Source organism: Deltaproteobacteria bacterium GWC2_55_46 (assembly GCA_001595385.3).
Taxonomy (GTDB): domain Bacteria; phylum Desulfobacterota; class GWC2-55-46; order GWC2-55-46; family GWC2-55-46; genus UBA5799.
Genome location: LVEI03000002.1, coordinates 57,271 through 111,297, shown reverse-complemented (window position 1 = coordinate 111,297; position 54,027 = coordinate 57,271). Strand labels below are relative to the sequence as shown.

Annotated in this window: 71 protein-coding genes, 2 tRNA genes, 1 pseudogene and 1 CRISPR repeat array (1 of these 75 only partly in view); of the genes and pseudogenes, 11 read left to right on the top strand and 63 right to left on the bottom strand. The window is 52.3% G+C overall.

All coding sequences use genetic code 11. From position 1 onward, the window contains the following. The 9 genes from A2V21_312980 to A2V21_312940 form a co-directional block, all read right to left on the bottom strand. Positions 1–128 carry the beginning of a hypothetical protein gene (locus A2V21_312980; GenBank protein ID OIJ72750.1) on the bottom strand. The gene continues 994 nt to the left of window position 1, outside the view, so only the first 128 of its 1,122 coding nucleotides appear in the window; the start codon lies at positions 126–128; the stop codon falls past the left edge of the window. Then, positions 125–1,327 (bottom strand): hypothetical protein, encoded by a 1,203-nt coding sequence (locus A2V21_312975; protein OIJ72749.1) that lies wholly within the window; start codon positions 1,325–1,327, stop codon positions 125–127. The genes A2V21_312980 and A2V21_312975 overlap by 4 nt, the downstream gene beginning before the upstream one ends. Beyond that, entirely contained in the window at positions 1,327–1,581 is a 255-nt protein-coding gene (locus tag A2V21_312970; GenBank protein OIJ72748.1) for a hypothetical protein, read from the bottom strand. Before A2V21_312970 ends, A2V21_312975 begins: the two co-directional genes overlap by 1 nt. Beyond that, entirely contained in the window at positions 1,574–2,398 is an 825-nt protein-coding gene (locus A2V21_312965) for a hypothetical protein (protein ID OIJ72747.1), read from the bottom strand. Before A2V21_312965 ends, A2V21_312970 begins: the two co-directional genes overlap by 8 nt. 31 nt (positions 2,399–2,429) lie before the next feature. Next, positions 2,430–3,611: a hypothetical protein gene (locus A2V21_312960; GenBank protein ID OIJ72746.1), complete on the bottom strand. Its 1,182-nt coding sequence runs from the start codon at positions 3,609–3,611 to the stop codon at positions 2,430–2,432. Between the two features lie 2 nt (positions 3,612–3,613). Continuing rightward, on the bottom strand, positions 3,614–4,909 hold the full coding sequence (locus A2V21_312955) for a hypothetical protein (GenBank protein OIJ72775.1): 1,296 nt from the start codon (positions 4,907–4,909) through the stop codon (positions 3,614–3,616). Between the two features lie 147 nt (positions 4,910–5,056). Then, positions 5,057–5,704, bottom strand: a complete 648-nt coding sequence (locus tag A2V21_312950) for a hypothetical protein (protein OIJ72745.1) — start codon at positions 5,702–5,704, stop codon at positions 5,057–5,059. Between the two features lies 1 nt (position 5,705). Further along, positions 5,706–6,431 carry a hypothetical protein gene (locus tag A2V21_312945; GenBank protein OIJ72744.1) on the bottom strand — a complete coding sequence of 242 codons (726 nt, stop codon included), beginning with the start codon at positions 6,429–6,431 and terminating at the stop codon, positions 5,706–5,708. Further along, complete coding sequence (locus A2V21_312940) at positions 6,431–7,318, bottom strand: hypothetical protein (GenBank protein OIJ72743.1); 888 nt, start codon at positions 7,316–7,318, stop codon at positions 6,431–6,433. The genes A2V21_312945 and A2V21_312940 overlap by 1 nt, the downstream gene beginning before the upstream one ends. 125 nt (positions 7,319–7,443) lie before the next feature. Here A2V21_312940 and A2V21_312935 point away from each other — a divergent pair, with 125 nt between their 5' ends. Beyond that, the gene (locus A2V21_312935) at positions 7,444–9,888 is read left to right on the top strand and encodes a hypothetical protein (GenBank protein ID OIJ72742.1); all 2,445 of its coding nucleotides are present in this window, start codon (positions 7,444–7,446) and stop codon (positions 9,886–9,888) included. Beyond that, entirely contained in the window at positions 9,888–11,333 is a 1,446-nt protein-coding gene (locus A2V21_312930; protein ID OIJ72741.1) for a hypothetical protein, read from the top strand. The genes A2V21_312935 and A2V21_312930 overlap by 1 nt, the downstream gene beginning before the upstream one ends. Before the next feature lie 11 nt (positions 11,334–11,344). Here A2V21_312930 and A2V21_312925 read toward each other — a convergent pair whose 3' ends face one another. The 11 genes and pseudogenes from A2V21_312925 to A2V21_312875 all read right to left on the bottom strand — a co-directional run bounded on the left by A2V21_312925 (position 11,345) and on the right by A2V21_312875 (position 21,291). Beyond that, on the bottom strand, positions 11,345–11,704 hold the full coding sequence (locus A2V21_312925) for a holo-[acyl-carrier-protein] synthase (GenBank protein OIJ72774.1): 360 nt from the start codon (positions 11,702–11,704) through the stop codon (positions 11,345–11,347). Between the two features lie 78 nt (positions 11,705–11,782). Continuing rightward, the gene (locus A2V21_312920; GenBank protein ID OIJ72740.1) at positions 11,783–12,412 is read right to left on the bottom strand and encodes a hypothetical protein; all 630 of its coding nucleotides are present in this window, start codon (positions 12,410–12,412) and stop codon (positions 11,783–11,785) included. A gap of 407 nt (positions 12,413–12,819) precedes the next feature. Then, a pseudogene (locus tag A2V21_312915) lies at positions 12,820–13,681 on the bottom strand (hypothetical protein). After that, positions 13,678–13,980 carry a transposase gene (locus A2V21_312910; protein OIJ72739.1) on the bottom strand — a complete coding sequence of 101 codons (303 nt, stop codon included), beginning with the start codon at positions 13,978–13,980 and terminating at the stop codon, positions 13,678–13,680. The pseudogene A2V21_312915 and the gene A2V21_312910 overlap by 4 nt, the downstream one beginning before the upstream one ends. Positions 13,981–14,143: 163 nt before the next feature. Beyond that, positions 14,144–15,109: a CRISPR direct-repeat array (repeat unit 32 nt; unit sequence GTTTCAATCCACGCTCCCGCGCGGGGAGCGAC). A gap of 184 nt (positions 15,110–15,293) precedes the next feature. Next, positions 15,294–15,584 carry a CRISPR-associated endonuclease Cas2 gene (locus A2V21_312905; protein ID OIJ72738.1) on the bottom strand — a complete coding sequence of 97 codons (291 nt, stop codon included), beginning with the start codon at positions 15,582–15,584 and terminating at the stop codon, positions 15,294–15,296. A 9-nt stretch (positions 15,585–15,593) separates the two neighbouring features. Beyond that, positions 15,594–16,625, bottom strand: coding sequence for a subtype I-C CRISPR-associated endonuclease Cas1 (locus tag A2V21_312900; protein OIJ72737.1), 1,032 nt, complete (start codon positions 16,623–16,625; stop codon positions 15,594–15,596). Beyond that, positions 16,622–17,314 (bottom strand): CRISPR-associated protein Cas4, encoded by a 693-nt coding sequence (locus A2V21_312895; protein OIJ72736.1) that lies wholly within the window; start codon positions 17,312–17,314, stop codon positions 16,622–16,624. The genes A2V21_312900 and A2V21_312895 overlap by 4 nt, the downstream gene beginning before the upstream one ends. Positions 17,315–17,321: 7 nt before the next feature. After that, positions 17,322–18,410, bottom strand: coding sequence for a type I-C CRISPR-associated protein Cas7/Csd2 (locus A2V21_312890; protein OIJ72735.1), 1,089 nt, complete (start codon positions 18,408–18,410; stop codon positions 17,322–17,324). A gap of 19 nt (positions 18,411–18,429) precedes the next feature. Beyond that, entirely contained in the window at positions 18,430–20,163 is a 1,734-nt protein-coding gene (locus A2V21_312885; GenBank protein ID OIJ72734.1) for a type I-C CRISPR-associated protein Cas8c/Csd1, read from the bottom strand. After that, positions 20,160–20,840, bottom strand: coding sequence for a type I-C CRISPR-associated protein Cas5 (locus A2V21_312880; GenBank protein ID OIJ72733.1), 681 nt, complete (start codon positions 20,838–20,840; stop codon positions 20,160–20,162). Before A2V21_312880 ends, A2V21_312885 begins: the two co-directional genes overlap by 4 nt. 31 nt (positions 20,841–20,871) lie before the next feature. Beyond that, positions 20,872–21,291: a hypothetical protein gene (locus A2V21_312875; protein OIJ72732.1), complete on the bottom strand. Its 420-nt coding sequence runs from the start codon at positions 21,289–21,291 to the stop codon at positions 20,872–20,874. A 58-nt stretch (positions 21,292–21,349) separates the two neighbouring features. Here A2V21_312875 and A2V21_312870 point away from each other — a divergent pair, with 58 nt between their 5' ends. From A2V21_312870 to A2V21_312860, 3 genes are all read left to right on the top strand, one after another. Then, complete coding sequence (locus tag A2V21_312870; protein OIJ72731.1) at positions 21,350–23,197, top strand: hypothetical protein; 1,848 nt, start codon at positions 21,350–21,352, stop codon at positions 23,195–23,197. A gap of 153 nt (positions 23,198–23,350) precedes the next feature. Next, positions 23,351–23,560: a hypothetical protein gene (locus tag A2V21_312865; GenBank protein ID OIJ72730.1), complete on the top strand. Its 210-nt coding sequence runs from the start codon at positions 23,351–23,353 to the stop codon at positions 23,558–23,560. A gap of 10 nt (positions 23,561–23,570) precedes the next feature. Beyond that, positions 23,571–23,960 (top strand): hypothetical protein, encoded by a 390-nt coding sequence (locus tag A2V21_312860; GenBank protein OIJ72729.1) that lies wholly within the window; start codon positions 23,571–23,573, stop codon positions 23,958–23,960. 6 nt (positions 23,961–23,966) lie between these two features. On the opposite strand, the gene A2V21_312855 is transcribed toward A2V21_312860, so the two are convergent. From A2V21_312855 to A2V21_312695, 33 genes are all read right to left on the bottom strand, one after another. After that, positions 23,967–24,233, bottom strand: coding sequence for a hypothetical protein (locus tag A2V21_312855; GenBank protein OIJ72728.1), 267 nt, complete (start codon positions 24,231–24,233; stop codon positions 23,967–23,969). 24 nt (positions 24,234–24,257) lie between these two features. Then, on the bottom strand, positions 24,258–24,749 hold the full coding sequence (locus A2V21_312850; protein OIJ72727.1) for a hypothetical protein: 492 nt from the start codon (positions 24,747–24,749) through the stop codon (positions 24,258–24,260). Positions 24,750–24,753: 4 nt separating this feature from the next. Then, the gene (locus tag A2V21_312845) at positions 24,754–25,749 is read right to left on the bottom strand and encodes a hypothetical protein (GenBank protein ID OIJ72726.1); all 996 of its coding nucleotides are present in this window, start codon (positions 25,747–25,749) and stop codon (positions 24,754–24,756) included. Beyond that, complete coding sequence (locus A2V21_312840) at positions 25,746–25,937, bottom strand: hypothetical protein (protein OIJ72725.1); 192 nt, start codon at positions 25,935–25,937, stop codon at positions 25,746–25,748. The genes A2V21_312845 and A2V21_312840 overlap by 4 nt, the downstream gene beginning before the upstream one ends. Positions 25,938–25,949: 12 nt before the next feature. Further along, positions 25,950–26,222 (bottom strand): hypothetical protein, encoded by a 273-nt coding sequence (locus A2V21_312835; GenBank protein OIJ72724.1) that lies wholly within the window; start codon positions 26,220–26,222, stop codon positions 25,950–25,952. 148 nt (positions 26,223–26,370) lie between these two features. Then, entirely contained in the window at positions 26,371–26,766 is a 396-nt protein-coding gene (locus A2V21_312830) for a hypothetical protein (GenBank protein ID OIJ72723.1), read from the bottom strand. Positions 26,767–26,769: 3 nt separating this feature from the next. Continuing rightward, positions 26,770–27,090, bottom strand: a complete 321-nt coding sequence (locus A2V21_312825) for a hypothetical protein (GenBank protein ID OIJ72722.1) — start codon at positions 27,088–27,090, stop codon at positions 26,770–26,772. A 279-nt stretch (positions 27,091–27,369) separates the two neighbouring features. Further along, positions 27,370–27,702 carry a hypothetical protein gene (locus tag A2V21_312820; protein OIJ72721.1) on the bottom strand — a complete coding sequence of 111 codons (333 nt, stop codon included), beginning with the start codon at positions 27,700–27,702 and terminating at the stop codon, positions 27,370–27,372. A 2-nt stretch (positions 27,703–27,704) separates the two neighbouring features. Next, positions 27,705–28,001: a hypothetical protein gene (locus tag A2V21_312815; protein ID OIJ72720.1), complete on the bottom strand. Its 297-nt coding sequence runs from the start codon at positions 27,999–28,001 to the stop codon at positions 27,705–27,707. Beyond that, positions 27,988–28,242, bottom strand: a complete 255-nt coding sequence (locus A2V21_312810; protein ID OIJ72719.1) for a hypothetical protein — start codon at positions 28,240–28,242, stop codon at positions 27,988–27,990. Before A2V21_312810 ends, A2V21_312815 begins: the two co-directional genes overlap by 14 nt. Before the next feature lie 274 nt (positions 28,243–28,516). Then, positions 28,517–28,831, bottom strand: a complete 315-nt coding sequence (locus A2V21_312805; GenBank protein ID OIJ72718.1) for a hypothetical protein — start codon at positions 28,829–28,831, stop codon at positions 28,517–28,519. Between the two features lie 131 nt (positions 28,832–28,962). Then, positions 28,963–29,166, bottom strand: a complete 204-nt coding sequence (locus tag A2V21_312800) for a hypothetical protein (protein ID OIJ72717.1) — start codon at positions 29,164–29,166, stop codon at positions 28,963–28,965. Beyond that, positions 29,163–29,375 (bottom strand): hypothetical protein, encoded by a 213-nt coding sequence (locus tag A2V21_312795; protein ID OIJ72716.1) that lies wholly within the window; start codon positions 29,373–29,375, stop codon positions 29,163–29,165. Before A2V21_312795 ends, A2V21_312800 begins: the two co-directional genes overlap by 4 nt. Then, a complete protein-coding gene (locus A2V21_312790; GenBank protein ID OIJ72715.1) occupies positions 29,372–29,677 on the bottom strand; it encodes a hypothetical protein in 306 nt (101 codons plus the stop codon). The genes A2V21_312795 and A2V21_312790 overlap by 4 nt, the downstream gene beginning before the upstream one ends. Before the next feature lie 11 nt (positions 29,678–29,688). Next, on the bottom strand, positions 29,689–29,997 hold the full coding sequence (locus tag A2V21_312785; protein OIJ72714.1) for a hypothetical protein: 309 nt from the start codon (positions 29,995–29,997) through the stop codon (positions 29,689–29,691). Continuing rightward, on the bottom strand, positions 29,994–30,458 hold the full coding sequence (locus tag A2V21_312780) for a hypothetical protein (GenBank protein ID OIJ72713.1): 465 nt from the start codon (positions 30,456–30,458) through the stop codon (positions 29,994–29,996). The genes A2V21_312785 and A2V21_312780 overlap by 4 nt, the downstream gene beginning before the upstream one ends. Before the next feature lie 2 nt (positions 30,459–30,460). After that, complete coding sequence (locus A2V21_312775; GenBank protein ID OIJ72712.1) at positions 30,461–30,976, bottom strand: hypothetical protein; 516 nt, start codon at positions 30,974–30,976, stop codon at positions 30,461–30,463. A gap of 3 nt (positions 30,977–30,979) precedes the next feature. Next, positions 30,980–31,561, bottom strand: coding sequence for a hypothetical protein (locus A2V21_312770; GenBank protein ID OIJ72711.1), 582 nt, complete (start codon positions 31,559–31,561; stop codon positions 30,980–30,982). Then, positions 31,554–31,967: a hypothetical protein gene (locus A2V21_312765; protein OIJ72710.1), complete on the bottom strand. Its 414-nt coding sequence runs from the start codon at positions 31,965–31,967 to the stop codon at positions 31,554–31,556. Before A2V21_312765 ends, A2V21_312770 begins: the two co-directional genes overlap by 8 nt. Positions 31,968–31,989: 22 nt before the next feature. Beyond that, a complete protein-coding gene (locus tag A2V21_312760; GenBank protein OIJ72709.1) occupies positions 31,990–32,865 on the bottom strand; it encodes a hypothetical protein in 876 nt (291 codons plus the stop codon). A gap of 46 nt (positions 32,866–32,911) precedes the next feature. After that, positions 32,912–34,222, bottom strand: a complete 1,311-nt coding sequence (locus tag A2V21_312755) for a hypothetical protein (protein OIJ72708.1) — start codon at positions 34,220–34,222, stop codon at positions 32,912–32,914. Between the two features lie 94 nt (positions 34,223–34,316). Further along, a complete protein-coding gene (locus tag A2V21_312750) occupies positions 34,317–34,607 on the bottom strand; it encodes a hypothetical protein (GenBank protein OIJ72707.1) in 291 nt (96 codons plus the stop codon). A 19-nt stretch (positions 34,608–34,626) separates the two neighbouring features. Beyond that, entirely contained in the window at positions 34,627–35,058 is a 432-nt protein-coding gene (locus tag A2V21_312745; GenBank protein OIJ72706.1) for a hypothetical protein, read from the bottom strand. Further along, positions 35,052–35,366, bottom strand: coding sequence for a hypothetical protein (locus A2V21_312740; GenBank protein OIJ72705.1), 315 nt, complete (start codon positions 35,364–35,366; stop codon positions 35,052–35,054). Before A2V21_312740 ends, A2V21_312745 begins: the two co-directional genes overlap by 7 nt. Continuing rightward, positions 35,363–35,575: a hypothetical protein gene (locus A2V21_312735; protein ID OIJ72704.1), complete on the bottom strand. Its 213-nt coding sequence runs from the start codon at positions 35,573–35,575 to the stop codon at positions 35,363–35,365. The genes A2V21_312740 and A2V21_312735 overlap by 4 nt, the downstream gene beginning before the upstream one ends. Then, on the bottom strand, positions 35,572–36,210 hold the full coding sequence (locus A2V21_312730; GenBank protein ID OIJ72703.1) for a hypothetical protein: 639 nt from the start codon (positions 36,208–36,210) through the stop codon (positions 35,572–35,574). Before A2V21_312730 ends, A2V21_312735 begins: the two co-directional genes overlap by 4 nt. Next, positions 36,207–36,506 (bottom strand): hypothetical protein, encoded by a 300-nt coding sequence (locus A2V21_312725; protein ID OIJ72702.1) that lies wholly within the window; start codon positions 36,504–36,506, stop codon positions 36,207–36,209. The genes A2V21_312730 and A2V21_312725 overlap by 4 nt, the downstream gene beginning before the upstream one ends. A 60-nt stretch (positions 36,507–36,566) precedes the next feature. Beyond that, a complete protein-coding gene (locus A2V21_312720; GenBank protein ID OIJ72701.1) occupies positions 36,567–37,001 on the bottom strand; it encodes a hypothetical protein in 435 nt (144 codons plus the stop codon). A gap of 107 nt (positions 37,002–37,108) precedes the next feature. Then, positions 37,109–37,444 (bottom strand): hypothetical protein, encoded by a 336-nt coding sequence (locus A2V21_312715; GenBank protein ID OIJ72700.1) that lies wholly within the window; start codon positions 37,442–37,444, stop codon positions 37,109–37,111. Between the two features lie 465 nt (positions 37,445–37,909). Then, positions 37,910–38,092: a hypothetical protein gene (locus tag A2V21_312710; GenBank protein ID OIJ72699.1), complete on the bottom strand. Its 183-nt coding sequence runs from the start codon at positions 38,090–38,092 to the stop codon at positions 37,910–37,912. Positions 38,093–38,193: 101 nt separating this feature from the next. After that, entirely contained in the window at positions 38,194–38,463 is a 270-nt protein-coding gene (locus A2V21_312705; protein OIJ72698.1) for a hypothetical protein, read from the bottom strand. A gap of 88 nt (positions 38,464–38,551) precedes the next feature. Then, on the bottom strand, positions 38,552–38,776 hold the full coding sequence (locus tag A2V21_312700; GenBank protein OIJ72697.1) for a hypothetical protein: 225 nt from the start codon (positions 38,774–38,776) through the stop codon (positions 38,552–38,554). A gap of 1,256 nt (positions 38,777–40,032) precedes the next feature. After that, positions 40,033–40,611: a hypothetical protein gene (locus A2V21_312695; protein ID OIJ72696.1), complete on the bottom strand. Its 579-nt coding sequence runs from the start codon at positions 40,609–40,611 to the stop codon at positions 40,033–40,035. 1,399 nt (positions 40,612–42,010) lie between these two features. Here A2V21_312695 and A2V21_312690 point away from each other — a divergent pair. The 6 genes from A2V21_312690 to A2V21_312665 all read left to right on the top strand — a co-directional run bounded on the left by A2V21_312690 (position 42,011) and on the right by A2V21_312665 (position 45,892). Continuing rightward, complete coding sequence (locus tag A2V21_312690) at positions 42,011–42,217, top strand: hypothetical protein (protein OIJ72773.1); 207 nt, start codon at positions 42,011–42,013, stop codon at positions 42,215–42,217. Continuing rightward, a complete protein-coding gene (locus tag A2V21_312685; GenBank protein OIJ72695.1) occupies positions 42,217–42,774 on the top strand; it encodes a hypothetical protein in 558 nt (185 codons plus the stop codon). The genes A2V21_312690 and A2V21_312685 overlap by 1 nt, the downstream gene beginning before the upstream one ends. Next, positions 42,764–44,452, top strand: a complete 1,689-nt coding sequence (locus A2V21_312680) for a hypothetical protein (protein OIJ72694.1) — start codon at positions 42,764–42,766, stop codon at positions 44,450–44,452. Before A2V21_312685 ends, A2V21_312680 begins: the two co-directional genes overlap by 11 nt. After that, entirely contained in the window at positions 44,449–44,718 is a 270-nt protein-coding gene (locus A2V21_312675) for a hypothetical protein (protein OIJ72693.1), read from the top strand. Before A2V21_312680 ends, A2V21_312675 begins: the two co-directional genes overlap by 4 nt. 147 nt (positions 44,719–44,865) lie before the next feature. Further along, positions 44,866–45,378, top strand: coding sequence for a hypothetical protein (locus tag A2V21_312670; GenBank protein ID OIJ72692.1), 513 nt, complete (start codon positions 44,866–44,868; stop codon positions 45,376–45,378). A gap of 196 nt (positions 45,379–45,574) precedes the next feature. Next, positions 45,575–45,892, top strand: coding sequence for a hypothetical protein (locus A2V21_312665; GenBank protein ID OIJ72691.1), 318 nt, complete (start codon positions 45,575–45,577; stop codon positions 45,890–45,892). A 72-nt stretch (positions 45,893–45,964) separates the two neighbouring features. Here the strand turns inward: A2V21_312665 and A2V21_312660 are convergent. The 10 genes from A2V21_312660 to A2V21_312615 all read right to left on the bottom strand — a co-directional run bounded on the left by A2V21_312660 (position 45,965) and on the right by A2V21_312615 (position 53,727). Further along, positions 45,965–46,041, bottom strand: a tRNA-Pro gene (locus A2V21_312660). A gap of 105 nt (positions 46,042–46,146) precedes the next feature. Next, positions 46,147–46,500 (bottom strand): hypothetical protein, encoded by a 354-nt coding sequence (locus A2V21_312655; GenBank protein OIJ72690.1) that lies wholly within the window; start codon positions 46,498–46,500, stop codon positions 46,147–46,149. A 47-nt stretch (positions 46,501–46,547) separates the two neighbouring features. Beyond that, positions 46,548–46,853 carry an integration host factor subunit alpha gene (locus tag A2V21_312650; protein OIJ72689.1) on the bottom strand — a complete coding sequence of 102 codons (306 nt, stop codon included), beginning with the start codon at positions 46,851–46,853 and terminating at the stop codon, positions 46,548–46,550. Positions 46,854–46,893: 40 nt separating this feature from the next. Next, on the bottom strand, positions 46,894–49,278 hold the full coding sequence (locus A2V21_312645) for a phenylalanine--tRNA ligase subunit beta (protein ID OIJ72688.1): 2,385 nt from the start codon (positions 49,276–49,278) through the stop codon (positions 46,894–46,896). Positions 49,279–49,341: 63 nt separating this feature from the next. Then, positions 49,342–50,358: a phenylalanine--tRNA ligase subunit alpha gene (locus A2V21_312640; GenBank protein ID OIJ72687.1), complete on the bottom strand. Its 1,017-nt coding sequence runs from the start codon at positions 50,356–50,358 to the stop codon at positions 49,342–49,344. Next, positions 50,355–50,714 (bottom strand): 50S ribosomal protein L20, encoded by a 360-nt coding sequence (locus A2V21_312635; protein OIJ72686.1) that lies wholly within the window; start codon positions 50,712–50,714, stop codon positions 50,355–50,357. Before A2V21_312635 ends, A2V21_312640 begins: the two co-directional genes overlap by 4 nt. An 80-nt stretch (positions 50,715–50,794) precedes the next feature. Beyond that, positions 50,795–50,992: a 50S ribosomal protein L35 gene (locus A2V21_312630; GenBank protein ID OIJ72685.1), complete on the bottom strand. Its 198-nt coding sequence runs from the start codon at positions 50,990–50,992 to the stop codon at positions 50,795–50,797. Positions 50,993–50,998: 6 nt separating this feature from the next. Next, on the bottom strand, positions 50,999–51,559 hold the full coding sequence (locus tag A2V21_312625) for a translation initiation factor IF-3 (GenBank protein ID OIJ72684.1): 561 nt from the start codon (positions 51,557–51,559) through the stop codon (positions 50,999–51,001). A gap of 58 nt (positions 51,560–51,617) precedes the next feature. After that, positions 51,618–53,546, bottom strand: a complete 1,929-nt coding sequence (locus A2V21_312620) for a threonine--tRNA ligase (GenBank protein OIJ72683.1) — start codon at positions 53,544–53,546, stop codon at positions 51,618–51,620. Between the two features lie 106 nt (positions 53,547–53,652). Then, positions 53,653–53,727: transfer RNA gene (locus A2V21_312615), tRNA-Val, on the bottom strand. Positions 53,728–54,027: the final 300 nt, after the last annotated feature.

Genomic DNA, 54,027 nt, shown 5'->3' with positions numbered 1-54,027 from the left:
TCATAAGCGCCATTGAGCCTCTCGATGGGAGCTATACAAGACCTGCCCTGGACGAGGGCGTCCCAAAGAGCCTCCTTGCCTATCCCGGCCGGGGATACTATGCCTATTCCCGTGATTACGACCTTCATTGTTTATACTTCTGGAGAACGAGGGCCGCGTTCGCGCCTCCGAACCCGAATGATGTCGAAAGCACCCTGTTTATCGAGACGCCCTTTACTGGTTTTCTTACGATATTCACGGCGCACTCGGGGTCCGGCTCGGTCATATTTATATTCGGCGGCAGGAACCCTTCCCGTATCGCCATGAGCGATACTATCGCCTCTGTTGCCCCTGATGCCCCGAGCATATGTCCTACCATTGATTTAATCGAGCTTACAGGCACCTTTTTATCGAAGACATCCATTATGGCCCGAGCTTCCATCTGGTCGTTAAAAGGGGTGGCGGTGCCATGCGCGTTGATGTAATCGACATCAGAACTCATTATTGCGGCGTCCTCAAGAGCGGCTTTTATCGCGGCTATCGCGCCTTTTGCGTCAGGATCAGGCCTTGTCGAATGAAACACGTCCGAAGAAGCGCCGAACCCTATTACCTCTCCCAGGATATCGGCTCCCCGGGTTTGCGCTTTTTCCAGATCTTCAAGTATGAGGACCGCCGCGCCTTCGCCAAGCACGAGCCCGTCGCGGTTCTTATCGAACGGCCTGCACACGCCGGGAGTTATTGCCTGAAGGGAGTTAAAACCAGCAAGGGTGAACTCGCACATCGGCTCGTACCCTCCAGCTATAGCCACATCGGCAAGACCGCCGCGTATCGATTCAAACGCATAGCCAATAGAATTAGAGCTTGAAGCGCATGCGTCACTAAAGGTCGCCGCCTCACCTTCTATCCCGTATTCTTCTTTAAGGTGGGCTGCCTGAAAATGGGCAAGATAGTCAGTTAGCATCGAAGGCCGCGAAAGCATCCTGCCTTTTTTGACATAATCCGTATGATACCTGGCGCCGGATATCATGCCGCCGAGCGTGGTGCCGAGCGAGACCAAAGCCTCGATTCCATCGAAAGAAAGCCCTGACGCCTCTCTGGCTTCCTCGAAAGCAGTCAGCAGAAGAAGCGTTGCCCTGTCGAGCCGCCTTTTCTTGAGCTTTTGAAGTTTTATGCCAAAAGAAAACTCCTGGACTTCTCCTCCTTTTTTGCCCCTGTAACGGGTTGAGTCGAACAAGGAAATTTCCCGGATACTGTCCTTGCCTTCCATGAAGGCAGACAGGTTTTTCCCATAGCCTGCTCCATGAGCTGTGATAATTCCTGCCCCTGTTATCGCGACACGCCTTCGCATCAGACCTCGAATTTGGCCCTGCTATCTTTAAAAGGTTCTTCCTTGATGGCTCCATTTGCTATGCCTCTCCTGCCGGCAAATAGAAAAAGATGCAGCCTGTAGAAATAAGCGAGCAGGAAGAATACAAGCCCCAGGAACGCGGCCGCACCGTATACACCGGTAAAATACAGGAAAAATAGGAGCGAGAAAAGGACGGCTCCCAGGAAAAGACAGGTGGATACTAAAGACCGTATGTAATATACATCTCTAAGCATTCAGACCAAGCACATCCTTTACCGGCGCGAACCTGAAATGCCTTAAAAGCCCCTCTATCTTAGGTCTTGTCGCCTGTATATTGAAATAATGCATGAACCGCCTTGATATGGGCAGTTCTATCTCCGGCTGGTCCTTGTCGAACTCCCACGGATGGATGTAAGAGATGGCGGGTATCCCCATGCCGTTCAGCTTTTTTATCGATGAGCATATGAAGAAGTAAGGCGCCACCCTCATCGGAAGCCCACCGGTATAAGGCAGGTTTTCCCAGAACAGCTTGAAGGTCGTAAGTGGAAATTCGTAAAGCTCTCCGTAAGGGGTATCAATTTTATGGGGAGTCTTTTTATACGATCTGTCGCCCATCCTCGTAAGCGGCACAGTGCTGGAATCGTATCTCAGCCCTGCCTTTCTTATTATAGGAAAGGCCCACTGAGCGTTATCCCTTATCGACCATTCAGGCGCCCTGAAGCCAAGCACATTTTCATGAGTAATGGATTTGACGGCGCTTATCGACATTAAAAGGTCGTCCTCGAACTCGGCGGGGGTCATCTCAAATACTCGTTTGTGATAATAGCCGTGGACCGCTATCTCGTGCCCCTCGTCATGAATCCTCTTTACAAGCTCCGGGTTTCTCTCGGCTATATAGCCCAACACAAAAAAAGTCGCCTTGCAGGAATAAGCTGAGAGCATCCTGAGTATCTTATCCGTATTCCGCGTGACACGGTCCTCGTACTCGTCCCAGACCCTGGGGTCAGTGTGCCTTCCGCCGCCGCATACGTGGTACCAGTCCTCGAGGTCGACAGTGAGCGCGTTCAACATTCCGAATCACCGCGAATCCAATTGAAAACCTTCATCTGAATACGAGCTTTCTCATTTCCCTGTTGAATAAAAAAGGTATCAATGATGACAGCCTTCCCACAACTGGCAAAGGGTCATGAAGCGACAAGATATCATATCCGTCAGCTCTTTCAAAAAAATTCCTCAATGCTTTTCGCTTATCTTTAGTGGCCATAAGATGCATGATATCTCCCGGTATGAGCCATCTGCACCTCACGCCTGCCCTGTACTCGAGCACCTCTTCACAATCCCCTATTTTGGCGAGCATATATAGAAGAAAGGGGAAATCCACGCCGGAAAGTACGGAGAGGCTCAAAGACCCCCACAACCTTGGGTTGATCTCAAGCAATTTGTAAGTATTATCTCTCGGGTCTTTGCGGAACTCTACCATCGCCGGGCCGACCCAGTTCAAGTCTTTGAGTATGGAAAAAGCGGTATCCCTGAGGCGTTCATCGCGGATACTCTCCCTCAATGTGCTCGGTCCGCCCGAGACAGGGTACTCTCTTAGCCTTTTGTAGACAAAACCGACCCGAGGCTCGCCCTTCATATTGAATAGCGCGGCCACACCGCAGCCCCCGCCTTCTGAAGCTGGAATGTACTCCTGGACGAGCGGATAAGGATACTTCGAGTGCACGCTCAGGTAGTTGTCTCGAAAAGAGCCTCTATCTTTTACATACATTATCCCGCGTGAACCGGAACTCTCCTTAGGTTTTATGACAGCCGGATAAGAGACTCTGTTTGCGATTCCTTCCAGTTCCTCGATGTCTTCGACAAAAAATGTCTTTGGCGCTGGATAGCCTTTTTGAACGGCAAACTTCATGAGCCACGCCTTGTCATGGACTTTTTGCGCGAGTTCGTACGGAGGAAACGGGAATCCGGTTAAAGGAGAGATATGTTTAACATTTCCGGCGATTAGCTGCTGTGTTGAAAACTCTGTAGGCAGGACCATCTCATAAGAGCCGGCCTTAAGCTCGGATAGAAGCCAGTTCATGAACGCGTCAGGCCTGGCAATCGGCGAAGGATAGACCAACCTTCTGGAGGCGTACCTTGAAAAATGCGAAGTGGTAAGACGCGTGGCTTCGCCAACAGCCACCTTGATACCTTTTTGGCCTAGGCTCCTCACAGCCGATAGCGTCTTGTTCCACATCCCGTCAAGCACAAGAACGCCCGGTTTTTTCATGCCGCTCTCCACCATTTTCAGCTATTTCTAAGAGAGGAATTCTCCATGGCCTTCAAGCGCTCAACTGATTTTTCTATGCTCTGCTTAAAACCGAAGTTCATCGGCCAGAAAAAGTTTTTATAGGTCCCATTGCCCCAGAGCCTTTTGAAAATCGAAGAATATGTGAACGCTCCCCTGTAAGCGTCATAATAACCATCAAGGAGCTTTTCCGGGGTCATTTTTTTGGGCCTGTAGACAACAGAACTCGTGGTGTAGTTCGACCAGTCGTTATCGATTATCCTGTCCTCTTTCCTGAGCCTTTCATAAAGCACGGTCCCAGGATAAGGGGTCAGAATAGAGAAATAACAGACATCGAGTTTGGCCTTTACTACAAACTCGCGCGTACGGTCAAAAACCCCTTCGTCATCATCATCGAGCCCGAATACGAATGCGCCGTTAACGCCTATGCCGTGGTCATGCAGCTTTTTTATGACATCAATATACTTATCGGGATGATTGAAGTTCTTTCCAACGGTATTGAGATTATTGTTTGAAAGCGTCTCGAAACCGACCAAGAGCCCCAGGCAGCCGCTTTGCTTCATAAGCCTGAGTATCTCATCGTCACTGGCGACATTTACGGAAGCCTGGCCGAGCCATTTCAGGTTATAAGGAGCGATACGCTTGAAGAACTCCCTCGCGTAAGCCCGGTTGCTTATGATGTTGTCGTCTACAAAAAAAACCATATTTTTGAGGATGAACCTGCCGTCGAAGTGTTTCAGCTGCCTGACTTCGTTTTCAACCTCGTCTACAGGCCTTGACCTGAACTTTCCGCCGAATGAGTTTGTTACCGAGCAGAAGTCGCAGTCGTGCGGGCACCCCCTTGTCGTCTCGACAAAGTGAACAGGAAGATACCGCTTGTTCCGATAGAGCTCCCAGTCAGCGATACCAATGTTTACAAGGGAGGGATAGGCGCTGTGCTTATATATTTTTTTAAGCTTCCCATGCTTGAAGTCCTCGAGCACTCCGGGCCATAGCCCTTCGGCCTCTCCTATTACCACGCTGTCAGCGTGCTGCAAGGCCTCTTCCGGCATCTTGGACGGGTGCATGCCGCCCATAACCACCTTGATGCCCCTTGCCCTGAAGTGGTCGGCTATCTCATATCCCCTGTTTACCGCCGGGGTCATTGAAGTGATGCCTACAAGATCGGCATCCTGGTTCAGGTCTATGGGCTCGGCCTTTTCGTCGACGATATTAATGTCCCAGCCGTCAGGGGTGAGCGCAGCCACTTTCAGCAGTCCCAAGGTCGGGAGCCTGAAATAAAAATCCTTGCCCATTATGCTTTTAGCGGCTATCGGTGATATCAAGAGAAGCTTAGGCTTACTCAAATTCAAAACCCCTGTTGTTTTTTTCTCATTCTGAAAAAAAATTTTATTTGTGAGCTGATTCCCAGCCAGCATGCATTAAGAACTTAAGCCGGTGTCTTACATCCCTAAGTTACCCTGATTTTTCTTTTTAAGCGCTTTAAATATGAATGGCATTGAGCCGAGACCTATAAGCACAGCCAAAGATATTATGAAGCCTGGGCTTAATGGCTCCTCTACAGTGCTTCCGAAATAGGTATATATGAAACAGATGGGGATTATCAATATCATGCTGCTCAGATAAAAATCCCTGAAAGGCATTTTAGAGAGCCCGGCAGAGTAGCTTACGAGGTCCCAGGGGATGTTGAACAGCCGCATGAAAAAAACGGTCCTGAAACCATTTTGCTCCATGTTGTTATCGAAGTTCAGAAGCTTTTTACTGCCGCTTACGACCCGCTCCACTCCCCTTCTGCCCAAAATGCGGGCGAAGTAAAAAGCCACTGCCGTGGAGCCTGCCGCGCCTATCGATACATAGATAGTGCCGTAAAACGGGCCGAACATCGTCCCCGCTATTACCGTAAGCCCCAACGAGGGGATAAAAAAAAGAATGGGCTTCAGCGCGACTATGATTATGAAGACTATCGGGGCAAGGGCTCCGAAAGAATGAACGAAGGCACGGAGCTCCGCCGGACTGAGCCCGGGAGCGAACCTGTAAACCAACAGCGCGGCTATGGCCAGGAATATGAGAACTGAGGCAATCCGCAGCATTTCAGCGCGTCTCTTCGGCTCCGAGCGTCCTCACTACGGTGCCGGATGGGAGTTTCAGCGAGAACGGGGTATTATCTTTTACGCTGTTTACCACGACTTCCCCTATCTCCGTACTTGTCGTCGAACCGTCTTTCGTTTGCACCTCGAAACGCCGCGGCAGCCCGTCTGGGCCGTAAAATATTTTAAGGTCTTTCAGAAATCTCGAAAGCATTTTCGACTTAGGCTGAAAAAGGATTATCGTGGCGCCGTCTTTCACATAAGTCAACAATTTGAAGTTCTTTGATATCTCATCGAGCGAAAAATTCATGCTTGAAGAGAGAAAGCCGACAGTGTACCTGACGACCATGTCCCCGGCGAGCAGCCTTTTAGTCGCGTCCCTCTTCGCTGGCCTGTAGACCCACAGAGCCTCACCGTCCGCGACAACGACCATCTTCTGCGGAGAATCGATCTCCCATCTCATGAAATTGGGCTTTTTGAGAAGGACCGAACCCTCTGTCACGATATCCTTATCAAGAAGGGGCGAACTCTTCGTCTGCCTGACCCTGGCAAGGACAGAGTCAATCCCGGACTGCGCGTTTTTAATCCTGTCGAACGCTGAGGCGGCTTCGACCGCGCTCAGAGGCTCGCCTAGGTCAGGCTGGCCGGATATGCCGGAACTGGCTGAAAACAGCACAGCAATCAGGGCCGCTAAAACAATGGCCGCTCTTACATTAAAAACTCTGAACATCACACCTCTACAAAGTTGTACCATTGATCCGGGTACTTCCTTATGTACTGCTCAAATTTTTTTATTACTTTCCCCGCGACCGACTCAAGCGTATCGCCGGCTTCCTTATCGAAGTAAATGGGCTTTTCGGCAATGGCCCTGTACCCACTGCCCTCTCTTACGACAAAAGCCGGCATTATGGGAGAACCTGTGGCACGAGCAAGGAGCAATGGTCCGGCAGGAAAGGTCGTAGGTGTGCCGAAGAAAGGCACAGGCACCCCGCCTTCGGCGGCCCTGTCGACGAGCATGGCCACGACCTCATTACGCATGAGGGCATTGAGCGCGTCAAGACCTGCAAAGGGCGTATCTCCTATCACTATCGTGCTTATATTATGGAACTTTCTGTATCGTTCTTTTATTGCCGTTATCTCATCGATATTGTCCTTGGCTGTAAGCACATTTATCTTTATGTCGTGCTTTCCGAAAAAAATGCCGCCGAGCTCCCAATTCCCAAGGTGAGCGGTCAGGAGGATTATCCCCTTTCCGCCCGAAAGGCATTCATCTATGAAATGCCCCCCGTCAATGCAAACAAGCTCCCTTTCGAGGGTCTCTTTATCTATTGATTTGAACCTTGCGTAATCGATAAGATATCTGGAGTAGTTCTTGAAGGTTTTGCGCGCAAGCACGGCTATGCTGTCTTCAGTTGCTTCGGGAAAGACACGCCTCAGGTTTTTCTCAAGGTTTTTCCTCGCGCCCTTGTAAAAAAAACAACTGATTCCGGCGATAGTTCCAGCCACGCCGTATGAAAGGAACTTTGGTATATATCCAGCACTCCATATCCCGAAGTTGTAAACGCCGGGCCTGGCGAGAAGATGCCTTTTTTCTTCGGTGAAATGCTCTATGGACATTGTGTGTTCTTACGGGTATTTAGTGGTTGCTTAGAATAGCATATACAGTGATTCTTTAAAAGTGTAAAAGCGCCCTCATATTCTCCCTTGCTTTATGGTTTTACCAATAGTATTTTTTATCCGGCATGAACATATTCTTTCACAGATTAGCGCAATTCATAATAGGCCATTACAGGCTCCTGGCCCTTGCGTCAGTGACACTCGCCATCGTCTTGGCTTCCCTGGTCTTACGGATAGAATTTAAGACCGACATGCTCGATGTCCTGCCTTCGAACGACCCGAACATCACCAGGTTCAAGGATTTTCTTGAGGATTTCGGTTCGGCCGACAACCTAATCATCGCTATCGAGACAAAGGACGGGAACGTATTTGAGCACATCGAAGTCGTTGAGTACCTCGCAGAAAAGCTCACTTCATCTGAATATGTAGAATATGTCGATTACAACGCTCTCAAGTCCAAGCCGGAACTCCTGCTCAAGCGTTTCCCGCTTTTCCTTGGACCTGCTGAATCAGACGAGCTCGACAAGAGGCTCAGTCCGGCTGGGATGGCAGAGCAGCTCGGAAAAAACCGTGAAACGCTCTTCTCTCCGGTATCCTCGCCGGTGGCGGCTGACCTCATCTCAAAAGACCCACTCGACCTTGGTTCGATAGTCCTGAAAAGTATCTCCAAAAAGGGATTTTCCGGCCAGGGCGGGTATTACATGGACAAGGAGCAGACGATGCTCCTCATGTTCGTGAAACCGAAAAAAACGGCGCGGGACATGGAGTTCATCGAAGAGTTCTCCACCGAGATGAATTCAATCATAGGGGCGGCGCTTGACGGCACAGATGGCGTAACAATCGGCCTCACCGGCCCTTATGCCTTTGCAATGGAGGCCCATTCGTCATTAAAAGATGAGATCGTCACCAACTTCGTTACATCAAGCATTATTATCATATTACTCTTCCAGTTCGTTTACAGAAAAAGGCTGCTCGTCCTTATATTGACTGCCGTTACGCTCGCAATCGCGCTCATTTATACGCTCGCTTTCGCCTATGTTTTTTTTGGCGGACTCAATATGGTCTCATGCGTCGTCATAGTGATGCTCATGGGAATGGGGATAGACTATATAATTCATATTTTCAACCGTTGGGAGGAGGAGTACAGAGCAAGCGGGGACCGCGTAAAAGCGCTCGAAGCGGCCTTTACCAGAGTCTTGCCAGGTGTTGTGGTCGGCTCTGTCACCACATCTCTCGCGTTCTTCTCGATACTTTTTACCGACTTCAAGGGCATGTACGAATTCGGGATAGTGGCAGGCATCGGGGTGCTCGCCTGCCTTTTAACGATGATATTTTTCATGTGCCCGGCCGCCATCCTGCTCGGGCCGCGCCTCGTCTCGAACTCGCCTTTGAAACAAAACCTCTCGAAAAGCGCCGGAGCGGTACGGAGAAGGCCCGCTTTGTTCCTTTCAATCGGAGCCGCCGCCGTAATCATAAGCCTTATCTTCATCCCAAAGCTCAGGTTTGATTCAGATCCGGAATCCATAGGCAAAAGCGGCAGCCCCGTATTCGCCCTTCAAAAAAAGATTTCATCGGCGTTTGACACAGGTGAAAACCCGCTCATAGTCGTAAATGAGGCTGCCTCCAGTGAAGGGCTTCTATCTGCCTACGACCAGCTGGAATCATCTTTCAAGAGTCTTGAAGCTGAATCGAAGATAGGGTCCTACTCGTCCCTGAGCCTTTTTTTGCCGCCCCCCTCACAACAGAAAGCTGCTATCGAAAGAACCGATAAGTGTCTCGAAGCCGGTGAATTGAAAGAACGCTTTTTGAAGGCCCTGAAAGCAAACGGGTTCAAAACCGGAGCATATCAGGAAAAGTACATCGAACAGGTGGCACAGGCTTACAATAACAAGTCCCTTATCACGCTAAGCGAGCTTAAGGCCAACTCGGATAAAAAAATCAGGCTCTTTTACAACCCGGAGCGCTTCAAGACCGCTTCATATATTTTCCCTAAGGAAAAGTGGGATGACGATTCGATAAAGACAGTCTCAGATGAAATCAGCAAAGTCCCGGGAACTTCCATCACAGGTGCGCCTGTAATGCTGAGGACGCTCAAGGGAGCGCTCATAAAGGATATCACGATCGCTTCAGGCATCACTTATCTCATCATAACATTCATAATATGGTTCCAATTCAAAAAGCTCAAATGGACCCTGGCTGTCCAGGCTTCACTGTTAATAACCTTTCTCTTGACAGTTGGAGCCATGTCCATCCTCGGGATACGCTTTAACTACATCAATATAGGCGCTGTCGCGCTCATATTAGGAATAGGCATCGATTACAGCGTCTATATCATGCAGGGCTATATTGAAAATGAAGGCAATCCTGGAGAAGGTATCGAAAAAATCTGGAAATCTGTAATCATGTGCGCGCTTACGACCATAGCCGGTTTCGGCTCTCTTATAACCATGAGCTTTGAGGGTATCGCTTCCCTGGGCGCGGTGATAACCATAGGCGTCCTTATGAGCCTGTTCACCTCTTTATTGCTTCTCCCCTCCTTGCTTTCACTTATTGAGAAAAAGAAAAACTGATGCCTGATTTCGATTGCGTGATAATAGGCTCGGGAATCGGGGGCCTCGTAGCCGGGGGCAGACTTGCTTCTAAAGGTTACAAGGTGCTTATACTTGAGCAGAACCCTGTACCTGGCGGTTATTTACAGTCTTTCAGGAGGCGTTCCATTACCTTCGACTCATGCGTCGACTGTTTCAGCGGGCTGGATGCAAACGGCCCTGTTTCAATCGTACTTTCTTCCTTAGGTGTCGAAAAAACTTTAAAACCCATACGCCTCGACCCGATACGGACCTCGATATTCCCGGGTCTTACAATTCATGTCCATGCGGATATCGAAAGATATATCAGTGAGCTTAAGTCCCTCTTCCCATCGGAGAGTGCCGGAATAGATTCCCTGTTCAGGATTTTCAATGCTGTTTACTCCGAGATAAAGGGTTGGGGAGATTTCATTGCGGGCCTTCTCCCACACGAGCGCATTCCCGTAAACATCGTGGAACTCAGCAGACTTACCTATGGAGAACTGCTGGATACTTGTATAAAAGACACAAGGCTAAAGGCGGTGTTGTCCGACAGGTGCCCTTTTTACGGAGTGCCTCCCACAAGGGTCGGCTCTGTAGCGATGATAGCTCTCATAATGAGTTATTTTTCATCAGGGGCCTGGAGAATAAAGGGCGGCTCGCAGAGGCTCGCGGAGGCTATCAGCTCAGGCATAAAATCAAGAGGTTCGGAAGTCATCTTCAAAAAAAAAGCAGAACGCATCATAGTAGAGAACGGAAAGGCTATAGGAGTCGCAACCTCGGACGGAGACGAGTTCACATCAAAGACGGTTATCTCGAATATTGATTTTTACAAGACCTTTGAGATGCTTTCAACTAAAGCAGACCAGCCGAGGGCTTTGGCGCAGAAGGTCACAGGAGCTTCCTCTTCTTTTTTCATACTTTACGCCGGGGTAAAAATGGACCTGAGCCATCTGGAAAGGTCATCCAGCATCGGTTATTATCCTACCTTCGACATGGATTACAATTTTACCGAAGAGGCTTGTTTCAACACTGCCGGTTCCATAGGCATCACAATACCGTCGTTAATTGACCCTGACATGGCCCCTGACGGAATTCATTCGGTAACGGCGCACGAGATGTCCAGTTTCTCTTTCAAGAATGATTGGAAGGCATCAAAAGGGGAACTTACAGATAAAATACTGAAAAAAGCGGACCTGATAATCCCTGGGATTTGCCGCAGCGCCGCCCATGTCGAGGTAGCTACACCTGCGACCCTTGAGCGGTATACAGCTAATACTGGTGGAGCAGCTTACGGATGGACTCAGTCTCCGGGGCTACGGCCCCTCAACACATTCATTGACGGACTTTATCTGGCAGGACATTGGGAAGGCACCGGCGGTGGTGTTGTTGCCGCAGCCTATTCCGGGCACAAGGCCGCAGGCCGTGTGGAAAAGAAACTTGGTTGAAGCCCTTTGGTTCAGAGGCTCTCGATGACTGCCGCGGCGAAGGCTAAACCGCTTGAATAAGAGATACTGATGTGTATTCGTTTGCCATATGACAGTCTGGCGGCCTCATCTTTCAAGTGAACAACAGGGCTCTTATCAGGCCAGTTTATTACCTCGATATCCGTCCAGGTGACACCCAGTGCCCATCCTGTGCCAAGGGCCTTCATTACAGCTTCTTTTACAGCAAAACGGCCCGCCAGGTGCTTATGCGGCTCAGGTTTTGAGAAAGAGTAGGCAATCTCGCCTTCTGTAAACACCCTTTCCAGAAAAGTCTGGTGCTCAGAAAGCTCCCTTATCCTTTCTATATGGGCGATATCTATCCCGTGCGTTATCACACGGTTAAAATACCATTTAGTTCAATATCTTGCAACAAGGGGGTCGACATCCTAAAGGATGCAGCCCCCTTGCCATTATTTTTTCAATTTGTTGAGCTTCTCTTCAGACTTTAGCGCGGAAGCTGAACCAGGAGCGGCGCTCACCGCCTTGCTCCAGGCCTCTTGTGCCTTTCCCTTCTCAGATGTAAGCTCATAGAGATCGCCTATTCTAAGATAGATCATTGCTTCCGTTTCCTTGCTGATCCCGGGCGCTTTAAGCGCGGCTTCGTACTGTTCCAGTCCATTCTGCTTCTCTATGCTCAAGCTTCTATCCGCGAATGAATCCATCTTTTTCAGGTCATCAAAAAAGATATCACCCTTAAGCATCAGGCCCTCTACATTCGTAGGGTCAAAATAAAAGACCTTTTTAAGCGTGGTCAATGCTTTGTTACGCCTGTCATTATAATGATAACTCCTCGCAAACAGCAGATACATTTCGGCATTATCTATCTCAGCCGTATATACTTTTTTAAGCTCATTGAATGCTTTATAGACCTTAGGCTGCCAGACAGAGTCGTTTTTCTCCTTTAAAACGGCTACCTCATCAAGCATCCCTCTTATTTCAACCAGTTTGGCTTTTGAAGCGCTTAACTCAGCGGCCTCCTCCGCCACAGAAATGCCGGTCAACACAAAAAAACAGATTATCGCTGAAAAAAGTTTCCTCACTCGCTTATCTCCTTTATTGATTTTACAGAAGGCCCAGAAAACTCTGGCCCAAAGCCTATTGAATGAAAAATGATCATCTGGAATGAAGCAAAAACTTTAAAGCAGCAATTAATTTCCTTTGATATCTCACCTAAAACAATCAGAGATACGAATAGATTTTATACTAAAAATGTAATCGCCTGCAAATATATTTTTTATAATAAAAAACTATAATTTTTTTAAATCTTATATAAACAAATACTACCTAAAAGGAGTCTTCAAATCTATTCAGTGTAAGCTTCCATAAAACCAGCGATTATCCACCCGGTTTAATAAAGACGCAGTAGGTTTAAAAAGGAACTGAAAGGTATAACTATGTCACCTGGTAATATTCTGTGTGATCTTCCCCCGAAAAAATGGACACACGGTTAAGCTACTTTTGACTGCTCGAACGCATGAGGCGAGCGGTATCCCAATGCCGAGTGCCGCCTGAGGCGATTGTAGAACGCCTCGATGTATTCGAAAATCCCCTCTTTGCTCTGCCCTTGTTGTATATCTCTCGAAGTAAACAAGCTCCGTTTTCAGAGTATGGAAGAACGTCTCTGTTACGGCGTTATCGTAGCAATCGCCCTTGTTGCTCATGCTCTGGATGGCGCCGCAACTTTTCAGGACCTTCCTGAAGTCAGCGCTTGCGTATTAGCTGCCACGGTCAGAGTGGAAGATAAGCCCTGGGGTCGGTATACGCCTCATTACGGCCTGATTGAAAGCCCTTAAGGCAAGAGCCGTATCTATCCTCTCCCCCATCGACCAGCCCACTATCTGACGCGAGAACACGTCAAGGACAACCGCCAGGTATAGCCAGCCTTCTTCGGTCCATACGTAAGTGATATCGGAAGTCCAGACCTTGTTGGGCCCATCAGCCGTAAAATGCCTGTTAAGCAGGTTAGGAGACACGGGAAGGCAATGCCTTGAGTTGGTCGTCGCCTTGAACCTCCGCCTGGTCTTTGCTGCTATCCCGTTTATACGCATTAGCCTGGCGATACGGTTATCCCCGCACTGGAGGCCGGTGTCCCTTATGTCCTCGGTAATGCGCGGGCTCCCGTATGTGCCACGGCTTGCCCGGTAAGACCGCCTGATCGCCTCCAGAAGGGCCTCGTTCTCCTTAAGCCGTCTTCCGGTGCCCCTTTCTCTCAACCAGGCGTAATAGCCGCTCCTTGTTAGACCAAAAAGCCGGCACATCCTCTCCACCGCGAACCGGGAGCGCTCTTTTTCCATGAACTCGTACTTCATCCGCGGTGCTTTGAGAAGATGGCCAACGCTTTTTTTAGAATCTCACGGTCCTGCTTGGCGTCTTCGAGTTCCCGCTTAAGCCGCCTTATCTCTTCCTCCTGCGGCTTTAAATGCCCCTTGCCAGGAAAACAATCTCCGGGGTCCTCCGAATACTGCCGCTTCCACTTGTGCAGAAGCATCTCATGAATCCCGAGGCTCCTTGCCACTTCCGCAACAGGACGCCCGCCCTCTACAACCTGCCGTACAGCCTCCCTCTTGAACTCACTGTCGAACTTCCTCCTGCCGCTTCCTCCCTCCATCTTCACACCTCCAGGATTAGACTCCTATAACACTAACCTTTTGGTGTGTCCACTAAATCGGGGGAAGGGCAGCTTCTTGTGGAGAAGCTTAAGCAAGGACTACTAGAGGGGGTACCCTAAAACCAAACAAAAGAATCAGGTTTGTATCAAGGTCTGCGGCACGAACTCAATCCACGCTCCCGCGCGGGGAGCGACTTCCACTTCGCCGCCTCTTCCTTCTTCCCTTCCCTGTTTCAATCCACGCTCCCGCGCGGGGAGCGACATGAAGTCATTGAGACGGGGTTTCCGCTTGTGTTTAGTTTCAATCCACGCTCCCGCGCGGGGAGCGACGTATTCTGATGGCTGACAGACTCGTAACTATAGCGTTTCAATCCACGCTCCCGCGCGGGGAGCGACGTTATACGGCAGATTACGCGGAAGGTTATGCCGTCGTTTCAATCCACGCTCCCGCGCGGGGAGCGACGGAGATCAAGCACCCGGTCAACGGGTACAACATCGTTTCAATCCACGCTCCCGCGCGGGGAGCGACTTGCGTTGATTTAGGCACCGCAACTACTTTTAACAGTTTCAATCCACGCTCCCGCGCGGGGAGCGACTGCAAGAGGTATTTGGTAGGTGTATGACATTACGCGTTTCAATCCACGCTCCCGCGCGGGGAGCGACTGAATTTATAGCCAAATGCGCACCCGCTAATCCTGTTTCAATCCACGCTCCCGCGCGGGGAGCGACCGTGTTTCGCGAGGATGCCGAAGAGATCTGAAAGGTTTCAATCCACGCTCCCGCGCGGGGAGCGACTTACAGACCGGGAAATCCTATGCTCCCAGTCCCGCGTTTCAATCCACGCTCCCGCGCGGGGAGCGACAAAATCAGTCCCAGAGAGAGCCTTAAAGAGAAACAGTTTCAATCCACGCTCCCGCGCGGGGAGCGACCGGGAAGCACGGCCTCTTTATTGAGATGAAGACCATGTTTCAATCCACGCTCCCGCGCGGGGAGCGACGGTGCTAGAGGTCGCGCTCGATTCCGGAACGAAGTTTCAATCCACGCTCCCGCGCGGGGAGCGACCCTGCCGATAGTCACACTGGATCTTGACCATACCGGTTTCAATCCACGCTCCCGCGCGGGGAGCGACGGCAACACCAAATACTATTCAAAAACCAGGAACTTGCACACGTGTTTTCGCGAACCATCCTTTTCCTTAGCCCTCTCTTTGTTCACATTCCTCCTTAACACCGAATTTTTGTTTTTATTTCAATAAGATACATACGTCGCGAATCTGCAGGTCTTTTCGTGTCCGCTTATGGTACGCGGAACTCTTAGACGATGAGAGGCCCTTCGGGGTCATACGCGGGTTTTGCTCCGGCGTGCTCAATCCGCCGTTTCCAGTTGCTCCCCAAAAAATAGAACCGCAGACTATCAACGGCAGGGTCGATCTCCTTAATCAGCTTTTGGCGCATATCGACCCATCGGGCTGGGTCCACCAGGCATTCAAAAACCGAGTTCTGCACCCGCTGGCCGGTGTTCTCACATACTTTGGCAACGCGCCTGAGCCTTTTTTTGCCTGCCTCGGTCTCAGTATTCACATCATAAGTCACCAATACCATCATGACCTGACCTCATTTATAAATGAACGGTGGATATCCATCCATGTCGCCACGCAGATAACGCGCAAGGAGCATCGCCTGACAATGAGGGAGAAGCCCGATTGCCACCTTTTCGCCCAGGAAAGGATGCTGAATCTCCTCCTGCTTGCGTTTTTGATAAGATACAAGCACCTCCTTCCGCGTTTTGTCGTCCATCATAACCGCCCTGGTCTCGGTTGCGTTGAACCCCTTGCCCTTCACCTGCTGCCGGTTCACAAGAGAAAGCGCCAGCCGGTCGGCAAGGAAAGGCCTTAACTCCTCCATGAGATCGAGCGCAAGCCCCGGCCTTCCGGGTCTGTCCCGGTGCAAAAAGCCCACAGCCGGGTCAAGCCCCACACCCTCAAGCGCCGATGCGACATCGTGGGCAAGCAAGGTGTAGATGAATGAGAGCAGCGCGTTGAGGTTGTCAAGCGGAGGCCTTCGGCTCCTCTCCGTAAAATAAAAGTCTTCCTTCTGAGACAGCACGAGGTGATCGAATACGCTGAAGTATGTACGCGCCGCCTCCCCTTCCATGCCCCGGAGGGCATCGAGAGAGGCTTCATTCTCAAGACTTTTGAGTATTCGCGACAGGCGCCCGGAGGCGGAAAGAAGGGCCTCCGCGCTATCAGCATCCGGCTTCTCCCGCGCGGAGCGCAGTAGAACCGTACGGCAATTGGCGACCTTTGCGACAAGAACTGCGCGCGCAACCACGGAGGAGGACGTCTCGTCATCCGCACGACGATATTGTTCGCGCCTTAAAAGCACATTCCCCGAAACGGGGCCGTGCACCCGTGCAATGAAATGACCATGCTCGCTCAAAAAAGAGAGCGTAACGCCCGCCTCTCCACACAGTTCCATAAGCGGAGGGCTCGCCGAGACCTGTCCGAAACAAACTATCCCTCCGAGGGTGTGGATCGGCACCCGAAGCTTTGTTTCGTATTCCACCCGGACGAGCACGGTCTCTCCTTCGCGGGAAAGGTATGCGCCTTGAGTGGTGACAAAAAGCGTATTGAGCAGCCGCTTCATTCCGTTCCTTTTGTATCGGCAGTATCAGAGATGGCCGCCATGATGTATCTTTCCACTTTCGTCCGCTTGCCGACGGTTTTGGGCATGCAAAAGTCGATAAGGGAACAGCTCTCGCATTTCTTCTCGTATTTTGCCGCCGGTGTTTTGCGCGCCTTTGTAAGCTCATGGAGGCGCACACAGAGCGCTTCCGTTTTCCCCTTTAACCCGGTGTCAAAGAGTACATCATATCTTCTTCTCGGAGTACCGTAAAAGAGCATCCCGTTCTGCACCTGCGCGCCGGTCATCTCCTCGATACAGAGCGCCTGAGCGCAAATCTGGACCTCGTCGCACGCGTCCAATTTTGGCTTGCCACGTTTATACTCAACGGGAACGGGCCGCCAGAGACCCGCGACACCCTCAAGGCGCATGCCGCCTGTTTTGTCCGCCTCCTTTACGAGATGGAACTCAACGACGTCCGCCTTCCCGGAAAGCCCGAGCCTTAAAGAGCGAAGGCGAAGCCCCCGGGCTATGCGTAGATCGCGCCGGACCTCGGTTTCATCCTCATGCGCCCTGTCATGGAGATGGCGGCCTTCCACGGTCAGGCGGTTTTCCCCCCAGATGCCCTCAAGGTGTATAAGCCCCCACTGCCGCTCGCAGAACGAGAGGTGCTGGAGCGCGGAGATGGGGAGGAGGTCGTCTTCGGAGAACATGAGTCGCCTACGGTTTCTCGATTATGCTGACCCCATTCGGGAGGCCTACTTTACTAATATTGATCTCGTAATCAGCAAAACCGCGTGGTGGAGCCGCAACGCTTTTGCGCGAGACCGTGACGCGCTCGAACAGTGCATGAGCCGGGGCGCTGCCGAGGGCGCTATCGTGCTTGAAGACCACGAGCTTCCGTGTAGACATCTCTCCACGCGCGGCAGAGCGGTCGTGCTCGAACATTTCAGTAAGAGACTTCCACAGAAGCTCCAGGTCATCGTCCGTAAAACCGGTCTGTGAGGCAAGCGGAGCGGAGACGAACCCGTGGCACCTGTAAAGGCCGTAGGGGACCGTAAACTTCCTTCCCATCGTGCGGTTATCGCCCTGCTGTTTCTCGGCCTCTGCCTCGGTCGCCACGGCCATGCGGGTGATGCTGTGCTCAAGAGGCGCTATCTGGTCTATGCTGCGGGCGAAGGTTAATTGGACAGGGCCGCGCACCTGTCCGCAGTTCGGGGCTGACTTTAGTGACAACACAGCACCAAAAGTGCGTATGTCATAGAATGTTTTACACATCTCATCTCTTCCTTTTTGCACCTCGTCTCCAGATGGCTTTCGAGATTTTGCCCCTTTCATTGTATCATCAATAAACTTCTTTATATCCTTGTCGGGCTTTATCTCTTTTATCCATTCTTTAACTGCTTTTTTATCAACATCGGATTCAATGAGAAGAAAATCAGTATTATCGTCCTCTTCAACCCTCAAACCATCAGGCAAGCTCAATTCAGAAAATTTGTCGACCAGGCCAGATGGTATTTGTACTTTGGATTCTTCTCCTAATTGGATTCCGAGTCGTTTAAATGCATCGACATGTGCTCTCCCGAGGACAGCTTTTTCTTTGACATAGATATCAAACCCCTGTTCTCGTCCGGCCATCTGCACATAGTTCCTTACCTTCCTTTTCAGGCACACATCCGTAACCAGACCATGCCCGGTTTCCGGGTCTAAGCGAGGGAGGTTTCCTGCATCGGGGTCTCCATTTGGATTCCCGTCCTTAACATCGAATAACAATACAAAATCATAACGGTTGTTTACTGCTTTGCTCATTGGATCCCTCCTTTGAAGTTTATTCACTGTCTTTCTTTACGAAAAAACTCTGTCTCTGGTGGTAGTAGCCAATGGCAAAGCGCCCCTGGTCTTGGAGACTCAGATACGCGGGAAAATCGCTTACTCCCTCCATTATCCCGCCTATCTGTTTTTCGAGATTTACCGCCGCGCCCCTGTTTTCGAGTTTTGCGATATGGTGGTTCTTGAGCTTCATCAAGTGGGGGAAGGCGGCAACCGGAGTGCTCGATGCCGAGCCATAGAAGCGGTCTCTGATAGTTGCGTTAATGCCCGGACTTGCGAACTCCTGCGCCCGCTCCAGAACCGCAAATAAGCGCCCCAAGAGATACCCTGTGTTTTTGTTTTCGGGGTCAAGTGACATACTTACCTCCTTTTCTTTTCTGTTATAAAATCTTGATTCCCTCACGAGAATTGCCTTAATGAGGGATGCCCTTGGATAGGTTATTTCCCTCTCGGCCTTGATCCTCCTTATAGCTGATGAAAGCAGCGTTTTAGGATATGGATTTCCTGAAAGTATCGCCTTCATCACCTCTCCTGAAAGGTTCGGTTGAATATTGTCCGCCTTTCCCTCCATTGCGGTTGAAACGAGGAGCCGGAATAACGAGAGATGTTCGGGTTCCCTTGGACTGTGGACGATACTGCAATCGCAAAAATGTTGCCTGATATTCTGGGCGACACATCCAACGGTCCCTGCATACCAGAAGCGCACCGCAATACGGGATGCGTTTGGTGAAAGGCCAAGGACATAGAACTTCGTCAAGTCGCTATCGAGAGGAGGCGCTCCTGTTTCAGGCGCTTTAAAGAGCGCTTTTATCGCCTCATTGTCCTGCGCCGATTGTCCTTTAGGGGGTTCTCCAAAAAAATCTTTAAACAATTCCTCCATGACATTCTGTCTTTCTGCCCAGAAGACCGTGCTTGCGTCTCCTACCTGTATGCGTTGCCTTGAGCCTTTTGCAAGCAAGGTGTTTATTGCAGTCGTATATGCGTGCTCGGCTTTTTCCCCAATTGGCGCATTGAAGCCCTGCGTTTTTCCAAACGAAGTAAAGGCATCGAGATTAAATGAGACGATGTTCGCACCTGCGGACTGTGCCCCCCATACGCCTTTAATGGCGGTATGTAGGCGAGCAGGGACGGTCATTTCTCCTGTTACAAGGCAAGGCGATGCTGTTTCGTTTTCATCTTCCTTTCCTTTCATAATGGTATTCACTACTGCATCGCGCTGGCATACGAGTTCCGTGTCACCTTCAAGCTGAAAGGCTATATTTGCCCCGCCCTCCTCAATTTCAGGCCACAAAGTATGCGAAAATACGCCGATGAAATCGCGAGTAGCGAGGAATTGAAGAACCGCATTCACTCCGATATCTGATGAATCGGGTAAATTTTTTTTGACTTTAGCAATGAAACTCTCCTGCTGTTCCTTGGCGCGTTCGGCGGCTTTTACGCCATCCTTCTTTTTATCAGGTTTCGAACACCCAAAGACATAAGCGGGGTTGTCCCATAGAAGATTGGCCTCAATACCGACTGACCTTTTGACGGCTTTCGGAACGATAAAAGTACGCGCAATCTTCTTTTTCCCATCTGTTTGCCTTGTATCTTGAATGCCTCTGAATCGGCCTTTACCGTCAAGCATGACGACAAACGGGATTGCTTGCCTTTGAAATCCCTCGGGTGCGATATCAGAGTCCTTATCCGTCGCCATCCGCCTATAATAAGCATTTAATGCCTGAAGTATCATCCCCTCACCTCCTTGCTTGCCGCTGGGGGCACCAGCACAATGCCTTTATCCAACGAAGCTCGGAAGAAGTATGGTCGGCATCCGGCACCGCAAAGGTGTATGTAGTTTACATCAGCGCTATTATCATGTTTAATGTCATAGAGCATCCAGCCCAGATCCATGTTTTTATCTATCGGCTCTGGCAAGAGCTCGTCTTTAAGAACAGGATTGAAGTGCGCCACGAACTCCCTGCACCCCAAGTACGGTCTGTGAAAGCATTGGCCGTTTTCCGCGCGCCGTTGGAACATCTCCTCAAACTTGACAACATTATCCGCCGGACCTGCTCTCTCCGTCATTTCAAAAAAAGCGTGTATGGTGTATTCGACATCCCGGAGGATTAGTCCCGCCCTCTGTTGCCTCTCATCTTCAACAAAAATCCCAGCGGAGCGAGCCGACATCACGGCACCCACCTCGTTCCTCCTGACCGACGCCCACTTGATGGGCCGAAGCACATCGATCTGCGCTATCCGCCAGACTATGGCAGGCTTCCAAAGAATGGCTTCTAATACCCCTCTTGCGGCGGATGGAGTCATTACATCATACGAGACCCTCTCAACCTTCATCTCGGGCCTGGTGAAACACGCGTTCTGCCCCCAAACCTTAAGATGCATAAGACGGCTTTTTAAGACAGTAGCCATGTCTTTTCCCTCCTTTCCTGTAAATTAACACTCATACTATCAAGTCATCGGGCTCTATTGCGGTTCCGTAACAAAGACCGAGGGTTTGGTCATAGCGACTGATGGTAGATTGAGCGAATATGCCCTCAAACAGCACTTCGATTTCGCCCGATTTGATTAGTTTTTCTAACAGATACCTTGGCACGTTGACCGCATATCTCTGAAGCTTTCTCATTAGCCACCGCTCGGGACCATTCTTTATTAATTGTTCGATCAACTTGTCTCCCCCGCCGTATCTGACAAGTACGGACGCTTGTAATGACTCATCTATGATCTTGAATTTGGAGGCCGCCGCGCGGAAACTGAACCTGAACCCGCTGTCAGCGGCCAGGTCTTTAAGTATGCCGTGTTTGTCGAGGTTATCCCCCTTAAGCCAGAAGAGTTCCTTGAAAAATTGCTCGGACAACTCCACGGGCTCGACACAAGTGGTAAGTCACCTGCTCAATAGTCCCTTGAACAACCGTGAATACATGCAGTTCATGGTGGAATCGTTGAGAGGGCATCATACCAACAAAGGGGATAGTTACTATTGGGACCCTGTCAATGGAAATGACGCTAACGATGGTATCTCGGAAAAATCTGCGGTCAAGACATTCGCGCAGGCTCACAGTCTTTGCGCGGATTGGGGTCATGATGCCATCTACCTCAGCAGCACGAATAGTGGGGGGGTATTTTATATAGATGAGAACATCAGCATAACGAAAAACTGGCTGTCCCTAAGAGGCCCTGGGTTTGACGCCAGAATACGTCCGACGACCGCCCTACCGTCCGGCGCAGCCGTTGAGGTCCTTGCGGAAGGCGTCCAGATGACCGGACTTCACCTCGACGTTTCTCTCGCGGGGGCGAATGTAGATGGTATCAGGAAGGACGGCAAATACTTTCACTTTAGCGGAGTTATAGTGAAAGGGGCTTCCCGTCGCGGCATATATTCGGTTAATGGACACGGGGATATTTATGAAAAGTTTTCTATTAAAAATTGCGGGACCGATGGCATTGATTTCGGCAACAATAACAACGGAATCGACCTCCTTGACGGATATGTAGATAATTGCGGCGATAACGGTGTGAATATTACGGGGACTGACAACCATGACGTCCGGCTGAAGGATGGGATGACATTGCATGGCAACGGAGAATATGGCTTGAAAGTCGGAGGAGGGGCGGAAGACACCTATATCGCGGCGGGAACAGTCTTCTTAGGGAACGGGCTCGGTGAGATAGACGATAGCGGAGTGGATACACACAGGATAGTGCTGGCGAAGGAAGCGACTGTTAATAATAATACTGATAACCTTTTCAACCTCATCGAATATCAGAGGGGAACGCATACGGGCAGGGGGCGGATCTTCTACTGGAATCCTATTGGAGGCAACGACAGCAATGATGGGCTTACTCCTTCAACCGCGAAGCTTACATGGGCAGGGGTCAATGCCCTCGTTGTGGCATATCGGCATGATATAGTCATTGGCATGCCGGGGGATATCGGCGCGACTACTCAGGTTGATACATTTTTTGACATGAATAAAGCCTTTACCCTCCTCCGTGGGCCGGGGAGAGATTTGAAAATCAAGACCACTTCGACGGCAAACAACACTGTCACCATATCTGCTCCGGGTTGTGAGATTTCTGGCTTCATCATAGAAACAGCAAACAGCGGGTCGAAAGATGCCATCTCCATACAGGCGGACTTCGCTCTGGTAAGAAAGGTGTGGGTGGATTACAGCCGCGGGCATGGGATAGCCTCGCTCAACGGAAGCCACGCCCTAATTGACGATGTGGTGATTCAGGACGCCGCGCAGGGCGGCAGCGGCCATGCTATATCCATCAAATCCACCTCCGGCAATGCTGTTCGGAACGTAATCAGGAACACCAGGATACTTTCCAACGATGGAGATGGCATTAGATTCGACGGGGCCAATACGCAAAATAACTATGTGTTCGCCGGGGAGAAGGGCACGGCCATAACACAGAACACAGGCTACGGAATAAACGAATTGAACGGGGCAGACAATAACCATATAATCGGGCCGGGGCTTATCGTCGAGGGGAATACCTCCGGGGACATCAATCTGACGGGCGCAAACTCAGAGACGATAAACTGCTATCAATATTTGAACGAGGCCACAAATGAAGCGTCCATTGCAGCCACAAAGGTAATGTCGGAACTCCTCTACAAAATGGAGCGCGGCAGGCTGAAACAGACAGACAACCCGGACGGCTCAAAGAAGTATGAGTATTTTGAGGATAACGCCGAGACTCAGAAAATCATTGAGTTCACCGTGGACTCGACCGGGAAAATAAGGAGTGCTGGTGTTTGAGGCGCTTGCGGTTAGAGGTCGCCTCGGACCGGGGGTGTTCACGCATGGTTGGCTGGCATGGGAAGATACAGCCGTTATTGTTGGCTATATTAACCTGTATTCGGTAGGACTCTTTCAATCTGGCTTAACTGCTGTGACGGTGAGGTGGCCCTGATGTTTGTCAATGTGACCGTAAGCGAACCGTTATTAACAGGCATAAGCGTCATGCAGCCGGCTTTATCCGATATGCAAATTGGCAAAGCCGGCATGACCGGCGTAAGCACTGCACAGCCAACCTTATCCGGGGCGCAGGCCGGGCAAGGCGCCCTTGCCACCGTGAGCCTCCGGCAGGCCGGCATGACAGACATAACCTTAGTCCCGTGAAGGAGGCACCGTGAACCAGACCATACTCACAGACCTCATACTTGAAAAGACCACGCCCAAGATAACGGCGGTGATTGAAGACGAGGCTGGCACCCCCGTCCCGGGTACGAGCCTCTTGACGCTCACACTGACGCTGTACAGCACGAGTGACTCTCCGGCCTATGCGATAATAAACGACAGGTCTGACCAGGATGTGTTGAATGCGGAAGGCGTAACAGTGGACGCAGAGGGCAATCTCGCCTGGCAAACAGCTTCAGCGGATACAGCCATACAGGACAGCGTTCTTGAGAAGGAAACTCACAGGGCAGTCTTTAAGTGGACTTATGCGTCGGGCAGCAACACTATCGTGGGCGCACATATCATCGACATGACGATTCAGAATCTGGAAAAGGTGCTCTGACCTGCTCTACCGTCCTTTCCCCTTGGGGTCGAGGTCATGCTCGACCCTTCCTTCCCTCCGCCAGTCCTTGTCGTATCTCTCCAGCCGCTTGCCCTCTTTCTTGATGTAGCCCTTTCTGGACATGTCCGGGTTATAGACCTCGATTAACCCGTCCTTCTCCTTCCAAATCTCGACCACATTCTGGTCTTTGTCAAAGACCCTGTAGGTTTCGGCAATGGCAGGGGTGGGGAGGGGAAGGAAGAGAACGAGAAGAAGCCAGCACGTTTTACACACGGTGAACCTCCGCCAATTAAGAATTCACAGGTAGTTCAACAGCAGGTTTCTTCGACCGTTGGTGCCCTCCGCATTTCCTCCTCTGAATGTTGTATTGTGTTCCATCCTTTTCTCATCTACCCATGAGATGACAAGAAAGTATTCCTCGATCTTCTTCTTTTTGGGAGCTGCCAAAGCAAAAACCCCAAGAGTTACCAACCGCGTAGCCGTGAGTCGTTGTTGTAAACTGCTCCTATCCTCGACGGCTATCTGTTTGACGGCCTTCTTGGGTATCTCTCCGATTCTTTTCTTCTTTTCAAACAGGATGAAATCGGTTTCCGTGGCCGCAATCCAGACATTCGTAGCGATGTTGATTTTTGGATGGCCCATGACATAGTCTCCTGCCACTACTATCTCCTCCGTTGTGCATGTCTCTTCCTTGATTGCATCTCTCCTGTCCGCTTTGAATCCTTCCGAAATGTAGTGTATTAGCATAAGCCCGACTATAGCGATGACAATCATCATTACGAATTCCACGACTTTACCTCCTGGGAAAGTTTAGCATTTCATCTTGTTTCTCCATCGCCTCTTTCGGACTGAGTGGTGCCACGTACCTTGCTCCAAGCGCGGTTACGAGGGTTGCTTCGTTCGCCTTCGTTGTAGCGTGTCTGAGCACGAACGAGGTCATCCCGTATTCCCCCATCCTGTTCCATAAGCTCGCTATCCACTTTCTCATGTAATGCGGCTTCATATCCAATCCGACCCTCTTCCCGTGGGACTTCACGACACCGTGATACGAGGTGTAGCCCGTGGTGAAGATTCTATCCTCCGGCCCGAGGTTTTGCAAGAACTGGCTGAGACGCTCGGCTACCCAGACGGGGATCACGGCGACCTCTCCCCTTCTCCCCGACTTGGTGTTGTGGAGTGCAAGGATCCTCCCACTTACGTCCTTCTTGCAGAGTCCAGGTTTTTCTGCCCGTTTGTCTCCAAGCAACTCGGAAACCCTCATCCCTGAGGTCATAAGGATGGCTGTCATAAGCCAGTGCTTGGGGTCAACCATCGTGTCCAGAAACGCTTTCATCTTCTCGACCGGCACGAACTCCGGTCTATCAGGAGGACCGTCGTCCTTGACCTCGATAAGGTCACAGGGGTTGTAGAACAGCGGCATGCCCTTGACCATGACGGCCTTGATGCACCAGGAATAAAACCACTTGAGCTTGGAGAGGGACTGTTTGACCACGCTCTTCTTCCCCTTGCCCCACGTCGCCCCGAGGAACTCCTGTAGCCTGTACGGGGGGATCTCCGGTACGTTCTGGCCGGCGAACTCCTTCTCGAACTCGGCAAGCAGGTAGTCGAAGGACCTTCGGGTATTCGGCCTGGCGTTCTCTTTGAGGTACGCCTTGAACCCCTCCGCGGCCTCCTCGACGAGAAGGACGGGGGTTTTCCCGTCCAGCCGCTTCTCAATGCCTTCAAGCCTTTTGCCGAGCGAAGCAAGGGCCATAAGGAGCATGGCCTGCTCTTGAGGCTGGCTGCTCATTTTGTCCTCCGTTCAGATATGTGATCCCATAACGTCAGCGCCCCGCCTATCATGGCAAACCCGGTCATACCTTCAAGGTACTGGTCCCAGGACTCCGCGTTGAAGAACCAGAAGACGGCGAAGAACAGGAATATGGTCCAGCCGAAGACGTAGTAATCGAACTTGGTGAATTGCTGTTTTTCAGACATGTGGTACTCCTTTTAATTTTGGTGAGGTACGATTCTTTCGATCGTGGTGACTGCGTTATCCACCACCACGAACCTCCATCCGTTATTCACAAGATAAGTGGCCTCCCTGCATCCGTTCTTGATAAGCCTCTTAACTCTGTGGGCGGGGGAGAGGTCTTCTGGGGTGGCCTTGCTCAGTAATTTGAGGATCACATCCTCCGGACTCCTTACCTTCATGCCGAGTTTCCGGCTCCTCTCGACGAACCGCTCGACGGCGTGCGCGGTGAGCTTGATATCGGGGTTCACGTATTATTCTCTACGAACTTCTTGATATCCTCGATGTGCTCAAGGATCGCCTGCGCTTTCTTCACCCCAAATGTGAACATTTTCTCGCTCCCCTCCCTGTCCGTTGTGCCGATGGGAAGGGAGATAGTGGGGTTGCCTTTGAACTCGCCTATGATTGCCTTTGACATACGTCCTCCTTCAGCCGATGGCTATAGAAGGCGTCGAGCACGCTCTTTAGGGCGAGGGCGGTCGGGCCTTCCCGTCTGAGTACCTTGAGCGTCTGGAACACCGCGACCCCTTCATCGGGTGTTATACCGATGCTCTTCATGGGGTCGGTTGCTGAGTCGGCCCTTAAGACCGGGCCCTCCCCGGTTATCAGGTAGTCGATGGATAGTCCGTATATCTGGGCGAACCTGACCACCAGGCTGGTTGGCATCTCCTCGCGCTTCTTGTAATTCGAGAGCGCCTGTGGCGTTATTTCAAGCGCCCTTGCCAGGGCTGACATATTTTTGAACTTGCCGGCCTCCAGCATTCTTTCCGTGATGACTATAAACGGTGTAGACATGTGCTATCTCCCTTCGATTGGTTTAACAGGCATACATTCAAGGCACATCTGTAAATTGCAGAGGATGTCCAGAGTGGCGCGGATGGCTTCCTCTTTGGTATAGCCATCGCCCGCCTTCGTATGAGTCCCCGGTGCAGATATGAGCGTGGCTATGGCCTCTTGGCATAACTTCAGGGCCTCCTCCGGCAGATAGTCCACTTCGCCTATGGCAGCCCCTATTTCGTGGAATTCCAGCGAAGCAACTACATCGTCGAAGGCAGTGGCTCCCTTTGTGGATGGTTCGTAGTCCTCGTCAATGATGATGAGTATTGGTTTTGGCTTCACAAGCCCCTCCTTTGTTTTCCCCGTGGCTTCATAGGCCCTCGGAGGTTTCGTTGATTCTGGCCCGTTTATTTGACGGATTTTCCGTGGACTCTTGCGGAATCTGAGTGTGCTTGCCTGCCCCGGTTCAAGCCCGCAATCTGTTTCTTGTGCTTCTCGCTCATTTGGCGCTTGGGCCTGTCCTTTCGGTAAGGGTGGAAAGCATAGAGGGCGCACCCCGCGCTGAGGCAGTCTTTCCCGGTCATGCAGGTGCAAGAGTAGCACTGAGCGCAGATGGCTTCCTTAGGCGTTAGCCTCTCGCCCCTCTTGAACTTCCCGGCCTCTTTCTGCCCCTTGATTATCGGCATCTTCTATAGCCTCCTTGGTTGGTTTGCGATACGTGGTCGTCGTCCGGTCGGTCATCCCGTCGGGCGGGAAGGCCAAGAGAATCAGCCTGTCCACCACGGCATTGTGCCTGGCCCGGTTTGAAGCCCGCTTCTTCCTGTTGAACGTGTTTTGCCAAGCCTTGTCCAGCTCGACGGCTCTGGCCTGTAGTCTTCTTTGCTCCGGGGTGAGGGAGGCCATGAACTCCCTCCATCTGACATCTCGATACTCTTGGTACTTAGTAGTCGCCAACGTCAGCCCTCCAAGGTTCCGCAGAGCAGAGTGTCCAGATCTTTACCCTCAAAGCACTGGTGCTTGTCCTTGTCTTTGCGATCCTCTACCATGACGGCAATGATGTGCTCCGTGGTCCTCAGACCGGGCATTTCCACCAGCCCCATGGTCCAGCCAGCGTCCGAGAGCACATCCGTGACTACTTTCTTGAGCGGGGTCGGTTCGTCAAGGTCGAAGTGAAGATCTTTGTAGACCTCGAAAAATACCCTCACGACCCCTCGCTTGATCATGCGGTCGATGTTCTCGTTAGGCTTTGGCATCGTTGTCCTCCCTTATTATCCCGGCCTTCTTTCGTACTTCTTCCCACCAGCCCGAGACCATCGAGAAATCCCTGTACGCCCGGACCTCCTCGGGGAATCCTTTCTCAAGCCGGGCAAGGTTGAAGATGTCGGCCCGGGAGATGGCTTCTGCAAGGGCGGTGAAGAAACTGTTTTGTAAATGATATTGCCAAGACACAATGAACCTTTCGCCTTCAGTTAAGGCGTCTAAGTCAATTCGCACTACGTCCCTCCTTCGAGTTTTTTTATGAGTTTGATCTGGTTAACAATCTCTCTCGACGAATAGGTGGTCTTCGTGTTCTCTCGAACCATCTTGTGAAACGCTACTCGCCCCTTCGTCTCATTCGACAACTCACCTCCTCTTTCTAAGTTTTTTCATACTCGCTCCGCCTTTCGCAACCCCCGTGCTAAGCTCCGGACAAAGAAAAGCCCGCTCAGGGCGGGTGTCGGGGTTGACGGATTTTGAGTTGTCCGGAAATCCCGGACAACTGCATTGCTTACTTTCCCTCCACAATCTCCTTCACCGGGACGTTCTCGAAGTGCAGGTCGCGCTCGATTTTGAGTCCGGTTGGGCCAGTTACGCCCTCAAGCTCTTTAAGGGTGAAGTAGCCCCATTCCTTCTCGAAGCCGATTACAAGGCCGAAGAAGAGATAATCGCCGTCCTCCTGTTCGCTACCCTCGCTTACCAGCCAAGTCCAGTTACTGTACGGCGTAAAGAACTTGCAGACGAACACCTTGTCCTCCATCGGGACTTCTTCAGTGCTATATAGCGGTGGTATCTTCTTTTTCAGTTCTTCTGTCAGTAGCTTCATTACAGTCTCCCTCCTTTCCGATTATTGTGATTTCCTCCGTGCTCTTCAGTTTCCCACCGCAGTGCGGACAGGGCTGGCCGTATCTTGGACCCCAGCCGTGACAGTGGTTTCCGCAAGCGAAACATACCCATTCAGGCATTTTTAAACACCTCCTCTTCTTTGATGGTTAACCCGCACTCGATGCAAGTGTCGTAGAAGTTCTGGTCGTTGCCGTCGTTCTCCTCGACGAACCCGCCATCCCATGAGGACTTGGGCTGATAGTGGCCGTAAGAACTCCACCAACGGGTCACTGATTCGGACTTGGTGAGGTCGGCGTTACAGTGTGGGCAGTTCATTCGAGATCGCCTCCTGCGTCGATGTCTTCGACTTCGACATTAAGGGCACCGTCTCCTTCGAGTATCTGGGCGCCGAGGCCGTAGGGTTCCCTCTGGAGCACCCCGTTTATTAGGTCGATTGCTTGGCGGGCCTGTATTTTGGGTGCGCCATGAGTGAACTGGTCTGCGTCGAACTGGATTGCGATGTTTTTGACGGTGATTATTTTCATACCTTCCCTCCTTCTGCTTTGGCGATTGCTTTCCTGCATATCTCGGCAAGAGCTATCATTCCCGAGACGTGCTGATTGAAAAAGGCTATCTCGTGTGCCAGCTTGCACGCTTCGAGGAGGTCCGGAGCAGCGGTTACGAGGTCGGCGTTGGCCTTTGCTTGCTCCTGTACCTCCTTGTCTGATTCGTCCCATGTCTCGACATGAGCGATAAGGGTTCCAAAGTCGTCCGAGATAGGGTAGGTTCCCCGGATAGCTTCACGATCTTCTTCGATGAACCACGGGCCAGGTGTGTGCTCAGGCATTTTTCCTCCTTTTAACCTATTACCTTCTTGATTTTGGCGTGGTAGCTCTCATTGTCATCTACCGCAACAAGTCTCTGCTCCCGCTTGAGGTAATGCAACATCTCTCCGCAATGCTCGCAAACGTAGAAAAGAACCGTTCTCGGGCTGGGCGCGAGCGGAGAATATTCGGTGCAGTAGCCGTCAATCTCTGCCGCCACGTAAGCTGCACCACTGTTTTTGTGAATACTCACATTCTTACTGGTCACGATGTCGAGGGCATACTCCTTAAAGCACTCTCCCTTACATTTCGGGCAGGTCAAGCAAGCGCTTGGAAATGTCATTTTTTATCCCCCACGGCCTCGGCGAGCTTGCGGAGGTCGCCGAGCTTGATACTAATGCCATTAAATTTGTAAACAGCATCCTCATCTTTTTGAGCCAATCCCCTCTGCTTGCCATCAAAGGCATGAAGAAATCTTATAAATGGCCCCGCAGCCTCCGTGAGACGGTCGAGCTTGGCTTGAAGATTGCCTATCTGCTCTTCAAAACCCTGCTTCCAAATCTCTCGGGAAACCTTGAGTTCATCCCTTTCTCCTTCTACCTCTTTGAGATTGGCGGCGAGGGTGTCGATATGGGAGAGGAGGAAATCAATGTTATCCCAAAGCAACAGGGGAACAGAGTCCCTAAGTAAATGTCTTAACTCTCCTTGTACTTGTGCTTTAATGAGTTGCATTTTAAATTCTACTTCTCCTTTATCTCTTTTCTTTATCTCCTCAACCTTGTTCATCTTGCCTCCTTCCCACATGGCTATGCCTCCTTCGTCTTTTCGTATTCGGCCTCGACCGTCCCTGTCTCCTTTAAGAAGCCGAATATCTCTTCAAGGAGTTCCTCGGCCTTACCACTCAACACAATATTTGCCCCGTCGAACCAGTCCAGGAACCAGTACTCGATCCTGTAGGGCTTGAAGCTCGGGTTTACGAAGAAGCGGAATTCATCGGATGGCCCTCCCCAGGAGAGCTGATACCTGAAGTACGCTTCCCTCTGGTCCTTGAATGTTCCCTCCGGCACATAGTCGAAGGAAAGGCCGTACTCGTTGAAGGTGCCGATATTGTAGAGTTCGTCCCAGCAGGGCTTGCAGATGCCGGTTAGCTCGTCCACCTCCATAGGCTCACCCTTCTTGCAGACAGGGCACTCTTCGCCATTTGTAACGGGACTGAATTCTCCGCCCTCGTAACCAACACGCTCGGCCCTCCAGAGCTTCCTGATAGTGTCCATTGTGCCCGCGTACTTTTCCGCTATTCTTTCCTTGCAGTTGTCAGACATGACTTACCTCCTTTCAAGGGGGTCTATACCTCCGTATTGGATTGCCTCGCTCAGATGATGCACCTTGACTACGGGCGCATGTTCAAGCCGCGCTATCGTCCGGGCCACGGCCCGAACCCTTTCGACCATGCCCGCTGTGAAGTGGAGCCTTTCAATCGCTGTCCTCAAAAGCGACTCGTATGCGCCCTTCCCGTCTTCGACCTGAAGACCGTTCATGGCTGCTATCCTCTTCTCGACCCCAAGGAACGGCTCGGCCTTACCCGCTCTCTCAAAGTCCTGAAATCGAGGAGTGATCAGGGTTGCCCTGATATCGCTCAGGGCGGCCTTCTGAAACCTCTTTGTTATCCGGTATTTCTTTACGCGCCCAAACGTACAGGTGCATACTCTGAGGGAGTCGCCAAGGTTTCCGCAGGGGCATGGCGACAGGAACAGGAGCTTTTTCCCGAGAATCTCTTTCAGGTATTTCTTCCCATTGTCCGGATGCCCGAAGACAGCTATCGTATGCCCGCCGGCAAGGGCTACCTCCATCGCCCTTTTCAGGTGTTCGTTGCCTATTAGCTTTGACCAGGCTTCGTTTTTATTCACACTTACCTCCTTCCGTAAGTCTCAAAAACACCAGCACTTCCTCTATGCGGCCCATGATTTCGATAAACCGCTCCGAGTAGCATTTGCGGCAGAAGACGTAATCCCAGGGTTCATCGTCGCTCCCGAAGCCGTGGTAGTCCTCAAGTATGGCGCCGAGAGTCACGCCTGCCGCTTCGTCTCCGGCGAAGAGGTCCTTCCCGCAGATTGAGCAGCACTCGAGGGGTTCGGGCTCGGTCACGATCTCGACCTCGAACTCGTACCCGCAGTCCCGGCATTTTTGGACCGTGAACTCGATCCCTCCCTCTTCAGTTATTTTCACACGAGGGATAAAATTCGCCTCCGCCCCGCATTTCGGGCAGCAGGCTGGAGGGCTTGTGAGGCGGTGTCGGTCCGTTTGCTGTGTCATAAATTCCTCCGTTTGGCGGTTCTCATCGCTCGACCAGAACCCCGCTTGCTGTCATGATAAAGTTGCCGCAAGAGACACAATACCCTTGCGTCAAGTCGAGGTCCTCAAGCTCCATGCCATCGCCGCATTCGGGACAGAAGACGACGTCTTCCTCAAAATATGACTCGTCCCCATCGTCCAGTTTCCCCCACCTGTCTATCCAGTCCCTGTCCTCGCAGGGCAAGACCTCCAGATCCCAGACCTTCTTTTTGTCGTAGTTGTCTTTGAGAATGCGCCTCACCTTTTCTACGGTCGTGAAGAGCTTGCTTGTGTCCAGATACTCTTTGTCCGTGTGCTGGTTATAGTAGCCGATAGACAGGTTTACCCCGCACCGCTGGACAGACGGACAGACTATACTGATGTCGCTGAAGCTCCCAACGGACTCCTTGAACCCGAACTCGGAGATATAATCCGCAAACTCTTTCGGCTCGCCGTTGTAAAACACGGCGTCATTCCCGTTCGCCCGGTCGAGCTCTATGAAAAAGTTGCAGCCAGCCAATTCCTTGGCAAAGATATCAGCCGCTTCCCGCGCACCTTTCCCGCCGCTTTCCTCGTAGTCGGTCAGAAGAATAAAGGGCTTATACGGTTCAGGGGTTTCCTTGAAGAGCTTAAGAGCGGCGTAGACTCCGGCCCTGTCATCGGCCCCGAGTCCATCGGGGGACCAGATGAGACCCTTCTCCTTGTCGTGGATGAGAATCTTCTCCCTTTCAGGGGCTTTTTTCTCAGGCATCTTGGGGAATAGACTCCCAAACTTTCCGAAGCCGAGGCTGTTGTCCCACACGGTGTCTATGTGGGCTACGAGGCAGACCTTGTTCTCACGGTTTTCCGGCACGAAGAGCCATGAGTCCTGCCCTTTCATGGTGGCCGTCTTTTCTATTTGTGCTTTCAGGGTTTCCTTGGATGCCCTAAGTGTTGACAGTAGCGTTTTCATTCTCGGCCTCCTCTTTCTCTTTTTTGTCCGAGTAGCAATCGGGGCAGAGGTCGTCCTGCGCCTTGTCCCGGAGCGTTTCTTCCCCGCATTCTTTGCACTCGACGAACTTGTCCTCGTAACAGCCCTTGCAGTAATTTTCTCCGTCTTGGTCCTGCCTGGAGTCCTTGCGTTTTACGACTTCATTGCACTCGTAGCACTCAGTGAACTTTTCATGAAAGCATTTTTCGCAGTAGTCGCGCCCGTCCGGGCCTTCGTAGCGGTCGTTGTTGCTGTGAGTGCTGTCGCACTCACGACAGTCGAACCCGCAATTATCGCAGTATCCATCCCCCAAGTAGTCGTCATTCCAGACGGTCGAGTCGCAGGCGTTGCAGTAGCTGGTCAGTTCGTTATGGCAGCTTTCGCAGTAGAGGTTATCGTCGGGACCGTTATAGGCGTCATCACGGAGGGCCCGCTCACCGCAGTTATTGCAGGAGATCGAGTCTTCGTCATCACCAACGCACTCGCTGGAACAGCCTATCTGGTGGGTATGCCCGGAAACATACGTTGTCAATTTCGGCACCTTCTCGTCACAGTGAGGACACGGGTAGAGTATCTTCCCCTTGTACGGCTTGGATCGACCGTCATATACCTTTAGGCCGTCATGATTCGTATAGATAGGCAAAGGGAAAGTTTCTTTCGCGTATTTGACTGACGAGATGCCCAGAAGTTTTCTTAGTGCCTCCACGAACAAGAGGTTGTTCTGCGGCACGCCGTTGTAGTAGAAGTTGGAGAGGTAGACGGTACGGCCCCCGGCGAAGAAGGCTATGCTCCTGGCGTAGGACGTACCTTCTTCGTTTTCGTGCTCCAAGACAAGCGCTTTCGCCCTCCTGAACTTCTCCAAAAAGATTTTGGAAGTTTTATTGCAGCCATCGTCCGCAAAACAGGTATCCTGGCGCTCCCATTTGCCAGCACCCAGGAGAGCCTTATCTCCCCAGAAGGCCCGGAGGTCCATCTTGGGCGAGTAAAGCTCGGCTATCTTCTTGCACAGTGCGGGCATGGCAATCTCAGTCCGTTCCTTGCCGAACGCCTTCACCAGAATCTTTTTGATAGGCTTTGTGACCTTCGGTCCCCGGCCATCATCCATGTAGTAATGGGAGAGATCGAGGGCCTGTAACGCCATGTCTACGGCGGCGGGTAGGGATTCTTCCGGAGAGAGGCTCTCCTGAATTATCCAACCCACACTGCCACTGATCGTTTGGGGGTTATATGCCCCGTTCTTTACTTCAAATCGAACTTCGGACTTCATGGTTTCCTCCTTTTCCGGGCAATAAAAATCCCCGGCTCTTCATGCGATTCGGGGTTATGTTGGCCCACACTTCAGGGCGGAAGTTTTCGTGGCCTCAGCCCACGACTTTGATTATTTCAGAGAATGCCGCGTTCTCTTCCCAGGTGGGCTCGGTAAGGCGGCGAACGTACAATGTCTTGCAATTTTCGCAGACATAGAAAAGCGTGCTTCTCGGGTTGGACTTGAGCGATGAATACGCAGTACAGTAGCCGTCTATCTCGGCTTCCTCGTAAGCGACGGCTCCGCTCTTGCGGATATGTACGTTCTTGCTGGTCACGATATCAAGCGCGTACTCCTTGAAGTCGGTGTAGTTGCAGTTCGGGCACTTGCAGTAATCTTTTGGCATTTCATTCTCCTTTCAGGCGTTAGGCCGTCTGGCTGAGCTTCTTCATCATCTCGATTTCCGTCAAAGCCTGTATTACCTCCTCCCGTATCTTCGTGCTCTTGATCCTCTTGATCCTCATGGAGTTGAGGGTCGTGAACCACGCCCGGGCGTCTTTTGTTTCGACAAGCGCGGCGACTTCCCCGGGGGTCTCTACGATGGAGACCTCATTGCTGAGAGTCTTTAGGGTCTTTATGTCGTCCATGTGGTCGGGCTCGTCGAGGACGTACTCCGTCAAGACATAGTAGTCGGTCCAGCTCGCACCGCAGGTAAGGCAGTTGGTGTCAGATTGACTGACTGTGCCGCCGTCAACGTCCAAGCTTCCACAGGCTTCAAGTCCCGGACTCTCGCAGACCGGACAGACTTGCCCCCTGCTTTTCACGTACTCTTTGTTTGTGAGCAGGTTCTTTAACATACGCCCAGTTCCTTCCGGGCTTCCTCGTCCCAGAGTTCAGGCTGGTTCCCTTCGCACATGTAGGCGAAGTCGCTCTCCTCCTCGTTGTTCGGGTCGTAGAGGACGCAGATCTCGTAATAGCTCCCCAAGTCGTGCGGGAAGGACTTCATTACGAAGGAAGCGTTTCCGGGCGGCTCCCCGAATACCCGCCTGAGCTGGTTCCGATAGGCCCGGCACTCCTTCTTGGCCCGTTCGTAGTAATAGGGCGTTCCCAGTTGGGCGCAGTCTTCGGCGTATGGAACGGGGCCTAAGGGCATGTAGTCGGTCATAACTCCTCCCCTCCCGGGTAAGTCAGAGGTAGGCTTACGAGCACTTCCCGGATCGTGATCTCGTCCCTTTCAACGTCGCACTCGTTCACGAGGTAGTCGATCCAGTCCTTGGCGGTTCTCTGGGAGGGGAATACGGCGAGGTCGTGCTGCGGCCCGCTCGCCGGCAGACCGCTGCTGTTCAAAACCTGATAACTTACCTTTGTGTTCATGACGCCTCCTTCTTGATGTAGTGCTTCATGAGCTTCGAGACCTTCGGGAGCTTCTTGAGGGGCTTGAGGCCGCGCTCCTTGCGCCCCTCGTTCAGTCCTTCAAGGCTCATCTGATCAGTCACGGTGTAGTAGAAGAACCCGCAGCCGTAACATTCCCCGGATACATACTCGAACGGTTTCCAGTCCGAATACGTGTCCATGTCCGCCCCGCAATTCGGGCAGGTGACGCTTCCTGATACTCCAGACATGGTTACCTCCTTCCTTTTGTTCTTTTTGGGGAGCAGGCTCTTGAGGAACTTGAGTTCCGTCTTCGCCAGCCTCAAACACTCCGGGCAATCGGGGTGGACGCTGTGGTGCTTTTCGCTATGATCGGGATGGTTAGTGGTGCGGTGTTTGTCTGTCCCGTGGCTATGCCAGTCCATGTAAGGCGTTGCGTCACAAGCGTCGTTTTTGACTTTCTTGACAATTGGACAGACTTCTTCGCCGTCAGGGGTATGGCAGAAGTATTCGTCGTCCCCAGAGAAGCGTTGGCACAAGGGACAATTCTTAAAAGCCTTGTCCACCTCCGTGCCGGCTACAATCCCCTCCCACTTCTCGATGCTGCCTTCGAGGGCTTTCAGGGTTTCTTTTTTCATGGACCACCTCTTTTTTTGACGTCCGAATGAGCAAGAAACATCAGTTCCTCGCCCTCGCGCCTCGTCAGTTCCAGAACCCCGTCTCCCAGATTCAGGGATTCAGTGGTTACGAGTGTCCCCCAGAAGTTCACCAGTACGGACTGCTCTATCGAGATTGGCTGGCTCCAATCGTTCTCCCCGTGCCGACACTCGTAGTAGTGCAGGCCGGCCTTGCGGTCAGGCTCGAAGACTCGGGTGTCCTCCAGCACCTGCTGGATTGTCCACTTCCAGTCCTTCAGTCGAAACTTTTTAGGCATGGTTTACCGCCTCCCTTTTAAAAGTAAGGGCGGCCCCGAAGAACCGCCCCGCGTGTTACCTCAGAAATCTTCCTTCCCGCTCAGGACCTTCGTGGTCTTGAGCACGTCGAGGATGGCGCCCTCATCCCCGCCGGTCTTGAATATCTGGGAGATGAGATGCGCGGCCTCGTGCTCCGCAGACTCGAACTTTTTGTACCTCTCGATCTTCGCTTCCAGGTCCTCGACTTCCTTCTTGAGGGTTTCAAGGGCGGCCTTCCTGTCGGGGAGGACGTCGGATTCGAGATAAGCGGCCTCTTCCGCGCGGGTCTGGCTGGATAGCTTCAGGTCGTTCTCCTTGACATAGCAATCGAAGGTTTTGCCGGTCTTCATGTCTGTCATGAACCAGCTCTCATCGCCGTAGCGCTTGGCAAGCTGGTACGCTTTACCTATCTTGTAGTTGTGCGAGCAGGTGTTCCTTACGGCCTCCACTACGTCGCCGACCTTGAACTTCGTCATTTTCTTTCTCCTTCTTGTTTGAGGTTATGGGTCGTTTCTGCCAGTCCGCGTTTTACATTGTCCGGGAGCGGTTTCGCAACCCCGGTGCTAAATCACCTCCTTTCCGGTTAGACATCTGGGTTTTTCCAAAGAGCCTGTCTTATCTCGTGAATCTTTTCCCTGGATATCGAAGCCTGACCTTTTTCTACGGCCTCCACTTCGAGCGCCAGCAGGAAGTCGCGGATTGAGTTTATGGTGGCCGTGTATTCCCTTAGCAGGTCTTTAGCCGCCAGAAGGTGTTTCTTCGCGTGTTTTACGTGCTTGTCCTGCTCGTCAAGAAAAGGCAGGGCATTGGGGCCGGGGTCCTCGATGGGCTCCGGGGGTGAGTGCAGGGAGCTACTCGCGCTTTGCATCTCCTCTATTGCGCCGAGGAGTTTGTTTTCGTATTCCCTTGGCTTACTCATGGATAGACCTCCTTTAGACGATTGCGCTTGTTAAGACCCGGAAGTACAGGGGCCTCGGTATCTCCCTCTTAAGCTTCGGGTCCCGGTCCAGGGCTTCGAGCGCCTTCCTTGCCAGCACAGGCTCGTCCAGGGCTTTATCGAGCCTCCTCTTGCACTCCTTCTGCCACTCCGCGTCAGTTATGATTCGCATGGTTTTTCTCCTTCTTCGTGCTCTTGTGCTTCCTGATAGCCAGTTTTACCAGCTGGCCTACCTTGAACTCCGGGCGTTTCTTCGCCGCCTCAATCAGCTTCAGCCGTATCTCCATAACTTCTCCCTTTCGCCCCGCAGACAATAAAAAACCCCGAATACCTGCGGGTTAGGTACTCAAGGTTCCAGAACTAAAAGTTAAGCGGTTTAACTTTTAGGCCAGGGCCACCACATAGCCCGTTCTGACGAAATGCTCGACCATCGAGCCTTTCACAAAGTCAAAGGTTCCTCTGTTTGTGATCACCTTCACCACGCGCCTCACCTCCTTTCTCAAAGTCCAGGAACAGCTGCTTCATCCGCATGACGGACTCGACCTCTTTCACAAGGGTTTCCTGGTCGATATCTCCCGCGAAGAATCTTTCGCGAAGCTCCCTCAAAACGCAGTAGGTACGGTAGGACATGACGGCCTCCTTTCAGGCTTGCCCTACAAGCATCGCCAGGAATACTCCGGCGACGAGCAGGATTAAAAGCGCTATACCTCCCACGACCTCTTTCAGGATTCTCATGACTCCTCCTTTCCGGCTCCGACGATATGACGCAGCGCCGAGTCTATGTGCTCGTCGTTCATGTAATCGTACAAATTCAGATCTCCAGGGGTGCCTATACTGCATCCGATTCGCAGCCCTGCTTTCCAGAGCAGGTCCCACCGATATCGCATCTCGCTCAGTCCGTTCTCCCGGTACTCCCGGCGCATACCGGGGTTTTCTCTCGCGACCTTCTCTACCGCCGCTTTCAAGATTCGATAATCTTCCGGCTTGATTTTCAGCTTCATGACTCCTCCTTTCATTTTTCAGTCCAAATAGAAAAGGGGAAGCAGGATTCCTCCCACTTCCCCTTTCGTGATTCGGGCTGAAAAGCCCTTACGCCGCCAGCTCTTTAAGCTTCTCGCTCATGCTGGCTCGGACACTTACCATGTCCAGCTTCAGGACCGTGCAGAGCGTATGCAAAATGCTCCACTGTCCATTCAGTCGCGCCCTAATCGCGGGATCGCCCACAAACTCCTTTGTCCGGTCTTTGCCGTTGAGCCTGTGGTAAATCTCCGCGAGCAGCTCGCCTATCGCTTTCTCTACTGCCTTCTTTCCCATCGACCTTCCTTCGGGAAGTAAAGAGGGGCCAGTTATGACCCCTCACATGGACTCCTATTCAGTTGTATGCACGCTTCTGAGCTTTCGCTCAGCTCTTTTAGTGTAGGCGCGTGCTTGCCTGGCCCTTTAAGGTAAGACCTGACCGGAGGAATGAGGGGTATACTTTCGTCCTTTACGAATCGACCTGAATCAGACTTCAACCCAGGATTTTCAGTCCTACGCTTCCCCAAGACCAGGCGGACCTTCTCGCTTTTGGCCCGTCGAAACATCAGTCAAGGTTCAGCAAGGCGTGCCGTCGATTCACCCACCCGCGCCCTCGGTTCTTCACCGAATCCCTTTACAGGGAACAGACCGCTATCCTTTACCTCAGGTACTCAACGGGACCGGGAATTACACCGGACCGCTTTCCCTTACTTCCAGGGAGCAGCTTGGGAGCGCGACTCTCGCGACATCCTCCATGCCGTGACCACTGGTTGCCTTCGGACGTTACTCCGAGCAGAGCCTATACGTGGTTCCTCTATCCTCATCCCCGATAGACCAGGGGAGCTTTCCAAGACTCCTTCAAGCCGGATTTAACCGGCTTTCAGATTCCAGGATTGCTCATTCATTGACAAGGGGTCCGCTTCCTTCCGCGTGTCTCCCGACAGGCGCCTGGGCAGGGCTATGCAGACCTTCCTTATCTGGGCATCCTCCAAACGGCCAGGACTCCGTTTAAAGGGCTATCGCGTGTTTCTCAACAGGCGTTTTGCTTAATAATCTTCAAGGCTTAAAACGCAGTTTCAGAATAGTCAGGGGACTTCCAGGGCTTTTCGGGATTCGGGAAGTTTCGTTTTCAGGGACTTTCAGAACTAAAAGTTAAACGGTTTAACTTTTAAAACAGGGACTCGCCGGATTCGGGCAAACCAATCCCAGGTTTTTCGGAATCCCGGATTAACCGGACTTCCAGGGCTTTGAATTTGCGGGATTATTAGACGGATAGACGGGTGCAACTGCCCAGGTACAGGTATGCGTCATGAGCGCGAGCGCATGGAGAAGTCTGCAAAAAAAGCCGGAGAATATGGACAAACTTCTCCGGCCTTGAACGTGTCTTATCGGGATACGGCTTAGATTGTAGCCATTATGTACACGACTACAACGGCCATAGCTCCATGTACTCCGGCGAGAAAATAGATTATGCTTTTTCGCATAGTCTTAGCTCCTGTTATTAGGGAACGGTTAAAGGACAGGGAAACACCACGTTTCCCTGTCCAGCCGTGTTACTGGTTTGCCGCTTGTGCTATCGGCGATGCGGAACCGTTTGCCGCAGTTACCCGTGTTTTGCCTGTAGGAACGGCTTTAGCCTTACTTGCCTGTTTTGCCGCTTCGGCGGTCATGGCTTTTTCCTTGCGGGTTAATTCCGCCGCAACAATAGCTTGAACCGTCTGTAACTGGTCTATAGACCAACCTTTAACAGCAGACCTTAGCCCTAACTCTATTGCCGAAAAATCGGCGGGTATGCTATCCTCTTTAGCCTTTTGCTCTGCCTTTTTCTTGGCACGTTCCGCTTGTGCCGTTGCCTTTTTCGTTTCCTTTTCCTCCGGTGTTAGTAAGGATTCTTCATACCGTCTAACAGCATTGTAAAAGGCGTTCACGCTAACACCCTTGAGACGCTCTGTTAACCATGCCTTAGCAGACGTTTCCCCTAACTCTGCCTTGCCGTTGTCACTCTTGAGGAATTGCGATATGGCATAGCAAACTGGTCCTTGCTTGCCGTACGTGCTTTCAATAAGCGATAAGGCTTTGTTTACGTCCTTCATCAGCTTTTCAACGTCCTGCAAGGTTTTAATCTCTAACATGGTGTTTTCCTTTCATGCGTCCGGCTTGCCTAACCGGTAACAATCGTTACCGGTTATCGAATAGGCAAGGGATACGGGCTGAAGGTTGTCGCTTAAGTATTCAATTTTCAAGCGATTATGCCGTTCGTGGCACGCATCATAATCGGTAACAATTGTTACTGATATTGTTACTGGTTATGCGTTCAATCACCGGCTGCCAAGACCCTGTCAACTGGCGTTGCGCTCCTGTATAGGTGGATTATTACTACTAATCTATGCCGTACCCCCTATGGGTTTCATGTTGTTATGGGCGGGGGTATCTGTCGTTAAAGTACCCCCCACAATTTATTTCTCCCCATCCCTAACATTTTGATTCTGCTGGACTTTTCCCTCCCCGGCACCCCTTGTCGAAACTGGTTCACGGCAAGCCTCTTGGGGAGTCTTGGAGAGAGAGCCGAGCCTGACTTGGAGAGGGTGGAGCCTGGTGCTTTAGGGACGGTGATTTGGGTGGATCACGGGGGTATCGAGTAGGGTATTGGAGGGGTATTCCTGTGGATCTTTGACAAGGTGATTTACGCAAAACGGTATCCGATTCGACACAACGTAGTCAGGAAGTCGGGTACCATGAGGCTCCCTTCCTGCAATTGGTGGTAAGAAACTTACCAGTTATTTGGCGGTGTGGCTTCACAGGAGGGGCGCTGGAGCGCGGGAGAAGACTGGCCCATGCCCTTCATAAGGGTTCAGGGTTCTGTGGCTTGTAGGCGATTGTGGAGCGTTGGGGAGTTTTGGAGCGTTTTGGGGCAGGAAGGTGTGGTAGGGGCCGTACCCGCTTTTATTCAGGCATTGGCTTAGGTGGTCCGCAGTGGTCCGCGGTCCCTGCCATTGTACGTGTAGGTGAAATTACTAAAAAGGAAGATGAGTCTATATGTAAAATCAATGGAGAGGACAATACGCCGGACCGCGGACCATCGAGGACCGGTACGCGGTGGAACGCGATGGAACGCGTTCCCTGTCATTGTTTCTCCAGCTCAAACACATATAAAAAAGGAAAATATAGGGCAAATACCTATATATAAAGCCAGTGCAGTAGACAATGGGGTGGATCGCGTGCCACCGCGGGCCAGTTGCCGATCCCGGGCCCCGGCGAGGTACGGGACGCTACGGAGCATAATGCGTCAAATGCGTACTCAAGCTCTCCTCGCACAACTGTTCCTAAATCCCATATATGGGATTTTATTTCGCTGAAATCCCATATATGGGATTTCGTGTCTTTCAAGATAATGGAGGCGAGCGCCGCTTTCATGACCTAAAGCTCAATGAATACAGGCCGTTACTGGCAATCCGTGGCGGCCTTTTTGCGTTTGGCACGGGGCTTGCTCTATATGTGCTCATAATCAACAACAAACAAGGAGGCGGGAAAATGCAGGTTGAAAAGACAGACGAGCGAATTATAAGGAAGCCCGAATTATTGAGGATGCTTCAAGTCTCAGACCCCTCTATATTCCGTTGGGAGAGGGCCGGAAAATTCCCAAGGAGGATACGCCTGGGAGGGCAGGCTTGTGGTTGGCTGGCCTCAGAGATTGAGGGATGGCTTAGGGAAAAGGCAGCGGCCAGGGGCGCGAAGTAATGAACGGCGGCTCCCTTATAGCCCATATCAAGGCCGCCTTGCCTCTTGAGGCCGTCCTGAGCGACGCCGGGATACACCTTGAGCGCGGCAAGAGGCGATGCCCTTTCCACGATGACCGGAGTCCGTCCTTTACTATCAGGGGCGAAAAGTGGAGGTGTTGGGCTTGCGGTGAAGGTGGCGACGTGCTGGATTTCGTGAAAAAGTTTCACGGCCTCGATACACGCGGCGCAATTAAGATGCTGGCAGACAGGGCCGGGATAAGTACTCACAGAACCCCGGCAGATACCAGGGCGGCAGTACAGGCCCGGCAGGAGCGGGGAGAACGCGAGAAGACTTATCGTGCATGGGAGAAGCACAAGGTAGATTCAATGGCCGCGCTCTTGTGGCTCTACCGACAGAAAGAGGCCCAGGGCTTCGCGGAGGATGAGCTTAAGGTATTCGCGCCTCTTATTCATGCGATGCCCGAAATTGAATACACCTATGAAACTGTTTTTTGCACCCGAGATGACACGGCAAGGCGGGCACTTTTCGAGGAGGAATATCACAATGCCGGATAACGCTTGGCTCGATGAGTATATGAAGGAGAAACGAGAGGCCAGCCTCACGGACGAGCCTTCCATCATGGCCGAAGCCCTGACCCCTGACTCGACTTCCGAGAATATCGCCTCAATCGTCCAGGCAGCCACGAAAATCCTGGGCCCCGTTGCGCGGCAGCGCGTCTACAGGACAATTAAAAAAATGACCGGGCTGCCCTTGAGCGCGATAAAGGCAGAAGCGGCGGCAGCCTTTGCAGAGGAGGAGCCTGACCACCTGGTACTCGCCAGAAAGGTCGTGGAGAATTACGGACCGGAGAATGTCTTGTGCGCTGATGGAGATATCTGGGTATGGAATCTCGATGGCGTATGGCAGGAGGCCCCTAATCGCGAGGTAAAGGGTAAGGTGCATGAGGTCGTCGAGACGATAGCAGATGTTACCCAGAACCGCGTCAATGGTGTACTTGATATTCTGAAAACTGAAATCTTCCGTCCGCGCCACGAATGGAACGCCGACACAAACATTATCAATCTTGCAAATGGTGCGCTGCGACTGCGGGAGAGCGGCGTCGTCCTCGAACCTCACAACCGCGAGCATTACTTTAATATTCAAATTCCGATAGCGCACACCCCGGATGCATCGGGTCCCAAGAGCTTGTTGGCCTTCCTCAATTCAATCTGGCCCGATGATCCGGAGTCCGGCCTGACACTACAGGAGATAATTGGACTCCTCCTTACTTCGGATACTTCCTTCCAGAAGATTTTTATGTTGGTAGGTCCTCCGAGGTCGGGAAAGGGGACAATATATAGGCTCCTCGTAAAGCTCCTGGGCAATCATAATATCGCGGGACCCACATTATCCTCACTACAAACACTCTTTGGACTTCAACCGCTAATCGGGAAACCCCTGGGCGTCATATCTGATGCCCGTTTAGGCTCCAGGGCTAACCAGGAGATGACCACGGAACGACTTTTATCAATCAGCGGCGAGGACACCTTAAGCATACCCCGAAAACACATGGAAGATTGGACCGGAAAGCTGAACACCCGGTTCATGGTTCTCACGAACGAACTGCCATGCCTGTCCGACAGCTCCGGGGCGCTGGCTTCACGGTTCATCGTCCTGAAAATGAATGAGAGCTTCCTGGGCCGCGAGGACCACAGCCTCGACGCCAGACTTGCGGAAGAGCTGCCAGCAATTCTTAATTGGGCGGTCGAGGGCCTCTACAGGCTCAAGGAGAGGGGCCGCTTTATACAGCCGTCGAGCGCGAGGGAGGCCATTGACGAGCTTGAGGACCTGGGGAGTCCTATAAGCGCCTTCATTCGTGATGAGTGTCATTTTGCACCGGGGGCCGAGGTGGCCTGTTCTGACCTTTACCAGGCTTGGCGGACATGGTGTGAGACACAGGGGCGGGAGCACCCCGGCACTTTGCAGACATTTGGCCGTGACTTGCGGGCGGCATTGCCGGAGTTGAAGACCGAGAGGCCCCGGACGAGGGGGAGCAGAACCCGCCTTTATTCCGGCATTGGCTTAGGTGGTCCGCAGTGGTCCGCGGTCCCTGCTATTGTACGTGTAGGTGAAATTACTAAAAAGGAAGATGAGTCTATATGTAAAAACAATGGAGAGGACAATACGCCGGACCGCGGACCATCGAGGACCAGCACTAAAGACGCGGATGATATTCTGGAGGTGCTCGAATGAATAGCTACATGGTGGTTAGCGTCCTCAAGGTCCGTACAACGTCCGGCATCCGGGAGCTTGAGCCTGGCGAGGTGGTAACGCTGCCGGAGCACCTCGCCGAGCCTTTACTGAGGACTGGCAGGATAAGGCCCATGCCCCTGCCTACGCTCGACGTCCAGGGGGAGCTTGAGCGGATCCCCTTCGGCTGTCACCCGCGCTTTTGGTGGTGGGATGGCGGGCAATTGCCGAGCGTGACGGAGAGAGAGGTGCGGGGATGGCTACACTGAGGCTGCTAGAGGAGGCGGTCTATCGCGTCCTACACAGCCTTGTAAAGGCTGGCCGGAGTCTGGGGCTATGAAGGCCAGCCCGTAAACCAAGAGCAGCGCTTTCGTGAAGAGCGAGAGCATACAAACCAAAACGAGGAGGAAAGGCAAATGAGGGAAGACGCGGAGCTAAAGGCAGTCTTGGCAGAGGAAGAGGGGGAGACAGCGGCAAAACTTGAGGCCCGGCATGGCAAGCGGCGAGGAGTTTTCACCCTGGGGCGAGCGCCATATGAGGGATCACGACGACACCCCTACCGCTTCGAGGTGGTGGACGATACGGATTATTGCTTAGGGCCGGGAGAGGGCCCTCTTGGTCCCGGCAGCGCCAGCCAGACGCGAAACCGCCGGGAGGGCACCCTTATAACCGGTACCGGGCCAGACACCGGTTTTTCGGCAAAATGCCACCAACCAAAAACCGCCGGCACCATAGCACAAGGTGTGCAGAGCGGACGGCCTTCAAAAAAAACGGTCATTTCGAAAGTACCGTTTTCCGTTACCCTTAAAGATTTGGACACTACAAAGAATTTCTCTTCAAAATGCCAGAAGCTCGCCGCCGTGCCTGAGCAAAAATTCGAAGGGATGATAGGGGAGTGGAAGGAAAAGCTCCACCTCAGAAGGTCTTAGGCTACGCACCCATAAAGGCAGAGGCCCAGGAGAGGAAGTCTCAAGCTTCCGGAAAACCACGAGGTGAAAAGAAGACTTCTGTTACTCAATTAATTGAGCCACATAAGAACGAACGCTCTACCGACGCTCACCGGGCGAAGGCCGCTTACCGCCAGGAAATCAAGTCCTCAATTTGAGGACTTGAAAACCGCCGTATGTGCAGAGTGGACAAAATGTCCAGTCTGCTACCGCCGACACTTCTGCTCAAAGTGAGCACAAGTCCTTCGCCTACTACATCGGGAAGAAGTACGACAGGACGAAGAAGGCACAGGGGGGTGACAGAAAATCAAGTGGAAAAAATTTCCACTTGAACCCAGAGAAAACCGCCGAAGCCATAGCCTCCGAGCACGAACACCCTCCCCCACACCCTCCACGCGCCCTTCCGGGCTCACCGCCCATGAGTTACCCGGAGGGCCCTTCCCTTCAGCCGCTTACCCGAAAGGGGGGCGGCTTTTTATATTTTGTCAAACTGTAGACCAAACTGTATACCAATTGCCTTTTTCATAAAAAAAGGGGCTACGGAAACTCCGTAACCCCTTGATTTAACTGGTCGGGGCGAGAGGATTCGAACCTCCGACCACTAGCACCCCATGCTAGTGCGCTACCAGGCTGCGCTACGCCCCGGAATCGATTACAATTTAAAAGGGGCCCGTCCGGCCCCCTGAGACAAATAATATTAGCACGCCGTTAAAGGCTTTTCCAGAAAAAACCTTCCAGAAGACAAACTTTTCAAGCCAGCATCTTCCTTATGGACGTAAGCTCTTTTTTCAAGGCCTTCAGGGCCGTCTGGAACTTCTTTTCTGTAAAGCCGAAATCGAGCTGCCTGGTCCGCTCGGCCTGTATCTCCTTGACGCGCTTTTTCGCCCCGTCAAGCGTGAAACCTTCCTTGTAGAGCAGGCGTTTTATCTCAAGTATAAGCTCTATATCCCGCTTGCTGTAGACCCTCTGCTTGGTGAGCGACTTCTTGGGGCTTATTATCCTGAACTCGCTCTCCCAGTACCTCAAAACGTACGGCTTCACCTTTGTAAGGGCGGCCGCTTCGCCTATCTTGAAATAGAGCTTGTCGGGTATCTGCGTCGTCATCCGTGGCCTTCAGGCGTTTTTTGAAGTATTGGACCTGCGGACCAGGATCAGACCGCTGTTGGCGTCTGGGCCTGCGCCTGCTGGTTTATGGCCTTCTTTAGGAGCTGGCTGGCCTTGAAGGTCATCACACGGCGCTGGTCTATGGTGATTTCGCTCCCTGTCTGGGGGTTCCTTCCCCTCCTGGCCCTCTTCTGCCTTATGGTGAAGTTGCCGAAGCCGGAGATCTTGACCTTTTCACCAGACTCAAGGGTCGTCTTTACGGTCTCGAATATCTCCTCGATGACTGCAGAAACATCCTTTTTTGAAAAACCTACCTTCTCAAAGACAATCTCTACGATATCCGCCTTGGTCATAGTAGTCCTCCTCTTAAAGCGGGGTAAAATATTACGCGCCTCAACCTCTGACTTCTGCCTTGAACCGCTCGGTTAGCTCTTTCACTACCCTGGTATGGATATCTTCGACTTCCTGCCCTGTAAGCGTCCTCTCACGCGACCTGTAGGTCACGCGTACGGCGAGGCTTCTACTGCCGGAAGGTATGTTCCCGCCATAGTATACATCAAACAATTCAACCTTTTCAATAAGTTTTACGTCAATCCTTTTTATCGAGTCTGAGATCTCCCTGAAGGGTGTCTCTTCATTCACTATGAAGGCTATATCCCTCGCCGATTCAGGGAATTTAGGCAGTGGGGAGTACTTTCTCGCCGCGCCGAAAGAGGCCATCATCGTATCGATATCAAGCTCAAAAAGATAGGCAGGCATTCTGAGATCATAACCGGCCCAGAGGGCCGGATGGACCTCTCCGAACACCCCGGCCGGCTTATTCGCAAGCCTTAGGGCAGCCGCCTTTCCAGGGTGCAGCAACCGGTGCTCCGTCCTTTCAAAGACCGCTCTTTGTATCCCGAGCCCTTCAAGAAGGCGCTCTATGAGCCCTTTCACGTCGAAGAAATCAACCGACTCAGCCGGGTAGCTCCAGCCAGGCTCGTAGCGGTGGCCGTAGAGGAGCCCGGCGACCTTCCACCTCTCATGAGGCAGCCTTGAGTTTGCTATGAACGCCGGGGCGAACTCGAATATCTTAAGCTCCTCGCTCTTGCGGGCGAGGTTGAACTTCAGGTTTTCCAGGAGCGATGGCAGAAGGCTGTCCCTCATCACTGCCTGCTCCTCTGTGAGCGGGTTCAGAATGGCCACGCCTGCCTTTGACTCCGGCCCGGTAATGGCAAAGGCCTCCCTGGAGACGAAGCTGTAGTTCACGACCTCTGTGAGGCCTGAGTCCACGAGCAGCGTCTTTACCTTCCTTCTTATGGCCGAAAGCCTGCCGGGGCTGCCCGGTATGAGCCTTGCGACCGGCAATGTCGTAGATATGTTATTATAGCCGAAGAGCCTTGCCGCCTCCTCCATGAGGTCGGTCTCCTGTACGAGGTCCGTCCTGTATGACGGCGGTACGGCGGTTATGACGCCTGGAGATTTTACGCGGGCTATAATCCCAAGCCTGCCGAATATCTCGAGCAGGGCTTTTTCGCCGATGGATACGCCAAGAAGCTCCTCTGCCCTTTTAAGCCTGAAATCTATCTCCGCCGGCACGGCCTTGACTGCGCGGATATCTATGGTACCCTTTGTTGCCGCCCCTCCGGCGAGCTTTAATATAAGGTTAGCGGCCATGTCAAGGGCCTTTGCCACGCCATCGATATCGACCCCCCTTTCGAACCTGTAGGATGAATCGCTCGATAAGCCGAGCTTCCTGGAGGTCATCCTCACGCTCGAGGGCTCGAACCATGCGCTCTCAAGGAGCACCCTCACCGTCCCCTCGCTTACCTCTGTTGCCTTGCCACCCATGACGCCGGCTATAGCGACCGGGACTGCGGAATCGGCGATAACGAGCATGGATGTATCGAGCGACCTCGTCTTGCCGTCGATAGTCTCGATGCTCTCGCCCTCTGCGGCGAACCTCACGTTTATTCTATGGCCGTTGAGCTTGTCGAGGTCAAAGGCATGCAAAGGCTGGCCAGTCTCAAGGAGCACGAGGTTTGTAATATCGACCACGTTGTTTATGGCCCTTATGCCGTGGGCCTCAAGCCTTGCCCTGATATCATCCGGCGACGGGCCTGTCTTTACGCCCTCTATGACACGCGCGGAGTATCTCCGACATGGGCAAGCCGGGGCCACAGAGACAGTAGCGGCCTTCTCTACAGGACCGCCGCCCTCTTCCACCGTAAAGGACTTGTCGATAAACCTGGCGCCCGTTACGGCGGCAGCTTCCCTCGCCAGGCCCCGTATCGAGAGGATATCGCCCCTGTTCGGGGTGATCCCCGCTTCCATCATATAGTCCGAGCCGAGGATGGCGCTGTAGTCCACGCCGAGCGGTGTATCAGGAGGGAGGATCATCAAGCCACTGGACGTATCCTTGAGCCCGAGCTCGACCTCAGAGCACATCATGCCCTGGGATTCGACACCCCTTATCTTGGACTTCTTTATCTTGAGCCCGCCCGGCAACTCGGCCCCGTTTACGGCAAGGGCGACCTTGTCGCCGGCCTTCATGTTCTTCGCGCCGCAGACTATCGCGAGCTCTTCCTTGTCTGTCCTCACCTTGCAATAAGAGAGCTTATCCGCGTTGGGGTGCTTCTCGCAGCTTATTATCTGGGCTGTTATGACGTTGGTAAAAGCGGCGCCGGTCCTTGTGACTGATTCTATCTCGGTACCGGACATGGTAAGCCTGTCGGAGAGTTCATCTGGAGCGGGCGCGCCTTCGAGATACTCTTTTAGCCAATTGTAACTGAAAAGCATCTGTTTGACCTTAAAAGGGGATTTTTCAGAGTCCTAAAATGAATTGCCAAATTATAAAGGGAGCTAAAACTGCCTGAGGAACCTCAGATCGTTCTCAAAGAAGAGCCTCAGGTCGTCGATACCAAACTTGAGCATGGCTATCCTCTCTATGCCGAGTCCGAAGGCAAAGCCCGTGTACTCTTCCGGGTCGTATTTGACGGCCCTGAAGACGTGAGGATGTATCATGCCCGCCCCGAGTATCTCGAGCCACCCGCTGCCCTTGCAGACCCTGCAGCCGGAACCCCCGCAGATGACGCAGCGGATATCGACCTCGGCGCTCGGCTCGGTAAAAGGGAAAAAGCTCGGGCGGAAGCGTATCTCGATCTTCTCGCCGAAAAGGCTGTGGAGGAAATGCGTAAGCACGCCCTTAAGGTTGCTGAAGGTAACGCCCTTATCCACCATGAAGCCTTCGACCTGGTGGAACATCGGGGTATGTGTGATGTCTGAGTCCCTGCGGTAGACCGTTCCAGGGGCGATGACCCTCAAAGGGGGCTTTTCCTTTTCCATCACCCTTATCTGGACCGGGGAGGTGTGGGTGCGCAGAAGCACCTCGTCGCTTACATAGAAGGTATCCTGCATATCCCTTGCAGGATGGTCTTTTGGAAGGTTTAAGGCCTCGAAGTTATAATAGTCGAGCTCGACCTCCGGCCCCTCCGCGATATCGAAGCCCAGGCTCGAGAATATCTCCTCTATCTCGTCCATCACCTGAGTGACCGGATGGAGCCTGCCGGGGCTTAAGGACCTGCCGGGTAGCGTTACGTCCACCCGTTCCCTGTCGAGCTTCTCATTCCTCTCCCTTTCGTCAAAAGCAGAAAGGGCGCTCGCAAAGACCGCTTCGAGCCTGTCCTTAACGGTATTTATCGACTCGCCGGCCTTTTTTCTCTGGTCAGGGGAAAGGGCGCCGAGCCCTTTCAAGAGCGTGGCCACCTCCCCTTTTCTGCCGAGGTACCTGGCCTTGGCCTGCTGGAGAGCTTCCCTGGAAGCAGCCTTGGAAAGCTCCTCCAGCGCCTCCCGCTCGAGCTCTTCAGGCCTTACGCTCATGCAGCGAGGCTGGTCTTCGCTACTTCGACGACCTTGGCGAACCCGGCCGCGTCGTGCACTGCCATGTCCGCGAGGTTTTTCCTGTCGATCGCGACGTTGGCCCTGAGAAGGCCGCTTATGAGGCGGCTGTAGGTGATGTCGTTATTCCTGGCTGCCGCGTTTATCCTGGCGATCCAGAGGCTCCGTATCTCCCTCTTCTTGGTCCTTCTGTGGGCGTAGGCGTATACGAGCGCCCTGTCAACGGTCTCGGTCGCTATGCGGTAAAGCTTGCTTTTGCCGGCACGGAACCCCTTGGCGGCTTTTAGTACTTTCTTTTTCTTCTTCTTGGCGTTAACGCCTCTTTTAACCCTCGGCATAACTGCTCCTTGCGTATTGATTTCAGATAAGCTTAAAGCAACAATTACAGATACTTACAAGTAAAAGCTAATATCTACCCTTAGCCGTAGGGCAGCAACTTCTTGATAGAGTCCTCGTGTGTGGCGGAGATGAGGCCGGATTTGCGGAGCACCCTCTTTGTCTTCTTGGCCTTGCTCGTGAGGAGGTGCCTCATACCGGACTTGTTTCTCTTCACCTTGCCGGACCCGGTTATCTTGAACCTCTTCGCGGCACCGCTATTGGTCTTAAGCTTGGGCATTGCTTTCTACTCCTCCTGTGGCTGCGCCCCTGAGTTATCTTTCTGCTGGGGCGTATCTACCTGCTTTGTAGTCTTCTCGGCCTTTTGAGGGGCCGGCGCTATCAACATGCTCATATTGCGGCCCTCGAGTTTCGGGGGCGCTTCGATAGTGGCAACGTCCTTCAATTCCTCGGCGACCCTCTTGAGCATCCCCATGCCAAGCTCGGTATGGGTTATCTCGCGCCCCTTGAAGATGATCGAGATCTTTACCTTGTCGCCGTCACCAAGGAACCTCTTGACGTTACGCAGCTTGAACTGAAAATCATGCTCCCCGGTCTTCCCACGGAGCTTAACTTCCTTGATGCTTATAACGGTCTGCTTTTTCTTGGCCTCCTTGGTCTTCTTGCTCGTCTGGTATTTGAACTTGCCGTAGTCCATGATCCTGCAGACCGGCGGGTTCGCCGTCGCTGCCACCTCGACCAAGTCCATCCCGACTTCCTCGGCGGCCGTAATCGCATCCCTTGTCGCCATTACTCCAAGCTGGTTGCCTTCCGCGTCGATGACCCTGACCTGCGGAACCCTTATCATCTTGTTGATCCTTGTCGTATCCTTTGCTATAAAAATTCACCCCCTCCGGTTTGACGCCTCAAAGAGTATGGACGCCAGGCCTGTTCTCGGCCTTTATGACTGTTAGGAACTCGTCCACCGTCATGGACGGCAGATTCGACCCGCCCCTCAAACGCGGGGCCACCTGCCTCGCCTCGGTCTCTTTATCGCCTATCACGAGCTGATACGGTATCTTCTTAAGCTGCGCTTCCCTTACCTTGAAGCCAAGCTTCTCATTGCGTATGTCTATCTCGGCCCTTATGCCCTCGGACCTAAGCCTCGCGTATACTTCCCTGGCGAACTCGTCGTTCCGTTCGGTCACCGTAAGGACTGTCGCCTGCACAGGAGAGAGCCAGACCGGGAAGGCGCCGGCGTAGTGCTCTACCAGGCAGCCGAAGAAACGCTCGAGAGAGCCCATGAGCGCCCTGTGTATCATTATGGGCCTGCTCTCGCCGCCCGACTCGTCCCTGTACGTTATGTCAAACCTCTCCGGCAGATTGAAATCGACCTGTATGGTCGAGCACTGCCAGCTTCTACCCAGCACGTCCTTTATCTTTATGTCTATCTTCGGGCCGTAGAACACCCCCTCGCCCGGGTCGATGGAATATTTTATCCCTTGCGCCTCAAGAGCGCCCTTCAATGCGCCCTCGGCCTTTGCCCAGTTGTCGAGAGTACCTACGTATTTTTCCGGCCTGGTGCTTAAGTATATATCAAATTCATTGAATCCAAAAGAATTTAATATGAAAAGCGTAAACTTGAGGACACCCTTTATCTCGTCCTCAAGCTGGTCCGGGGTCATGAATATATGGGCGTCGTCCTGAGTGAAGCCCCGGACACGGAGAAGCCCGTGGAGAGCGCCGGAGCGCTCATAGCGGTAGACCGTCCCAAGCTCGGCATAGCGTATGGGAAGGTCCCTGTAGCTCCTGAGCTGGGTCTTGTATACCTGTATGTGGAACGGGCAGTTCATGGGCTTTACGATATAATCCTGCCCTTCGACGTCCATCGGGGAGAAGAGGCTCTCCTTGTAGAAGTCCCAATGGCCGCTCGTCTTCCAGAGGTCTACCATGGCTATGTGGGGCGTATAGATTATCGAGTAGTCGCCCTTTACGTGCTCGCCCTTCCAGAAGTCCTCTATTACCATTCTTACCGTAGCGCCGTTCGGATGCCACAGGACAAGCCCCGAGCCAATGTTTTCGCTCGTGGTAAAAAGGTCGAGCTCGCGCCCGAGCTTCCTGTGGTCCCTTCTCTTCGCCTCCTCGATCCTGTCGAGATAGGCCTTGAGGTCATCCCTGGTGGCGAAGGCGGTGCCGTAGATCCTCTGGAGCATCTTCTGCTTCTCGTCGCCTCTCCAGTATGCGCCGGCGGCGGCGGTAAGCTTGAAGGCCTTTATCCACCCGGTAGAGGGCAGGTGCGGCCCCCTGCAAAGGTCAACGAACTGAGACTGCCTGTAGACGCTCACTTCAGGGCTGTCCAGCTCGCCTATTATCTCTTCCTTGTACCTCTCGCCCATATCCAGGAAGAGCTTCAGCGCCTCTTCCTTGCGTATAGTCTCCCTCGAGAACGGGTGGTCTCCCTTTATTATCTCCCTCATCCTCGATTCTATCTTTTCGAGGTCTTCCGGGGTAAATGGCTTCTCAACGTCAAAATCATAGTAGAAGCCGTCCTCAATAGCTGGCCCTATGGCGACCTTCGCGTCTTTATAGATGGACTTTACCGCCTCGGCAAGCACGTGGGAGGCCGAATGGCGCAGTATCTCAAGCCCCTCAGGGGAGTCGAGCACGACAGGTTCGACCTTCACCTGGCCGTCGGCGCTTCCAAGGGACGACTTTAAATCCCTCAAAGAGCCATCTACCTTCGCGGCGACGGTCTTCTTGAGGAGTCCCTTATCATGGACCTTAAGCGCTTCAAGAACGCTTGTGCCCGGACCGAACTCCTTCTCCTCACCTGTTGGGAAGATTACCTTTATCATCAAGTCCTTCGGCCTTTTACCGGCCATACTTGAAATCAATAAAAGGCGTCATCCGTCAGAAATAGCCCTTAAGCCAACCTGACCGATGACACCTTGATTACAGCAATGGTAGGCACGGGCGGTTTCGAACCGCCGACCTCTACCGTGTCAAGGTAGCGCTCTACCCCTGAGCTACGCGCCTATATATCGAATCGGGAGCCGCAAAACAGGGTCAGGCCCCTTTTCAATCTTACAATTTTCACATAAAAACGCCGGTATTTCAAAACATTTTTTAAGAACTGGCTCCAAACGATGCCTGTAGCGAATCATTAAGAATACAGGTCTTTTGGGCAGCATTGGATTTTATCTATTCTGCAAATGGCTGTCAAGGGTATTCTTCATAAAAATTGAAGCATTTGAAACCCTTACCTCAAATCTGACAAGACGATATCGGGCAACCCTGCCCAGATCGAAAAATACCTGGGCTGGCCTTGCCCTCATT

Excerpts from the sequence above, each read along its gene's own strand:
- A2V21_312900 (OIJ72737.1), bottom strand. The coding sequence starts at position 16,625 with ATGAAGCGGCTGCTCAATACGCTTTTTGTCACCACTCAAGGCGCATAC.
- A2V21_312780 (OIJ72713.1), bottom strand. The coding sequence starts at position 30,458 with ATGTGGGAAGGAGGCAAGATGAACAAGGTTGAGGAGATAAAGAAAAGA.
- A2V21_312965 (OIJ72747.1), bottom strand. The coding sequence starts at position 2,398 with ATGTTGAACGCGCTCACTGTCGACCTCGAGGACTGGTACCACGTATGC.
- A2V21_312950 (OIJ72745.1), bottom strand. The coding sequence starts at position 5,704 with ATGCTGCGGATTGCCTCAGTTCTCATATTCCTGGCCATAGCCGCGCTG.
- A2V21_312840 (OIJ72725.1), bottom strand. The coding sequence starts at position 25,937 with ATGTCTGAAAAACAGCAATTCACCAAGTTCGATTACTACGTCTTCGGC.
- A2V21_312940 (OIJ72743.1), bottom strand. The coding sequence starts at position 7,318 with ATGTCCATAGAGCATTTCACCGAAGAAAAAAGGCATCTTCTCGCCAGG.
- A2V21_312955 (OIJ72775.1), bottom strand. The coding sequence starts at position 4,909 with ATGGGCAAGGATTTTTATTTCAGGCTCCCGACCTTGGGACTGCTGAAA.
- A2V21_312675 (OIJ72693.1), top strand. The coding sequence starts at position 44,449 with ATGAATAGCTACATGGTGGTTAGCGTCCTCAAGGTCCGTACAACGTCC.
- A2V21_312760 (OIJ72709.1), bottom strand. The coding sequence starts at position 32,865 with ATGAAAGGGCAGGACTCATGGCTCTTCGTGCCGGAAAACCGTGAGAAC.
- A2V21_312670 (OIJ72692.1), top strand. The coding sequence starts at position 44,866 with ATGAGGGAAGACGCGGAGCTAAAGGCAGTCTTGGCAGAGGAAGAGGGG.
- A2V21_312750 (OIJ72707.1), bottom strand. The coding sequence starts at position 34,607 with ATGCCAAAAGATTACTGCAAGTGCCCGAACTGCAACTACACCGACTTC.
- A2V21_312895 (OIJ72736.1), bottom strand. The coding sequence starts at position 17,314 with ATGTTCTCCGAAGACGACCTCCTCCCCATCTCCGCGCTCCAGCACCTC.
- A2V21_312715 (OIJ72700.1), bottom strand. The coding sequence starts at position 37,444 with ATGAGTAAGCCAAGGGAATACGAAAACAAACTCCTCGGCGCAATAGAG.
- A2V21_312865 (OIJ72730.1), top strand. The coding sequence starts at position 23,351 with ATGTTTGTCAATGTGACCGTAAGCGAACCGTTATTAACAGGCATAAGC.
- A2V21_312635 (OIJ72686.1), bottom strand. The coding sequence starts at position 50,714 with ATGCCGAGGGTTAAAAGAGGCGTTAACGCCAAGAAGAAGAAAAAGAAA.
- A2V21_312640 (OIJ72687.1), bottom strand. The coding sequence starts at position 50,358 with ATGAGCGTAAGGCCTGAAGAGCTCGAGCGGGAGGCGCTGGAGGAGCTT.
- A2V21_312970 (OIJ72748.1), bottom strand. The coding sequence starts at position 1,581 with ATGCTTAGAGATGTATATTACATACGGTCTTTAGTATCCACCTGTCTT.
- A2V21_312935 (OIJ72742.1), top strand. The coding sequence starts at position 7,444 with ATGAACATATTCTTTCACAGATTAGCGCAATTCATAATAGGCCATTAC.
- A2V21_312960 (OIJ72746.1), bottom strand. The coding sequence starts at position 3,611 with ATGGTGGAGAGCGGCATGAAAAAACCGGGCGTTCTTGTGCTTGACGGG.
- A2V21_312735 (OIJ72704.1), bottom strand. The coding sequence starts at position 35,575 with ATGAACACAAAGGTAAGTTATCAGGTTTTGAACAGCAGCGGTCTGCCG.
- A2V21_312630 (OIJ72685.1), bottom strand. The coding sequence starts at position 50,992 with ATGCCCAAGCTTAAGACCAATAGCGGTGCCGCGAAGAGGTTCAAGATA.
- A2V21_312690 (OIJ72773.1), top strand. The coding sequence starts at position 42,011 with ATGCAGGTTGAAAAGACAGACGAGCGAATTATAAGGAAGCCCGAATTA.
- A2V21_312775 (OIJ72712.1), bottom strand. The coding sequence starts at position 30,976 with ATGTCTGACAACTGCAAGGAAAGAATAGCGGAAAAGTACGCGGGCACA.
- A2V21_312645 (OIJ72688.1), bottom strand. The coding sequence starts at position 49,278 with ATGCTTTTCAGTTACAATTGGCTAAAAGAGTATCTCGAAGGCGCGCCC.
- A2V21_312650 (OIJ72689.1), bottom strand. The coding sequence starts at position 46,853 with ATGACCAAGGCGGATATCGTAGAGATTGTCTTTGAGAAGGTAGGTTTT.
- A2V21_312885 (OIJ72734.1), bottom strand. The coding sequence starts at position 20,163 with ATGATACTTCAGGCATTAAATGCTTATTATAGGCGGATGGCGACGGAT.
- A2V21_312815 (OIJ72720.1), bottom strand. The coding sequence starts at position 28,001 with ATGCCAAAGCCTAACGAGAACATCGACCGCATGATCAAGCGAGGGGTC.
- A2V21_312695 (OIJ72696.1), bottom strand. The coding sequence starts at position 40,611 with ATGTTAGAGATTAAAACCTTGCAGGACGTTGAAAAGCTGATGAAGGAC.
- A2V21_312795 (OIJ72716.1), bottom strand. The coding sequence starts at position 29,375 with ATGAAAATAATCACCGTCAAAAACATCGCAATCCAGTTCGACGCAGAC.
- A2V21_312710 (OIJ72699.1), bottom strand. The coding sequence starts at position 38,092 with ATGTCCTACCGTACCTACTGCGTTTTGAGGGAGCTTCGCGAAAGATTC.
- A2V21_312785 (OIJ72714.1), bottom strand. The coding sequence starts at position 29,997 with ATGACATTTCCAAGCGCTTGCTTGACCTGCCCGAAATGTAAGGGAGAG.
- A2V21_312745 (OIJ72706.1), bottom strand. The coding sequence starts at position 35,058 with ATGTTAAAGAACCTGCTCACAAACAAAGAGTACGTGAAAAGCAGGGGG.
- A2V21_312910 (OIJ72739.1), bottom strand. The coding sequence starts at position 13,980 with ATGGAGGGAGGAAGCGGCAGGAGGAAGTTCGACAGTGAGTTCAAGAGG.
- A2V21_312700 (OIJ72697.1), bottom strand. The coding sequence starts at position 38,776 with ATGGGAAAGAAGGCAGTAGAGAAAGCGATAGGCGAGCTGCTCGCGGAG.
- A2V21_312890 (OIJ72735.1), bottom strand. The coding sequence starts at position 18,410 with ATGAGCAAAGCAGTAAACAACCGTTATGATTTTGTATTGTTATTCGAT.
- A2V21_312755 (OIJ72708.1), bottom strand. The coding sequence starts at position 34,222 with ATGAAGTCCGAAGTTCGATTTGAAGTAAAGAACGGGGCATATAACCCC.
- A2V21_312725 (OIJ72702.1), bottom strand. The coding sequence starts at position 36,506 with ATGCCTAAAAAGTTTCGACTGAAGGACTGGAAGTGGACAATCCAGCAG.
- A2V21_312740 (OIJ72705.1), bottom strand. The coding sequence starts at position 35,366 with ATGACCGACTACATGCCCTTAGGCCCCGTTCCATACGCCGAAGACTGC.
- A2V21_312805 (OIJ72718.1), bottom strand. The coding sequence starts at position 28,831 with ATGAAGCTACTGACAGAAGAACTGAAAAAGAAGATACCACCGCTATAT.
- A2V21_312945 (OIJ72744.1), bottom strand. The coding sequence starts at position 6,431 with ATGTTCAGAGTTTTTAATGTAAGAGCGGCCATTGTTTTAGCGGCCCTG.
- A2V21_312830 (OIJ72723.1), bottom strand. The coding sequence starts at position 26,766 with ATGTCTACACCGTTTATAGTCATCACGGAAAGAATGCTGGAGGCCGGC.
- A2V21_312845 (OIJ72726.1), bottom strand. The coding sequence starts at position 25,749 with ATGAGCAGCCAGCCTCAAGAGCAGGCCATGCTCCTTATGGCCCTTGCT.
- A2V21_312730 (OIJ72703.1), bottom strand. The coding sequence starts at position 36,210 with ATGAAAAAAGAAACCCTGAAAGCCCTCGAAGGCAGCATCGAGAAGTGG.
- A2V21_312655 (OIJ72690.1), bottom strand. The coding sequence starts at position 46,500 with ATGACGACGCAGATACCCGACAAGCTCTATTTCAAGATAGGCGAAGCG.
- A2V21_312680 (OIJ72694.1), top strand. The coding sequence starts at position 42,764 with ATGCCGGATAACGCTTGGCTCGATGAGTATATGAAGGAGAAACGAGAG.
- A2V21_312790 (OIJ72715.1), bottom strand. The coding sequence starts at position 29,677 with ATGCCTGAGCACACACCTGGCCCGTGGTTCATCGAAGAAGATCGTGAA.
- A2V21_312905 (OIJ72738.1), bottom strand. The coding sequence starts at position 15,584 with ATGATGGTATTGGTGACTTATGATGTGAATACTGAGACCGAGGCAGGC.
- A2V21_312620 (OIJ72683.1), bottom strand. The coding sequence starts at position 53,546 with ATGATAAAGGTAATCTTCCCAACAGGTGAGGAGAAGGAGTTCGGTCCG.
- A2V21_312930 (OIJ72741.1), top strand. The coding sequence starts at position 9,888 with ATGCCTGATTTCGATTGCGTGATAATAGGCTCGGGAATCGGGGGCCTC.
- A2V21_312705 (OIJ72698.1), bottom strand. The coding sequence starts at position 38,463 with ATGAAGCTGAAAATCAAGCCGGAAGATTATCGAATCTTGAAAGCGGCG.
- A2V21_312870 (OIJ72731.1), top strand. The coding sequence starts at position 21,350 with ATGCAGTTCATGGTGGAATCGTTGAGAGGGCATCATACCAACAAAGGG.
- A2V21_312765 (OIJ72710.1), bottom strand. The coding sequence starts at position 31,967 with ATGACACAGCAAACGGACCGACACCGCCTCACAAGCCCTCCAGCCTGC.
- A2V21_312720 (OIJ72701.1), bottom strand. The coding sequence starts at position 37,001 with ATGACGAAGTTCAAGGTCGGCGACGTAGTGGAGGCCGTAAGGAACACC.
- A2V21_312685 (OIJ72695.1), top strand. The coding sequence starts at position 42,217 with ATGAACGGCGGCTCCCTTATAGCCCATATCAAGGCCGCCTTGCCTCTT.
- A2V21_312625 (OIJ72684.1), bottom strand. The coding sequence starts at position 51,559 with ATGATAAGGGTTCCGCAGGTCAGGGTCATCGACGCGGAAGGCAACCAG.
- A2V21_312800 (OIJ72717.1), bottom strand. The coding sequence starts at position 29,166 with ATGAACTGCCCACACTGTAACGCCGACCTCACCAAGTCCGAATCAGTG.
- A2V21_312880 (OIJ72733.1), bottom strand. The coding sequence starts at position 20,840 with ATGGCTACTGTCTTAAAAAGCCGTCTTATGCATCTTAAGGTTTGGGGG.
- A2V21_312975 (OIJ72749.1), bottom strand. The coding sequence starts at position 1,327 with ATGCGAAGGCGTGTCGCGATAACAGGGGCAGGAATTATCACAGCTCAT.